54 protein-coding genes, 1 tRNA gene and 1 pseudogene (2 of these 56 only partly in view) are annotated in these 56296 nt (G+C 70.3%); 41 read left to right on the forward strand and 15 right to left on the reverse strand.

Translation table 11 applies throughout. The features are described 5' to 3' along the window. On the forward strand, positions 1–1330 hold the 3' portion of the coding sequence (locus ACIHFE_RS15990; RefSeq protein ID WP_400106820.1) for a short-chain fatty acyl-CoA regulator family protein. It extends 80 nt beyond the left edge of the window; the window shows 1330 of its 1410 coding nt (coding positions 81–1410); its start codon lies beyond the left edge, outside the window; its stop codon occupies positions 1328–1330. A 462-nt stretch (positions 1331–1792) separates the two neighbouring features. Here ACIHFE_RS15990 and ACIHFE_RS15995 read toward each other — a convergent pair. Next, a tRNA-Gly gene (locus tag ACIHFE_RS15995) sits at positions 1793–1863 on the reverse strand. A 257-nt stretch (positions 1864–2120) separates the two neighbouring features. Between ACIHFE_RS15995 and ACIHFE_RS16000 the strand changes: the two genes are divergently transcribed. The 3 genes from ACIHFE_RS16000 to ACIHFE_RS16010 all read left to right on the forward strand — a co-directional run bounded on the left by ACIHFE_RS16000 (position 2121) and on the right by ACIHFE_RS16010 (position 3477). Then, positions 2121–2285: a hypothetical protein gene (locus ACIHFE_RS16000; RefSeq protein WP_400106822.1), complete on the forward strand. Its 165-nt coding sequence runs from the start codon at positions 2121–2123 to the stop codon at positions 2283–2285. Positions 2286–2369: 84 nt separating this feature from the next. Beyond that, the gene (gene dcd / locus ACIHFE_RS16005) at positions 2370–2945 is read left to right on the forward strand and encodes a dCTP deaminase (protein WP_109282128.1); all 576 of its coding nucleotides are present in this window, start codon (positions 2370–2372) and stop codon (positions 2943–2945) included. 34 nt (positions 2946–2979) lie between these two features. Continuing rightward, positions 2980–3477, forward strand: coding sequence for a phosphoribosyltransferase (locus ACIHFE_RS16010; RefSeq protein ID WP_400106824.1), 498 nt, complete (start codon positions 2980–2982; stop codon positions 3475–3477). A 343-nt stretch (positions 3478–3820) separates the two neighbouring features. On the opposite strand, the gene ACIHFE_RS16015 is transcribed toward ACIHFE_RS16010, so the two are convergent. Further along, positions 3821–4546 (reverse strand): creatininase family protein, encoded by a 726-nt coding sequence (locus ACIHFE_RS16015; RefSeq protein WP_400106826.1) that lies wholly within the window; start codon positions 4544–4546, stop codon positions 3821–3823. 32 nt (positions 4547–4578) lie between these two features. Next, entirely contained in the window at positions 4579–5868 is a 1290-nt protein-coding gene (locus ACIHFE_RS16020; protein WP_400106828.1) for a tetratricopeptide repeat protein, read from the reverse strand. Between the two features lie 65 nt (positions 5869–5933). On the opposite strand from ACIHFE_RS16020, the gene ACIHFE_RS16025 reads away from it, so the two are divergent. Together ACIHFE_RS16025 and ACIHFE_RS16030 are read left to right on the forward strand one after the other, a co-directional pair. Then, entirely contained in the window at positions 5934–6545 is a 612-nt protein-coding gene (locus tag ACIHFE_RS16025; RefSeq protein ID WP_400106830.1) for an ATP-binding protein, read from the forward strand. 1011 nt (positions 6546–7556) lie between these two features. Continuing rightward, the gene (locus ACIHFE_RS16030) at positions 7557–7844 is read left to right on the forward strand and encodes a hypothetical protein (RefSeq protein ID WP_400106832.1); all 288 of its coding nucleotides are present in this window, start codon (positions 7557–7559) and stop codon (positions 7842–7844) included. A 508-nt stretch (positions 7845–8352) separates the two neighbouring features. Here ACIHFE_RS16030 and ACIHFE_RS16035 read toward each other — a convergent pair. Next, positions 8353–9114 carry a GntR family transcriptional regulator gene (locus tag ACIHFE_RS16035; protein WP_400106834.1) on the reverse strand — a complete coding sequence of 254 codons (762 nt, stop codon included), beginning with the start codon at positions 9112–9114 and terminating at the stop codon, positions 8353–8355. A gap of 164 nt (positions 9115–9278) precedes the next feature. Between ACIHFE_RS16035 and ACIHFE_RS16040 the strand changes: the two genes are divergently transcribed. The 7 genes and pseudogenes from ACIHFE_RS16040 to ACIHFE_RS16070 all read left to right on the forward strand — a co-directional run. Further along, on the forward strand, positions 9279–9638 hold the full coding sequence (locus ACIHFE_RS16040) for a hypothetical protein (RefSeq protein WP_400106836.1): 360 nt from the start codon (positions 9279–9281) through the stop codon (positions 9636–9638). Further along, positions 9638–10945, forward strand: a complete 1308-nt coding sequence (locus tag ACIHFE_RS16045) for an FtsK/SpoIIIE domain-containing protein (protein ID WP_400106838.1) — start codon at positions 9638–9640, stop codon at positions 10943–10945. The genes ACIHFE_RS16040 and ACIHFE_RS16045 overlap by 1 nt, the downstream gene beginning before the upstream one ends. After that, positions 10942–11136: a hypothetical protein gene (locus ACIHFE_RS16050; protein ID WP_400106840.1), complete on the forward strand. Its 195-nt coding sequence runs from the start codon at positions 10942–10944 to the stop codon at positions 11134–11136. Before ACIHFE_RS16045 ends, ACIHFE_RS16050 begins: the two co-directional genes overlap by 4 nt. 328 nt (positions 11137–11464) lie before the next feature. Next, on the forward strand, positions 11465–12832 hold the full coding sequence (locus ACIHFE_RS16055; RefSeq protein ID WP_400107028.1) for a replication initiator: 1368 nt from the start codon (positions 11465–11467) through the stop codon (positions 12830–12832). Then, complete coding sequence (locus ACIHFE_RS16060; protein WP_400106843.1) at positions 12829–13011, forward strand: helix-turn-helix domain-containing protein; 183 nt, start codon at positions 12829–12831, stop codon at positions 13009–13011. Before ACIHFE_RS16055 ends, ACIHFE_RS16060 begins: the two co-directional genes overlap by 4 nt. A 52-nt stretch (positions 13012–13063) precedes the next feature. Beyond that, complete coding sequence (locus ACIHFE_RS16065) at positions 13064–14278, forward strand: tyrosine-type recombinase/integrase (RefSeq protein ID WP_400106845.1); 1215 nt, start codon at positions 13064–13066, stop codon at positions 14276–14278. A gap of 74 nt (positions 14279–14352) precedes the next feature. Continuing rightward, positions 14353–14682 (forward strand): annotated as a pseudogene (locus tag ACIHFE_RS16070) (phosphoribosyltransferase); the annotation flags it as partial. A gap of 47 nt (positions 14683–14729) precedes the next feature. Here the strand turns inward: ACIHFE_RS16070 and ACIHFE_RS16075 are convergent. Continuing rightward, positions 14730–15662 carry a Yip1 family protein gene (locus ACIHFE_RS16075; protein WP_400106847.1) on the reverse strand — a complete coding sequence of 311 codons (933 nt, stop codon included), beginning with the start codon at positions 15660–15662 and terminating at the stop codon, positions 14730–14732. Between the two features lie 210 nt (positions 15663–15872). Next, positions 15873–18137, reverse strand: a complete 2265-nt coding sequence (locus ACIHFE_RS16080) for a (Fe-S)-binding protein (protein ID WP_400106849.1) — start codon at positions 18135–18137, stop codon at positions 15873–15875. A 251-nt stretch (positions 18138–18388) separates the two neighbouring features. On the opposite strand from ACIHFE_RS16080, the gene dnaK reads away from it, so the two are divergent. The 5 genes from dnaK (at position 18389) to ACIHFE_RS16105 (ending at position 23213) form a co-directional block, all read left to right on the forward strand. Then, a complete protein-coding gene (gene dnaK, locus ACIHFE_RS16085) occupies positions 18389–20251 on the forward strand; it encodes a molecular chaperone DnaK (RefSeq protein ID WP_400106852.1) in 1863 nt (620 codons plus the stop codon). Then, positions 20248–20886 (forward strand): nucleotide exchange factor GrpE, encoded by a 639-nt coding sequence (gene grpE / locus ACIHFE_RS16090; protein ID WP_400106854.1) that lies wholly within the window; start codon positions 20248–20250, stop codon positions 20884–20886. Before dnaK ends, grpE begins: the two co-directional genes overlap by 4 nt. A 42-nt stretch (positions 20887–20928) precedes the next feature. Further along, complete coding sequence (gene dnaJ, locus ACIHFE_RS16095; protein WP_400106856.1) at positions 20929–22101, forward strand: molecular chaperone DnaJ; 1173 nt, start codon at positions 20929–20931, stop codon at positions 22099–22101. A gap of 4 nt (positions 22102–22105) precedes the next feature. Next, on the forward strand, positions 22106–22561 hold the full coding sequence (locus ACIHFE_RS16100) for a heat shock protein transcriptional repressor HspR (protein WP_400106858.1): 456 nt from the start codon (positions 22106–22108) through the stop codon (positions 22559–22561). A 202-nt stretch (positions 22562–22763) separates the two neighbouring features. Beyond that, positions 22764–23213, forward strand: coding sequence for a nuclear transport factor 2 family protein (locus ACIHFE_RS16105; RefSeq protein WP_400106860.1), 450 nt, complete (start codon positions 22764–22766; stop codon positions 23211–23213). Between the two features lie 15 nt (positions 23214–23228). On the opposite strand, the gene ACIHFE_RS16110 is transcribed toward ACIHFE_RS16105, so the two are convergent. The 4 genes from ACIHFE_RS16110 to ACIHFE_RS16125 all read right to left on the reverse strand — a co-directional run bounded on the left by ACIHFE_RS16110 (position 23229) and on the right by ACIHFE_RS16125 (position 26149). Continuing rightward, positions 23229–23738 (reverse strand): hypothetical protein, encoded by a 510-nt coding sequence (locus ACIHFE_RS16110; protein WP_400106862.1) that lies wholly within the window; start codon positions 23736–23738, stop codon positions 23229–23231. A gap of 128 nt (positions 23739–23866) precedes the next feature. Continuing rightward, a complete protein-coding gene (locus tag ACIHFE_RS16115) occupies positions 23867–25177 on the reverse strand; it encodes a PQQ-binding-like beta-propeller repeat protein (protein WP_400106864.1) in 1311 nt (436 codons plus the stop codon). 27 nt (positions 25178–25204) lie between these two features. After that, positions 25205–25702 (reverse strand): hypothetical protein, encoded by a 498-nt coding sequence (locus ACIHFE_RS16120; RefSeq protein ID WP_400106866.1) that lies wholly within the window; start codon positions 25700–25702, stop codon positions 25205–25207. Positions 25703–25732: 30 nt separating this feature from the next. Beyond that, the gene (locus tag ACIHFE_RS16125; protein ID WP_400106868.1) at positions 25733–26149 is read right to left on the reverse strand and encodes a pyridoxamine 5'-phosphate oxidase family protein; all 417 of its coding nucleotides are present in this window, start codon (positions 26147–26149) and stop codon (positions 25733–25735) included. Positions 26150–26355: 206 nt separating this feature from the next. Here ACIHFE_RS16125 and clpB point away from each other — a divergent pair, with 206 nt between their 5' ends. After that, on the forward strand, positions 26356–29001 hold the full coding sequence (gene clpB / locus ACIHFE_RS16130; protein WP_400106870.1) for an ATP-dependent chaperone ClpB: 2646 nt from the start codon (positions 26356–26358) through the stop codon (positions 28999–29001). 78 nt (positions 29002–29079) lie between these two features. Continuing rightward, a complete protein-coding gene (locus ACIHFE_RS16135; RefSeq protein WP_400106872.1) occupies positions 29080–29610 on the forward strand; it encodes a YbjN domain-containing protein in 531 nt (176 codons plus the stop codon). Between the two features lie 13 nt (positions 29611–29623). Here ACIHFE_RS16135 and ACIHFE_RS16140 read toward each other — a convergent pair whose 3' ends face one another. After that, positions 29624–30826 (reverse strand): hypothetical protein, encoded by a 1203-nt coding sequence (locus tag ACIHFE_RS16140; protein ID WP_400106874.1) that lies wholly within the window; start codon positions 30824–30826, stop codon positions 29624–29626. A 285-nt stretch (positions 30827–31111) separates the two neighbouring features. Between ACIHFE_RS16140 and ACIHFE_RS16145 the strand changes: the two genes are divergently transcribed. From ACIHFE_RS16145 to ACIHFE_RS16155, 3 genes are all read left to right on the forward strand, one after another. Further along, positions 31112–32281 carry an aminotransferase class I/II-fold pyridoxal phosphate-dependent enzyme gene (locus tag ACIHFE_RS16145; RefSeq protein WP_400106876.1) on the forward strand — a complete coding sequence of 390 codons (1170 nt, stop codon included), beginning with the start codon at positions 31112–31114 and terminating at the stop codon, positions 32279–32281. Positions 32282–32633: 352 nt separating this feature from the next. Further along, positions 32634–33221, forward strand: a complete 588-nt coding sequence (locus ACIHFE_RS16150) for a DUF2617 family protein (RefSeq protein WP_400106878.1) — start codon at positions 32634–32636, stop codon at positions 33219–33221. 49 nt (positions 33222–33270) lie between these two features. Next, positions 33271–34809 carry a polyamine aminopropyltransferase gene (locus ACIHFE_RS16155; RefSeq protein WP_400106880.1) on the forward strand — a complete coding sequence of 513 codons (1539 nt, stop codon included), beginning with the start codon at positions 33271–33273 and terminating at the stop codon, positions 34807–34809. Here the strand turns inward: ACIHFE_RS16155 and ACIHFE_RS16160 are convergent. Further along, a complete protein-coding gene (locus ACIHFE_RS16160) occupies positions 34803–35678 on the reverse strand; it encodes an AraC family transcriptional regulator (RefSeq protein ID WP_400106882.1) in 876 nt (291 codons plus the stop codon). The two genes, ACIHFE_RS16155 and ACIHFE_RS16160, sit on opposite strands and share 7 nt — an antisense overlap. A gap of 98 nt (positions 35679–35776) precedes the next feature. On the opposite strand from ACIHFE_RS16160, the gene ACIHFE_RS16165 reads away from it, so the two are divergent. The 14 genes from ACIHFE_RS16165 (at position 35777) to ACIHFE_RS16230 (ending at position 48802) form a co-directional block, all read left to right on the forward strand. Beyond that, a complete protein-coding gene (locus ACIHFE_RS16165) occupies positions 35777–36403 on the forward strand; it encodes a DsbA family protein (protein ID WP_400106884.1) in 627 nt (208 codons plus the stop codon). Positions 36404–36437: 34 nt separating this feature from the next. Further along, positions 36438–37088 (forward strand): NAD(P)-dependent oxidoreductase, encoded by a 651-nt coding sequence (locus ACIHFE_RS16170; RefSeq protein ID WP_400106886.1) that lies wholly within the window; start codon positions 36438–36440, stop codon positions 37086–37088. 55 nt (positions 37089–37143) lie between these two features. After that, positions 37144–37908: an SRPBCC domain-containing protein gene (locus tag ACIHFE_RS16175; RefSeq protein ID WP_400106888.1), complete on the forward strand. Its 765-nt coding sequence runs from the start codon at positions 37144–37146 to the stop codon at positions 37906–37908. 32 nt (positions 37909–37940) lie between these two features. Beyond that, positions 37941–38747, forward strand: a complete 807-nt coding sequence (locus ACIHFE_RS16180; protein WP_400106890.1) for an aldose 1-epimerase — start codon at positions 37941–37943, stop codon at positions 38745–38747. A gap of 10 nt (positions 38748–38757) precedes the next feature. After that, positions 38758–39297 (forward strand): orotate phosphoribosyltransferase, encoded by a 540-nt coding sequence (gene pyrE, locus ACIHFE_RS16185; protein ID WP_400106892.1) that lies wholly within the window; start codon positions 38758–38760, stop codon positions 39295–39297. A gap of 191 nt (positions 39298–39488) precedes the next feature. Continuing rightward, positions 39489–40511 (forward strand): class II fructose-bisphosphate aldolase, encoded by a 1023-nt coding sequence (gene fbaA / locus ACIHFE_RS16190; protein ID WP_400106894.1) that lies wholly within the window; start codon positions 39489–39491, stop codon positions 40509–40511. Positions 40512–40607: 96 nt separating this feature from the next. Then, positions 40608–42071, forward strand: coding sequence for a DHA2 family efflux MFS transporter permease subunit (locus ACIHFE_RS16195; RefSeq protein ID WP_400106895.1), 1464 nt, complete (start codon positions 40608–40610; stop codon positions 42069–42071). A 134-nt stretch (positions 42072–42205) separates the two neighbouring features. Continuing rightward, positions 42206–42619, forward strand: a complete 414-nt coding sequence (locus ACIHFE_RS16200) for a DUF3151 domain-containing protein (RefSeq protein ID WP_400106897.1) — start codon at positions 42206–42208, stop codon at positions 42617–42619. A 151-nt stretch (positions 42620–42770) separates the two neighbouring features. After that, complete coding sequence (locus ACIHFE_RS16205; RefSeq protein ID WP_400106899.1) at positions 42771–43610, forward strand: tryptophan 2,3-dioxygenase; 840 nt, start codon at positions 42771–42773, stop codon at positions 43608–43610. Beyond that, positions 43603–44826, forward strand: coding sequence for a kynureninase (kynU, locus tag ACIHFE_RS16210; RefSeq protein WP_400106901.1), 1224 nt, complete (start codon positions 43603–43605; stop codon positions 44824–44826). Before ACIHFE_RS16205 ends, kynU begins: the two co-directional genes overlap by 8 nt. Continuing rightward, positions 44817–45521, forward strand: coding sequence for an alpha/beta hydrolase (locus ACIHFE_RS16215; RefSeq protein ID WP_400106903.1), 705 nt, complete (start codon positions 44817–44819; stop codon positions 45519–45521). Before kynU ends, ACIHFE_RS16215 begins: the two co-directional genes overlap by 10 nt. Before the next feature lie 145 nt (positions 45522–45666). Then, positions 45667–46911, forward strand: coding sequence for a sensor histidine kinase (locus ACIHFE_RS16220; RefSeq protein ID WP_400107030.1), 1245 nt, complete (start codon positions 45667–45669; stop codon positions 46909–46911). Beyond that, positions 46908–47567 (forward strand): response regulator, encoded by a 660-nt coding sequence (locus ACIHFE_RS16225; protein WP_400106905.1) that lies wholly within the window; start codon positions 46908–46910, stop codon positions 47565–47567. Before ACIHFE_RS16220 ends, ACIHFE_RS16225 begins: the two co-directional genes overlap by 4 nt. A gap of 23 nt (positions 47568–47590) precedes the next feature. Further along, positions 47591–48802: a cytochrome P450 gene (locus tag ACIHFE_RS16230; RefSeq protein ID WP_400106907.1), complete on the forward strand. Its 1212-nt coding sequence runs from the start codon at positions 47591–47593 to the stop codon at positions 48800–48802. 43 nt (positions 48803–48845) lie between these two features. Here the strand turns inward: ACIHFE_RS16230 and ACIHFE_RS16235 are convergent, their stop codons facing one another. Next, positions 48846–49685 carry a diacylglycerol kinase gene (locus tag ACIHFE_RS16235; RefSeq protein WP_400106909.1) on the reverse strand — a complete coding sequence of 280 codons (840 nt, stop codon included), beginning with the start codon at positions 49683–49685 and terminating at the stop codon, positions 48846–48848. A 177-nt stretch (positions 49686–49862) separates the two neighbouring features. Between ACIHFE_RS16235 and ACIHFE_RS16240 the strand changes: the two genes are divergently transcribed. Then, positions 49863–51149, forward strand: a complete 1287-nt coding sequence (locus ACIHFE_RS16240) for an adenylosuccinate synthase (RefSeq protein ID WP_400106911.1) — start codon at positions 49863–49865, stop codon at positions 51147–51149. A gap of 71 nt (positions 51150–51220) precedes the next feature. Here the strand turns inward: ACIHFE_RS16240 and ACIHFE_RS16245 are convergent, their stop codons facing one another. Together ACIHFE_RS16245 and ACIHFE_RS16250 are read right to left on the reverse strand one after the other, a co-directional pair. Beyond that, positions 51221–52825 (reverse strand): protein kinase, encoded by a 1605-nt coding sequence (locus ACIHFE_RS16245; protein ID WP_400106913.1) that lies wholly within the window; start codon positions 52823–52825, stop codon positions 51221–51223. A 133-nt stretch (positions 52826–52958) separates the two neighbouring features. Beyond that, entirely contained in the window at positions 52959–53162 is a 204-nt protein-coding gene (locus ACIHFE_RS16250) for a cold-shock protein (protein WP_400106915.1), read from the reverse strand. A 340-nt stretch (positions 53163–53502) separates the two neighbouring features. On the opposite strand from ACIHFE_RS16250, the gene ACIHFE_RS16255 reads away from it, so the two are divergent. The 3 genes from ACIHFE_RS16255 to ACIHFE_RS16265 all read left to right on the forward strand — a co-directional run. Beyond that, complete coding sequence (locus ACIHFE_RS16255; RefSeq protein ID WP_400106917.1) at positions 53503–54855, forward strand: aspartate aminotransferase family protein; 1353 nt, start codon at positions 53503–53505, stop codon at positions 54853–54855. Between the two features lie 123 nt (positions 54856–54978). Next, positions 54979–55653 carry a GntR family transcriptional regulator gene (locus ACIHFE_RS16260; protein ID WP_400106919.1) on the forward strand — a complete coding sequence of 225 codons (675 nt, stop codon included), beginning with the start codon at positions 54979–54981 and terminating at the stop codon, positions 55651–55653. Positions 55654–55737: 84 nt separating this feature from the next. Further along, a protein-coding gene (locus ACIHFE_RS16265; RefSeq protein WP_400106921.1) for a hypothetical protein crosses the window boundary here: on the forward strand, positions 55738–56296 show its 5' portion. The gene runs 92 nt beyond the window's last position; only the first 559 of its 651 coding nucleotides appear in the window; its start codon is at positions 55738–55740; its stop codon lies off the right edge, out of view.

A 56296-nucleotide genomic window follows, 5' to 3' on the forward strand; every position in this document is an offset into this window, starting at 1 on the left:
CCTGGCGATCTCCCCGAGCTACCTCAACCAGATGGAACACGACTCCAGGCCGCTGACCGTGCCCGTGCTGCTGCGGCTGACCGAAGCGTTCGGCGTCGACCCCGGCTTCTTCTCCGAACGGGACACCAGCCGCCTCGTCGCCGACCTGCGCGAGGCCCTGGCCGACGAGGTCGCCGACGCCCGCGTCTCCGCCTCCGAGCTGTCCGAACTCGCCCACCGGCTGCCCGGCGTCGGCGAAGTCCTGCTCCGGCTGAGCCGCCGCAACCAGGAGCTCAGCGAGCGGCTCGCCCAGGCCGCCGACGGCCGCGGCGCGGGCAGTGGCCCAGCCACTGCCCGAACGCCGCACGAGGAGATCCGCGAGTTCTTCTACCGTCGCCAGAACTACCTGCACGACGCGGACATCGCCGCCGAGGAGCTGGCCCAGCGCATCGGCATCCGCCCTGGCGAAGTCCGTCAGGCACTCGCCGCCCAACTCGCCGGCCAGCATGGCGTACGCATCACGGCCGACGGCGACCGGCCGCACCACTACGACCCGCAGACCCGCACCCTGCACCTCTCACCGCGCCTGCGCCCCGGCCAGCAAGCCTTCCGCATGGCCACCCAACTGGCCCTGCTCGCCTACGGCGACGAACTCTCCCGGCACGCCGGAGAGGACTTCGACGAGACCTCCCCGGCCTGGAAACTGGCGCGGATCGGGGTCGCCAACTACTTCGCCGCCGCGCTGATCCTGCCCTACCGCGACTTCCACGCCGCCGCCGAGGACGTGCGCTACGACATCGAGCGCCTCACCGACAGGTTCGGCCTCGGCTATGAGACCGTCTGCCACCGCCTCAGCACTCTCCAACGCCCCCGCCTGCGCGGAGTGCCGTTCTCCTTCGTCCGCGTCGACCGCGCCGGCAATATGTCCAAGCGGCAGTCCGCCACCGGCTTCCACTTCTCCCGCGCCGGCGGCACCTGCCCGCTGTGGAACGTCTACGAGGCGTTCGCCGCGCCCGGCCGCATCCACGTCCAGATCGCCGCCATGCCCGACGGACAGCGGTACCTGTGGACCGCCCGCACGGTCACCCGCAGCCGTGGTGGCTGGGGCGAACCCGGCAAGACGTTCGCCATCGGCCTGGGCTGCGAGATCCGGCACGCCTCCCGCCTCGTCTACTCCGATGGCCTCGACCTGGCCAACGCCTCCGCCGCCACGCCAATCGGCATGGGCTGCCGGGTCTGCGAACGCCTGGACTGCCCCCAGCGCGCTGTCCCCCCGCTCGGGCAGCCGCTCGCCGTCGACGAGAACACCAGCACTTTCATCCCGTACCCGGTGTCCGAACTCGCGCTCTGAGCTTGGGAATCAACCGGTGTTGGAGGGGTAAAACCCGGTCTGGCTGCCGGGGCCCGTCCGGACGACGTCGTCCGGGGAGCGCTTAGGTGCCCGGCCCGGGCGTGTTCTCGTCGCCCTCTACACCGCGTCCCGCAGCATTGTCCGACGGCACCGCGGGTGTCAGCGTCTGTTCGGCCGCGACCCGTGGTCCCGGTCCGGCTGCCGGAAGGCAGATCGGGCACAGACATCCTGAAGGTCAGTGCGCCCTGAAGGTCAGTGGTCGTCCCAGTGCCCGTCGTGCTGGGCATGAGGAAACGCGTCTCGCAATGTGAGACTCGGCGGCCCCATCCGCCGTCCCGCACCTCGGAAATGCGCTTCGGTCGCGCGTTGCCCACAAGTTAGGGCATGCGGAGGGCACGGAGGGGCGTGACAGGTCTGGACAACAAAGAATCCCCAGATCTCCGACCTGGGGATTCTTGTAAGAGCGGGCGACGAGAATCGAACTCGCGCTCTGAGCTTGGGAAGCTCATGTTCTACCATTAAACTACGCCCGCGCGGACGCCCTTCAGGGCGTCGCATCGTCGCACACTCTACCTCATGCAAGCCCCTTGGTGAACCGTTCACCGAGGGGCTTCTCGCATATGCGGATGGTGTGGAAGGGGTGGGACGGGCGTACGGACGGCGGGAGTTGGGGCGTAGCGTGTGGGCGCGGAAAGCGGCCCGGGGGAGCTGGGAGTGCCGTGTTCGAGCAGGTCCCTTATATCCCCTAATGTGGCTTTTGTCGTTGTTTGTGTGGGGAAAGGGAGCTTCGATGGAGCGCACTGTCGTTCGTTGTGCCGAAGGGCACGTTTTCAGCACCGCTTCGTTCCCGATGCAGAATCTCGGCCCCGACCGGCTGGGCCCCGGGCGGCTGCTGCGCTGTCCGCGCTGTGCGCGGCTGCGGCACTCGGTGCCGGTGGTGCTGGAGAAGCGTTGATCATAATCGGCAGGTAGGGCGCGCGGGCCCGGTCCCCTCGGACCGGGCCCGCGTTGTTCGCCGTCTCCGCGTATCCTTCGATCCGTGCTTCTCTCAGACAAGGACATCCGGAAAGAAATCGACGCCGGCCGGGTGCGGATAGACCCGTACGACGAGTCGATGGTGCAGCCGTCGAGCATCGATGTGCGGCTGGACCGCTACTTCCGGGTGTTCGAGAACCACCGGTACCCGCACATCGACCCCGCGGTCGAGCAGGCGGACCTCACGCGTGAGGTGGTGCCGGACGGCGACGAGGCGTTCATCCTGCACCCGGGGGAGTTCGTCCTCGCCTCCACCTACGAGGTCATCACGCTTCCCGATGACGTCGCCTCGCGGCTGGAGGGCAAGTCCAGCCTCGGCCGGCTGGGGCTGCTGACACACTCCACGGCCGGCTTTATCGACCCGGGCTTCTCCGGGCATGTCACCCTGGAGCTGTCCAATATGGCCACGCTTCCGATCAAGCTCTGGCCGGGCATGAAGATCGGGCAGTTGTGCATGTTCCGGCTGACCTCCCCGGTCGAGCACCCCTACGGGTCCGTCAAGCACGGCTCCCGTTACCAGGGACAGCGTGGGCCGACGCCCTCGCGGTCCTTCCAGAACTTCCATCGCACGCAGGTCTGAGCAGACTCAGAGCAGGACAGGGCAAGAAGCAACAGTGAGTGACAAGCGCGAGAATCTGACCTACCCGCTCTTCGGGCAGGCCATCCGAGAGCTGGCCCAGACCATCGCGGACGACGGCTATGAGCCGGACATCGTCCTGTCCATCGCGCGCGGCGGCGTCTTTGTCGCGGGTGGCCTGGCCTACGCCCTGGACTGCAAGAACATCCACCTGGTGAACGTGGAGTTTTACTCTGGGGTCGGCACGACCCTGGAGATGCCCGTCATGCTGGCTCCGGTGCCCAACGCGATCGACTTCTCCAACAAGAAGGTCCTGATCGCCGACGATGTGGCCGACACCGGCAAGACGCTGAAGCTGGTGCACGACTTCTGCCTGGAGCACGTTGCCGAGGTCCGCTCTGCGGTTATCTACGAGAAGTCCCACAGCCTTGTGAAGTGCGAGTACGTCTGGAAGCGCACTGAGGAGTGGATCAACTTCCCGTGGTCGGTGGAGCCGCCGGTCGTTCGTCGTGAGGGTCAGGTCCTCGACGCATAGAGGGACGCCCTAGGGGTGTGAACTCGAACACTGACTGGAACGGTGCTGAGCCTCGGCGTAGCCGTTCACAACCGTTCTTTGCCGTTGATCGCCGTCATTGTGCTGAATCCGTGCTGAGTCTGGTGCTCTCCAAGCTGGTCACTCAGCACGGGCCCAGAGCCGGGTGGCAAAGTAGTCGATAGCGCCTTCGGAGCACTGGTCAGCCTCTCGGACCAGGGCTCGGTCAAGATGAGGGTCTGCCCCAATCGCTGGTGTGCCAGATGGCCCCCTGTCCAGTTCGGGCAGGGGGCCATCTGTGTGGCATGGAGTGTCGCCGAGCCCAGGCGTCGGCGCGGTGAGAGGACTACCGCTGGACAGCTGGCGGCGTGATCAGTTCCAAGTGGGCCTGAGCCGATCGGGAGAGGCTGTCCAAGATCGCTTTACCCTTGCTGGCGGTGGCAACTGATGGTCTGCCGATGATCCCGTTGGTCGTGTAGCCGGCCATGCCCAAGGTGAGCAGATGCGGGCGGCGGGGCGCGGAGTGGTCGTCTTCCTTGATGCCGTCGCGTACCAAGTGCGGGGCCCCGTGGAGCAGCAGCGACACCTCGAACTCCCCGCCGTGCATGTCCTCTGCTCCGGTGCTCACCAACTCGGCGTCGGCTCGGGCCCGGGAGCGGTCCTCGCTCACCGGGAAAAGAGCGACCTTGGGCCCATGCACGTTGATCTCTTGGACGACGTTCTGAAGGACGTAGTTGCCGCCGTGACCGTTGACGATGAGGAGGCCAGGAACGCCTGACGCTTCGAGTGATCGCCATATGTCGTTGACCATCGCATAGAGCGTGCTGGCGGTGATGCTGACGGTCCCTGCCATGGGCGCGTGCTCGTGGGAGCAGGAGATGGTGATCGGCGGCAGGAGAAACAGGTTGTGGTCGTCGGCGATCCGGCGGGCGATCAGGCAGGCAATGGCTGTATCGGTGGTGAGCGGCAGGTGATCGCCGTGTTGTTCGAAGCTGCCGACCGGCAGTACGGCAACCGCCGGGCCGCGCTCGCGCTCGTCGCTGGAGGTGGCTTGCGTGATCAGGTCGTCCATGGTCCTAGCGTTTCGTACCAATCCCGATCGTGTCATGCCGCGAACTGCTCCTTTGTGGCGCGGAGCTGATCGAAAAACGTCGCGACGGCGGGATGCGTGCGCTGGCCTTCCACGGCCTTCGCTACTGAGGAAAGTTCTGCGAGGGTCCGAGCGGATCCCGTCTGCGCCACGATGGCCAGTGCCTTGGTCGCGGCCTCGGTGCCCTGCTCCAGCTCTCCGACTTTGACGTGGGCGCGTGCGAGCCGGGCGAGATAGACCCCTCGGTCGTTGCGGTAGACCGGTGGCAAGGCGGCTAGCTGGTCCTGGAAGAGCTGGACGGCCCGCTGTGGTTGGCCGAGATCGATCCAGCAATTGGCGCGTTGGATCTCGATGTACGTGGGTGTGCAGTACGAGGTGTCGAGAGATGCCGTGATGGAGGATTCCGCCGGCGCGCTGGCTAGCGCATGAGCCTCGTCGAACTTGGCGAGAGCGGCTTTCGGGTTGCGCATCAAGGCGTAGCCCTGGGCCTCTTGTTGGGCAGCCAGCGCTGTCAGTTGCGGTGTCAGCGAAGAGATGCGTTGGGCTGCCCTCGCCAGACCGACAGTCCTTTCGGCGCTGGCCTGGGCGGTTGCCTGGTTGCTCTTGCGGAAGAGGATGTACGCCTGCATGTGGTCGTCGGCCGCTTCCTGGGCCCACTCCATCGACCTGTCGGACCAGTAGGCGGCGGCCGCGAAGTCCCCTAGGTCCTGGTAGAGCCACCCGATGAACTCGGCTACCTTGCCGCCCGTCCGCAACAGTGAGTCGCGCTGGGGTCCGGCAGCCATCTCCAAGAGCTGGGTGATGGTTCGGGCGTGCTGGACCACAGCCGGGATGGTGTGGCGCGAGCCGAAGTAGTTGGCGCCCTGATAATGCTGGGGCAGTTGGCTTTCGATGAGACTGGCCACGAACTCAGGGTCGGCCGTGTCCTCGTCCACGCTTGGTGACCACAGAGGTTCGGGCGCCGGCACACCTGACGTCCAGGTGGTCGGCATCGGCGTTGGCGCAGCGTTGGGGGCGGCCTCCCAGTCGCGGCGGGCCAGTCCAAGCATGTGTCCCGGGATGCGGAGCCCGTCCGCGATCCGCTCGATAACGAAGATCCGCTCTACGGCGCGTTCGCCCTTGATGATCTCGCCAACGCGGCTCGGGGACAGATCAACCAACCGCGCCAGGCGCGAGGGGTAAATTCCGCCGCGCTTCGCTAACTGAAAGACCTTGGTGAAGTCGCGACTTCGGCATGCCTCGATCATCTCTGCGCTGTTGAGCAGGCGTTCGGGGATGCCGCCTGGAGGGTCGGGCTTGGGCATGAACCACGCTCCGGGGAAGGGCGGATACGCGTACTGGCCGTGCGTTGTTGCCAGGGATGTTACCCATGGTGGGTAATCAGGCTGAGCTACTTGTGCAGGCCGGAACTCGTGATGCTGAAGGCATGGAAAGAAGGCCGCAAGAAGCGAACCCGCCTTCGCACACCAGCCGTTGGGTGGTCAGGCCGTGGCCTGCTGGCCAGCCGCGCGAAGAGCGGTTCAGAGCGCTGACCCTGCACGCGGACTCCCCTGATACCGCGCGAGTGGCCCGCAACACGACAAGAGACGCCCTCATCGACTGGGGCCTTGACTCCCGCGTGGATGATGCGGTCTTGGCTGTCTCCGAGCTGGTCGGCAACGTCATCCACCACGCGGTACCGGACAATCACCTGGCGAAGCCCGGGGCGCCCCGACTCGTCGAGCTGATCCTTCACATCTGGCCTGGCTGGTTGATCCTCGGGGTGCGAGACGAAGACTCCGATCCACCCACGTTCCCGTCCGGCGAAGCCTTCTCGCTGGTTTGGGCGCAGAACACTCCGGAGGCGGTGTTGCCGGACAGCGGGCGCGGCCTGCTCATCGCCACTCGCTTGGCGGACGCTCTGTGGTGGGTCCCGGAGGACCGGGGTGGCAAGACCGTCTACTGCCGATTCGACCTCCGCGTTCAGGAAGAGTCGCTGTAAAGACCCCGGATGGCTGTTCGCCAGGTGCCTCCCCAAGGGATCGGCAGGCGCGCGGCCATCCGGCTTGCTGAGACGGGATGGAGCCTCTGCTCAGCAGGGCGTGGCCCCTCGAGTGGCTACTGGGGGCGAGGGGCCACGCCCGTTTTGAAAGCAATCAGCAAGATCGGCAAGGAAGGTGGACGAGAGGTATGGCGAAGGACTCGGAGCAGCGTCGTGCACGGCGTGGGGATGTACTCCGGCGCAAGGATGGCCGGTTCAAGGTCAAAGGTGCTCGTTTAGGCAGGCGTGGTGAGGTTCTGGAGCTGGCGATCAAGCCGATGCGAAGGGCCGGGCGGTGACCGCTCCGAGGGGTCAACGGCTGCTGTCCTGCGGGCGTTTTCGTGTCGAGATCACCAACGGTCTTCGTCGCCATGGCGGCGAGATGCGGGTAAGGGCCGGTGGGGTCGATACGGGTGTGCGTGAGCTCGTGGGCTCCATGGCCTACCGGGTCCGCCAGTGGTGGTGGCGGCACGTCTCGCAACGCGAGTTGACTCAGCTCCTGGACCGGGCGCGACTCCGAACCCAACCTGCGGCCTCAGCGGAGGACTCGGCCTGGATGTGCCAGCACATCGCCGCGCGTGGCGGTGGTCGTGAAGGCGGCTCCCCGCCTGTATAAGCCGGGCGGGGGCTTCCGGTGGGAAGGCCGGTTGCTCCTGCCCTTCAACTTCCTTACGCCGTGCGGGGTCAGGTCGTCCATGCCCGACTGCTCTGCGGCAGCACCCCTACTGGTCGGGGGGTGAGGAAGATCGGCGGTCAGTTCCCCCTGGCCGCTGAAGCGGTCCGGACCTCGCCGGGAGGTCTGGACCGCGCCAGACATCAAACAGAACCGGACCACCCCTGCGCCGGGAAGCAACCGGGGTGGTCCGGCAGGGATCCGCGAGGAACCCCGGTGCCGAATGGTACCGGGGCCCTCGTCGTGCGTTCGTGCGATGCGCCCCTCGATAGTCAAGATCAGTCCAAGTCTTGGAAGGGGTGGCACGTTTCATGTTCGGGCCGGAGGAGGGGGCGTTCGAGGCTACGGGTGCCGGGTTCGATCCGGACGATGTGGTCTGGGTGCGCGGCGTGGACTACCTGGGCGGCTGGCGGGAAGCCCGGGACGCGGCGGCTGAGTTGGAGACGGCGCTGCGCAGTGCAGGGGTGGACACCGAGGACATGCGGATGACGGCCCAGACTCAGGCGGATGGCTCCGGGATGGTGCGTCTGGTCTGGACAACGGGCGTAGCGCGCGCTGTGGCACGGCTGTTGCGTAACGCTGGTTGACGGCCTGGGACGGTGGCCAAGCCCGCAGGTGTTCATCAGCATCACCTCACACTCAACCGCTGTCGCCGGATGCACGATCCGACCGTCCGCCGGCCACCTGCCCAGCCTCGTTCGGGGTGTGGGCAGAGGGCCGGGCTCGGCGGTTCGTCGGGGGACTGGCTGAGCGTGGTTGTCGCCTGCTTGGGCCTCAGCCAGGGAAAGTCAGCCACGATGGTGGGTCGGGCGAACGGGCAGGCGCGCGTGGTCTCCGGCAACCACCCACGCGGCTCAGCCACGCTTCTCGTTCTTCTCGTCACGGCGGACAGGAGGAGCGGCACAGCAACCGGTGCGCACGGCCGCGACGTAGCAACGGCTGCCGCTTCGCTGGCGCCGATGGGTAGCCGCGGGCTGGGCGGTGGGCGTCCGGCGGGACCGGCCGACAGGCCGCAGCCCGCCGGGGCGCCCGGACCGCCCGGCGCGCCAACGGCGCGCCCTTGAGGAAGTAAAGCGCAATTGGACCGATCGCCGGTCAGCCGCGTGCGGCCCGGGCGGGGCTGGCGGTGATGCGGTAGGTGAACTGGGCCTGGCTGGCGCTGGCGCGAAGTTCTTCGAGCAAAAGCGGTTGCTGGCCGGTGCCGTGGGTGATGCGGGTGGAGACGATGATCGGGGTTGCTTCCGGGATGCCGAGGGCCTGGCGTTCGTCGGGCTGGGGCATGCGGGCGCTGACGGTCTCCGACCAGGTGAGTTTGTGCCCGGCCTCGGCCAACAGGGCGTAGATGTCCGCCGGTTCTGTGTCGGGGGCGTCGGTGAGTGGTGTTCCCTCGGCGACCGCGAACGGGATGAGCACCCGGTGTTGCGCCCTGGCGCCGGTGGCCCGATCACTCAGCAGCCGGTCCACGCCGAACAGCGCTTCTCCCTCCCCCAATTGCAACAGGGCACCGGTAGCCGCGGTGGTCTGCGTTCGGTAGACGGCGGGCTTCTCGACTGCATCCCATGCCTGGCCCAGGACGTAGGTTCCGGCCTTGCGGGTCACGGCACGGTCGATGGTCAACGTCGGTGAGGGAAGGGCGCGCACGAACGAGCCCTTGCCATGGATGACTTCGATCAGTCCCTCAGAGCGCAGGGCGGCGACCGCGTTGCGGACCGTGGGGCGCGAGACGCCGTACCGCTCGATGAGCTGCGCCTCGGAGGGGAGCGGGGCGCCGGGCGGGAACTCGCCTGCGGCGATGGCTTTGCGGATCTCGGCTGCCACCTGCTGGTACAGCGCGCCCGGCCGCTGAATCTCTCCCACGGTTCTCTCCCTCGTGTCATGCATGGTCCGGTCGTTTCACATCACTCGTCAGCATAAGCACTTGCGCGGCATCAAACCAAGGGTCCATAGTCGTCACTCGTCAGCACGAGTGACGACCGGCAAGAGTTGTCGGCGTCCCCAATTGGCCAGGGAGGCCAGCACAGATGCAGTCCATTCCTGTGGACACAAGTCGGCTTGGCGTTGTGCGGTGTGCCGTCGCGCCAGAGCCGAAGATCACGGACTTTGAGAGCAAGCAGGTCAAGAAGGACAGGGACGGCAACACCGTCTACACGGTGGGCCTGGTGGTGCGGCAGGACGGGCGCCGGGCCTCAGTGATCGAGGTCTCCGTTCCCGGTGAGCCGGTCGGCGTGGCTGAAGGCATGGAGGTACGGCTCACCGGCCTGGAAGCCTTCTCCTGGGCCATGGGCGACCGGCATGGGATCAGCTTCCGCGCCGCCGCCATCACTCCCGTGGAACCGGCCGCCCGTGCAACGTCCGCCGGCGGTAAGGGTGGTGGGGCGTAATGGGGGCAATCCTGCTCGCGTTGTTCCTTGCCACGGTGGCGTGGGCGGTGGTGGCCGGAGCCGGGATGCGCGAGCGGTGCCCGGTGGCGTGGTGGTACCTGACCGGCTACCCGGCCACCGCCTGCCGGATCGTGTGGACCTGGCGCAAGGTCGCCACCCACACCGACCTGGCCGTCTCTCCCCGGCCTCGGCGGGGTCTGGTGGGGGACCTGGTGGTCAAGGGTGATCCGCTGCGGCTGGTCGCGCCGCGCATTTCCTTCCCCCGGGCGACCCGCACAGGTGTGACCTTGGAGGTGCGGCTGCACCCGGGGCAGACTCCGGCGCCGTTCATCGCGGCGGCCGATGCGTTAACCCATGCCTGGCGCGTCCACGCCGTCCGGGTCACCTCGCCGGAACGCGGCCGGGTGCACATCACGGCCCTGGCCAGTGACCCGCTCCTGCGCCCAGGACTGGTCTCGGCACCGGCGGCCCACCTCTCGGCGCTGGTCGGGGTCCTGGAGTCCGGCGGTGCATGGGTGATCAACCTGCGGCGCGTGCCGCACTGGCTGATCGTGGGGGCCACACAGTCCGGCAAGTCCACCCTCCTCGCCCGTCTGATCGCCCAATTCTCGACCCAGCATGTGGGGTTGATCGGCATCGACTGCAAGGGCGGCATCGAGCTCGGCCTGTTCGAACCGCGCTTGTCGGCTCTGGCCACCAACCGGCGCGAAGCCGTCGTCGTCCTCGGCTCGGTCGTCAACGACCTGGACGTGCGGATGAAAGCGTGCCGGAGCGCGGGAGTGCGGTCGATCTGGGACCTGCCGGACAAGCTGCGGCCAGTACCGCTGGTGGTGATCGTGGACGAGCTGGCCGAGCTGTACCTCGCCGACGGCACCCGCACCGGCAAGGCCGAGGTGGAACAGTGCTCCACCTTGCTGCTGCGAATCGCCCAACTCGGCGGGGCGCTCGGCGTGCACCTGGTGGTGGCCGGCCAGCGCATCGGCTCCGAACTCGGCAGCGGTGTCACCGCCTTGCGGGCCCAGCTCTCCGGCCGGGTGTGCCACCGGGTCAACGACCCGGGCACCGCCGAAATGGCGCTGGGTGATCTCAACAAGGACGCGGTGACCGTCGTGCAGTCCATCGCCACGAACGAGCAAGGCACGGCGGTGGTGGCCGGGCCAGACGGCGGCTGGGCCAGGGCCCGATCCCACCTGACCACCGTGGACGAGGCATTGCAGACTGCCCTGAAGTACTCCGACCTCACCCCGGCCCTCCCCGGCGTCTACCGGGCCCTGCTGCTCGCGGGCGAAGGAGGCGACGCCTCGTGAAAGAGAGCACCGCCCTCCCCCTGGTCCTGGTCTTCGGCGCCATGACCGTCCTGCTCATCCGCTCCCGCGAAGTGCGCTGGTGGGAAGCCGCACTGATCACGGTCTTCGGCGTCTACCTCGGGCAGACCCCGGCCGTGTTCACGGTCAACAGCTTCGTGACCTGGTTCCTCTCCGGCTTCAGCCACACCTGACCCAAAGGACGGCCGTATGCCCATGCGCCCCGTGCGCTGCCCCATCTGCAAGGGAGAGCGGCGCTTGAAGACCCGCACCGGCCACTGGCGCCGCTGCCGCTGCTGCCGAGGCACCGGCACCACCCGCTAGATCCAACCACCCACCGCAGCAAGGGAGATCCCCCATGGACGACACCGGCCCACCACCCCATCACTCCGCCGCCCATCTGGCGGCTCACCCCGGAAGGTCTCCACCATCACCACCGCACACTTCACCGCGGCTGACCGGCGCGCCGAACTCGACCGCGCGGCGCGCCTGCGTCAGCTCCCCGAAACCGACCAAGACCTCATCCGCCTCGCCAACGACCCGAAGTTCCCCCGCTGGGTCGAGCAAGTCACCGCCACCGGCGGCTGCGCCCACCCCATCCACCTCACCGGCTGGACCACCACCCGCGACGCGGCCACGGGCGAGATCCTGAGCCACTACTCCACCCGCGACGAACCCGGCGAACGCCTCCTGGTCCGCTGCCGCAACCGCCGCGCCAGCGTCTGCCCCTCCTGCTCCCGCCTCCACGCCGGAGACACCTTCCACCTGGTGCGAGCGGGGCTCACCGGCGGCAAGACCGTCCCGCCCACGGTCCGCACCCACCCCCGGCTCTTCGTCACCCTCACCGCCCCCAGCTTCGGCCCCGTCCACCGGGCTGCCCCCGACGGCCAGCGTTGCCGCCCCCGCCGGGAACGGACCGAGTGCGAACACGGCCGCCCGCAAAGTTGTCCCCGCATCCACGCCCAGGACGACCCTCAGGCCGGTCAGCCGCTGTGCCCGGCGTGCTACGACTACACGGCACATGTCTTGTGGCACGCGCACGCCGGCGAACTGTGGTCCCGCCTCGCCCGGGCCGTCCGCCGCTACCTCGCCACCTCAGCAGGCGTCCCCCAAAACCACTTCCCCCGTCACGCCCGGCTGTCGTTCGCGAAGGTCGCCGAGTACCAGCAGCGTGCCGCTATCCACCTCCACGCCGTCATCCGTCTCGACGGTCCCCAGGGTCCTGGGGACTCGCCCCCGCCCTGGGGAACGGCACAGCGCCTGATCGACGCCGTTCGTGGCGCTGCTCGGAGGGTCCTCGTCCACACCCCCTACAGCCCCGCCATGGGCGAACTGGCCCTCCGCTGGGGCACTGAACTCGACGCCCGTCCCCTTCAGGCATTCGGTGGCCCGGACGGCCTGGCTGATGACGCCGTAGCGGCCTATGTGGCCAAGTACGTCACCAAGGGAGCGACCACCACCGGAACCACCACCGGCCTCGACCACCGGATCCGCGACGCCACCGACATCGACCGCGCCCCCGTCACTCCACACGCTCGCGCGCTCATGCTCACCTGCTGGCGACTGGGCGGCCTCCCAGAGTTTGCCCACCTCAACCTGCAGGCCTCGGCACACACCCTCGGCTACCGAGGTCACATCCTCACCAAATCCCGTGTCTACTCGACCACTTACGCGAAGCTTCGAGTCCACCGGGCCGAGTACGAACGTGGTGCCGTCGAGCTCCCGGCCGGAGCCGACGTGATCACGGAAGCCAACTGGCGCTATCTCGGCTCTGGCCACACTTCCGGTGCTGCACTCATTGCGGCTGAAGTCGCTCAAAGCCACGTCCTGAGCCGTGAGTTCGCGCGCGAGGATCCCGCCCATGGAGTGATGCGGGGTGAGGCCAAGTGAGAGGCGGGTCCAACAGGCTTTTGACGCCGGGCCAGGCGGCTGACTACCTCGCGGTGCCGCTCAGCACTCTGTACAGCAACTGGCGAGTGTGGGGGCTCAAGGCATACCGCGTGGGCAGGCATCTGCGGTTCAAGGAAAGGGACTTGGAATTTTGGCTCGAAGCCCACACGGCAACATGAGGGCGTATAGAATTCTCGTGCTGAGTCCACATCAGGGAGGGGATCTCTAAACGTGGGTGCGATCATCAAGCGTTGTGACTGCTCGATCACTGCCTGGGAGCGATGCCCGCATCCCTGGGTTGTCCGCTGGCGGGAACCGGGGGGTCGCTCAGGGCGGCAGCGTGAAAAGTCGTTCGAGAAGGGGGCCGCCGGCCGGAAGCTGGCGGAGATGTTTGAACGCAAGGTTGAACGCGACAAGGACACCGGGTCGTACATCGATCCCCGGCAGTCGAAGCGCTCGTTCGCCGATGTCTGGGACGAGTGGATCAACGCAGGCGGTGAAGATCAGCTGGCTGAGTCGTCGCGTGTCCAGTACCGCAGCGTCTATAAGAACCACTTTGCGGAGTGGTTCGGCCCTCGCCCCATTGGGTCGATCACTGCCAGCGACATCACCAAATGGGAGACGGATCAGGCTGCCAGGGGGTACAAGCCCTACGGCATCGCGGTCCGCAAGAACATCCTGGCGTCCGTCTTCCGGTACGCGTGGAACGCGGAGATCATCACGAGGAATCCGTGCAGGAAGGCGGAGGCGCGTAAGCGTAAGGACCCGAAGTACACGCCCATCGACCCGTCGGAGGTCCCCACCACTTCGGAAGTCGAGATCATCTTCGAACACATGCCTGCCTACTACCGCTCATCGATCTGGAGCATGGCGGGGTGTGGTCTGCGGGTCGGCGAAGCCCTGGCTGTGTGCGAGACGAAGTGGAATCAAGAGGTGGGGTTCTTCGCCGTCAACGCGCAGCTTTCCACCTTCGGGGCGAACGAGGGGGCGGGGCGGTCGGTGGCCATTCGTGATGAGGTCAAGTGGTCCCGGCGGGGGAGGAGAGTGCCCGTGCCGGACATCACCAGGCAGGAATGGCAGACGCACATCAGCACGTACGGCACGTGGGGCGATGAAGGGTGGTTCTACGAGTCGGAGACCTACGGAGGGCGCTTCCCATCGCGGACGACGTTCCATGAGCGATGGAAGAAGGCGATCAAGAAGGCCAATCTGGAAGATCGCAAGCTGACCCCCAAGTCCCTGAGGCATTACTTCGCCTCGGTTGCCATTGGCGCCGGAGTGCCGTTGTTCGAGCTGGCACAGTGGATGGGGCATACGAGTAGCAAGACGACAGAGATGGTCTACGTTCACCTGCTGCCCGGGGCGGAGGAACGGATCAAGGGAGCGGTGGCGCTCGCTGTGGCACAGAACCTCTCCGACGCGCTGCCCCGCTATCGCGTGGCGTAGTGCCAACTCCGGCTCTGTGCTGAGCTGGTGCTGGGTCTGAGTGCAGTCATTGGGCATATTGCCTGGTGACTGCACTCTTCATGTCCTACGTGGAGTTCTACACCGGTGTGGGGTCCACCCTGGAGATGCCGGTCATGCTGGCCCCGGTGCCCAACGCGATCGACTTCTCCAACAAGAAGGTGCTGATCGCCGACGATGTGGCGGACACCGGCAAGACGCTGAAGCTGGTGCACGACTTCTGCCTGGAGCATGTGGCCGAGGTGCGCAGCGCGGTGATCTACGAGAAGACGCAGTCGCTGGTGAAGTGCGAGTACGTCTGGAAGCGCACCGACGAGTGGATCAACTTCCCGTGGAGCGTGGAGCCGCCGGTGGTGCGGCGCGAGGGCCAGGTCCTCGACGCCTGACGGATGTGAGAAGGCCCTGGCCGCGCTTGCGCGGCCAGGGCCTTCTGTCACAGTGTGCCCAGCTTGATGATCGACAGCAGGGCGATCAGCTGGATCGCCGAGGCGGCCAGCGCCTTGGGCCAGGGGATGTCATGGGACTTGCTGACCATCGAGGTGAACAGCACGCCCGCCAGAACCCAGGTCGCCCAGCCCAGTAGCTGGACGAAGGGGCTGTCGCCGCCCAGGAACATGGCGAAGACCAGGCGCGGGGCGTCCGTGATGGACATGATCAGCATGGACAGCCCCACCGTGGGCTGCCAGAGGCCGTCGCCGCCGAGCTGCCGGGCCATGGTGTGGGTGACAACGCCCAGGATCAGCCCGGAGATCAGGACGATGGCGCCGGCGGTCAGCACCAGCGGGACGGCGGAGGCCAGGGTGGCGTGCAGTACGTCCTTGCGCGCCTTGTCGAAGCCGAAGACGGCCAGCAGGCCGTAGACAAAGGTGACGATCAGCGCCGGGCCCCACATGGCGTGGTCGCGCATCCGCCAGAAGGTGGCGGAGGGGCGCAGCACAATGCCGCTCAGCAGCTCCTTCCAGTGCAGCCTGGGGCCGGGCGGCGGCCCGGCGGGCGCGGCCGCCTGGCCGGGGTCGCCGCCATAGGTGCTGGGGGCGCCATAGGGGTCGGACGCGCCGGGGGGCGGGTAGGCGTCCGGGGCCTCGCCCAGGGAGAACTGCTGGGTCTGGCCCGGGTGTTCACCGGGGCGGGTGGCGTAGGGGTCGTACGGCGCGGCGTACTGCTGACCGTGCTGCTGGCCGTACTGCGGTTGCTGCCCACCGCCGAAGTACTCCGGCTCGTCGTCGTGGCCGCCCGGCCGCTGCCACTGCTGACCGCCGCCATAGGGGGCGGCCTGCTGTTGCCCGGGGTACCCGGGGTGTTGTCCTTGCCGCGCGGGGCCGGGCTCGTTCGAGTCCCCGCCGCGTCCCATCCTGAATCCAGCCACGCCTTCGAACGTACCCGCTTCAGCCGGGCGGCGGAGCCGCCCCCGGGTGGCCGAGGGGGCCTTTGCTGCGGAGCTGTGACATCCCTTAGGGGCTTGCGGTGGGCCCCTCAGGGAAAGGTCGGGGTTTGGGAAAGGCCGGGGTTTGACGACGGCCGGTGCCCGCGAACACTCGCGGGCACCGGCCGTTGTCGTAGGGGCGTATGACGGCGGTTACTTCACCGGCTCCGGCTCCGGAGCGTCCGCCGACTCCCCGTCGCCCGCCGGCTCGACCGGGGTCTTGACGGACTCCAGCAGCAGCTGGGCGACATCCACCACCTGGATGGACTCCTTGGCCGTGCCGTCGTTCTTCTTGCCGTTGACCGAGTCGGTGAGCATGACCAGGCAGAACGGGCAGGCGGTGGAGACGATGTCGGGGTTGAGGGCGAGGGCCTCGTCGACGCGCTCATTGTTGATGCGCTTGCCGATGCGCTCTTCCATCCACATCCGGGCGCCGCCGGCGCCGCAGCAGAAGCCGCGTTCCTTGTGGCGGTGCATCTCCTCGTTCCGCAGGCCGGGCACCTTGGCGATGATCTCGCGCGGGGGTGTGTAGACCTTGTTGTGGCGGCCCAGGTAGCAGGGGTCGTGGTAGGTGATCAGGCCCTCGACCGGGGTGACGGGGACCAGCTTGCCCTCGTCGACAAGGTGCTGCAGCAGCTGGGTGTGGTGGATGACCTCGTACTCACCGCCGAGCTGGGGGTACTCGTTGGCGATGGTGTTGAAGCAGTGCGGGCAGGTCGCGACGATCTTCTTCTTGGACTTGGCGACCTTGACGCCTTCCTCCGCGTCCTCGCCGAAGGCCATGTTGAGCATCTCGACGTTCTGCTGGCCGAGCTGCTGGAAGAGGAACTCGTTGCCCAGGCGGCGGGCGGAGTCACCGGTGCAGTTCTCCTCGCCGCCCATGATGGCGAACTTCACGCCCGCCATGTGCAGCAGCTCGGCGAAGGCCTTGGTGGTCTTCTTGGCGCGGTCCTCCAGGGCGCCGGCGCAGCCGACCCAGTAGAGGTAGTCGACCTCGGTGAGGTCCTCGATGTCCTTGCCGACGACCGGGACCTCGAAGTCGACCTCCTTGGTCCACTGCAGGCGCTGCTTCTTGGCCAGGCCCCAGGGGTTGCCCTTCTTCTCCAAGTTCTTGAGCATCGTCCCGGCCTCGCTGGGGAAGGCGCTCTCGATCATCACCTGGTAGCGGCGCATGTCGACAATGTGGTCGACGTGCTCGATGTCCACCGGGCACTGCTCGACACAGGCGCCGCAGGTGGTGCAGGACCACAGGACGTCCGGGTCGATGACGCCGTTCTCCTCCAGGGTGCCGATCAGCGGGCGCTCGGCCTCGGCCAGGGCGGCCGCGGGGACGTCCTTGAGCTGCTCGGCTGTCGCCTTCTCCGCGCCCTCCATGTCCTTGCCGCCGCCGGCAAGGAGGTAGGGCGCCTTGGCGTGCGCATGGTCGCGCAGCGTCATGATGAGCATCTTCGGGGACAGCGGCTTGCCGGTGTTCCAGGCGGGGCACTGCGACTGGCAGCGGCCGCACTCGGTGCAGGTGTCGAAGTCGAGCAGGCCCTTCCAGGAGAAGTGCTCGATCTGGGAGACGCCGAACTGGGCGTCCTCCGCCGGGTCCTCGAAGTCGATCGGCCGGCCGCCGCTGGTCATCGGCAGCAGCGCGCCGAGCGCGACATCACCGCTGGCCTCACGCTTGAACCAGATGTTGGGGAAGGCCAGGAAGCGGTGCCAGGCCACACCCATGTCGGTCTTGAGGGAGATCGTGATCATCCAGATGAAGGACGTCGCGATCTTGATCATGGCGACCAGGTAGACAAGGTTCTGCAGGGTGTCGACGCTCAGCCCCCGGAAGGCCGCGACCAGCGGGTACGAGGCGAAGTACCCGGCCTCGTAGCCGTCCACGCCGTGCAGGGCGCCCTCCAGGCCGCGCAGCGTCATGATGCAGAGGCCGACGATAATGATGACGGCTTCGACGAAGTACGCCTGGCCGAAGTTGGAGCCGGCGAAGCGGGACTTGCGGCCGGCCTTGCCCGGCTTGCTCAGCTGCCGGATGACGATCAGGGCCAGGATGCCGAGCGTCGTCAGCAGGCCGAAGAACTCGACCCAGAGCTCGTACGGCAGCCAGTCGCCGATGAACGGCAGCAGCCAGTCGGCCTTGAAGAGCTGCCCGGCGGCGTTGACGATCGTGATCAGCAGCGAGAAGAAGCCCAGCGCGACGCCCCAGTGCGCGACGCCGACCACGCCCCAGCGGTTCATCCGGGTATGGCCGAGGAACTCCTTGGCAACGGTGACCGTGCGGTCCACGGGGGCGTCGGTGCGGGTGCCGGCCGGCACGGGTTGACCCATCCGCATATGGCGGACGATCTGCAGCACGGCACGGCCGAGCAGCGCGACGCCGACCACGATGAGAACCAGCGACACGATGATCGCGGCGAGTTGCATGGGTGGCTCCTCGGGCCTGCGAGAGCGGGATTACTAATCAGTAACTTATCCAGTCCGTACGAGACTACTCACTCTCTCGCGCCCGCCACACCCGCAGCGCCGGTGATCTGCGTCGCCCGGGCGGCCTCCACCGTGGCGGGTGATCGTAAGCCCCATATAAAAGTTGAGCCCCCTCGACTCAGCTCCGTTGACACGATCGCTTCGGTGTTGCACTCTTGAGCCTGTTCCACTCAAGTCATGGAGGACTGAAAATGGCACGTGCGGTCGGCATCGACCTGGGTACGACGAACTCCGTCGTCAGTGTTCTCGAGGGCGGTGAGCCCACCGTCATCACCAACGCCGAGGGCGCCAGGACCACGCCGTCCGTCGTCGCCTTCGCCAAGAACGGCGAGGTGCTGGTCGGCGAGGTCGCCAAGCGCCAGGCTGTGACCAACGTGGACCGGACCATCCGGTCGGTGAAGCGCCACATGGGCACCGACTGGAAGATCAACCTGGACGGCAAGGACTTCAACCCCCAGCAGATCTCCGCCTTCATCCTGCAGAAGCTGAAGCGGGACGCCGAGGCGTACCTGGGTGAGAAGGTCACGGACGCGGTCATCACCGTCCCGGCGTACTTCAACGACTCCGAGCGCCAGGCCACCAAGGAGGCCGGCGAGATCGCGGGTCTGAACGTCCTGCGTATCGTCAACGAGCCCACCGCGGCCGCCCTGGCCTACGGCCTGGACAAGGACGACCAGACCATTCTGGTCTTCGACCTCGGTGGCGGCACCTTCGACGTCTCGCTGCTGGAGATCGGCGACGGCGTGGTCGAGGTCAAGGCCACCAACGGTGACAACCACCTCGGTGGTGACGACTGGGACCAGCGCGTCGTGGACTACCTGGTCAAGCAGTTCCAGAACGGTCACGGCGTCGACCTGTCCAAGGACAAGATGGCCCTCCAGCGCCTCCGCGAGGCCGCCGAGAAGGCCAAGATCGAGCTGTCCTCGTCCACCGAGACCACGATCAACCTGCCCTACATCACGGCCTCCGCCGAGGGCCCGCTGCACCTGGACGAGAAGCTCACCCGCGCCCAGTTCCAGCAGCTGACCGCGGACCTGCTGGAGCGCTGCAAGACCCCGTTCCACAACGTGATCAAGGACGCGGGCATCCCGCTGTCCGGCATCGACCACGTGGTCCTGGTCGGCGGCTCCACCCGGATGCCGGCCGTCGCCGAGCTCGTCAAGGAGCTGACCGGCGGCAAGGAGGCCAACAAGGGCGTCAACCCGGACGAGGTCGTCGCCATCGGTGCCTCGCTCCAGGCCGGTGTCCTCAAGGGCGAGGTCAAGGACGTCCTGCTGCTCGACGTCACCCCGCTGTCCCTCGGTATCGAGACCAAGGGCGGCATCATGACCAAGCTGATCGAGCGCAACACCACGATCCCGACCAAGCGCTCCGAGATCTTCACCACGGCCGAGGACAACCAGCCGTCCGTGCAGATCCAGGTCTACCAGGGCGAGCGCGAGATCGCGGCGTACAACAAGAAGCTCGGGATGTTCGAGCTGACCGGTCTGCCGCCGGCCCCGCGTGGCGTCCCGCAGATCGAGGTCTCCTTCGACATCGACGCCAACGGCATCATGCACGTGACCGCCAAGGACCTGGGCACGGGCAAGGAGCAGAAGATGACCGTCACCGGCGGCTCCTCGCTGCCGAAGGACGAGGTCGACCGGATGCGCGAAGAGGCCGAGAAGTACGCGGAGGAGGACCACAAGCGCCGCGAGGCCGCCGAGACCCGCAACCAGGGCGAGCAGCTGGTCTACCAGACCGAGAAGTTCCTCAAGGACAACGAGGACAAGGTCCCGGCCGAGGTCAAGACCGAGGTGGAGACCGCCGTCGGCGAGCTCAAGGAGAAGCTCAAGGGCGAGGACTCCGCCGAGATCCGCACCGCCACCGAGAAGGTCGCCGCGGTCAGCCAGAAGCTGGGCCAGGCCATGTACGCCGACGCCCAGGCCGCCCAGGGTGCCGCCGGCGCCGCGGGTGCCGGTGCCGCCGGTGCCCAGCAGCCCAAGCACGAGGACGACGTGGTCGACGCCGAGATCGTCGACGACGAGAAGCCGAAGGGCGGTGCTTCGGCGTGACGGAGGAGACCCCGGGCTTTGACGAGAAGCCTGAAGGCCCCTCCAACGCCGAGACCCCCAAGGAGCAGGGTGCCGGTCCCGCCGACAAGGCGGGTCCGGCCCCGGCCGGGGAAGAGCTGGTCGAGGTAGGCCTCCAGGCACAGCTGGACCAGGCCCAGGCTGCGCTGGGTGAGCGCACCGCGGACCTCCAGCGGCTCCAGGCCGAGTACCAGAACTACCGTCGCCGCGTCGAGCGGGACCGGGTGCAGGTCAAGGAGGTCGCGGTGGCGAACCTCCTGTCCGAGCTGCTGCCCACGCTCGACGACATCGGGCGCGCCCGTGACCACGGGGAACTGGTCGGCGGCTTCAAGTCCGTCGCCGAGTCCCTGGAGACGGTCGTCGCCAAGATGGGCCTTCATCAGTTCGGCAAGGAGGGCGAGCCCTTCGACCCGCTGATCCACGAGGCCCTGATGCACAGCTACGCACCGGACGTCACCGAGACCACCTGCGTGCAGATCCTGCAGCCGGGGTACCGGATCGGCGAGCGCACCATCCGTCCCGCGCGGGTCGCGGTCGCCGAGCCGCAGCCGGGCGCCCAGCCCAAGGCGGAAGCGGACGACGATGCCGAGGAGAGCGGTGGCCCCGACGAGGGCTGACGCCATGACAGCCGACAGTGACCGGGAGGAGGGACGCCGGGGATGAGTACCAAGGACTTCCTGGAGAAGGACTACTACAAGGCCCTCGGCGTCTCCAAGGACGCCACCGAGGCGGAGATCAAGAAGGCGTACCGGAAGCTCGCCCGCGAGTTCCACCCGGACGCCAACAAGGGCGACGCCGCGGCCGAGGAGCGCTTCAAGGAGATCTCCGAGGCCTATGACGTACTCGCGGACGCCAAGCGCCGCAAGGAGTACGACGAGGCGCGCGCCCTCTTCGGCAACGGTGGCTTCCGGCCCGGTCCGGGCGGTGGCGGTTCGTTCAACTTCGACCTGGGCGACCTCTTCGGAGGCGCCCAGGGCGGAGCCGGCGGCGGCGGCTTCGGCGGTGGCATCGGCGATGTCTTCGGCGGCCTGTTCAACCGGGGCGGCGGCGGCACCACCCGCACCCAGCCGCGGCGCGGCCAGGACATCGAGTCCGAGGTCTCGCTGAGCTTCGGCGAGGCGGTCGAGGGGGCCACGGTCCCGCTGCGGATGTCCTCCTCGGCGGCCTGCAAGGCCTGCTCCGGCACCGGTGACAAGAACGGCACGCCCAGGGTCTGCCCCACCTGTGTGGGCACCGGCCAGGTGTCCCGCGGCGCGGGCGGCGGCTTCTCGCTGACCGACCCCTGCCCCGACTGCAAGGGCCGCGGGCTGATCCCCGAGAACCCCTGCGATGTCTGCAAGGGCAGCGGACGCGCCACCTCCTCGCGCACCATGCAGGTCCGTATCCCCGCCGGAGTCTCCGACGGCCAGCGGATCCGGCTGCGCGGCAAGGGCGCGCCGGGCGAGCGTGGCGGCCCCAACGGCGATCTGTATGTCGTGGTCCATGTCGGCTCCCACCCGGTGTTCGGGCGCAAGGACGACAACCTCACCATCACCGTGCCGGTCACCTTTGTGGAGGCCGCACTCGGTGGCGAGGTCAGGGTGCCCACCCTCGGCGGCCCCCCGGTGACCCTCAAGCTGCCGCCCGGCACGCCCAATGGCCGCACCATGCGCGCCCGGGGCAAGGGCGCGGTCCGCAAGGATGGCACCCGGGGCGACCTGCTGGTCACCGTCGAGGTCGCGGTGCCCACGGACCTGGGTGACAAGGCCCGGGACGCTCTGGAGACCTATCGTGAGGCCACCGCGGGCGAGGATGTGCGCGCGGAGTTGTTCCAGGCAGCGAAGGGAGCGTGACCCCATGACCGCGACCGGCGACGGCCGCCGACGGAACCCTTATGAACTCACCGACGAGTCGCCGGTGTACGTCATCTCCGTCGCGGCTCAGCTGTCGGGCCTGCATCCGCAGACCCTGCGGCAGTACGACCGGCTGGGCCTGGTCTCGCCCGGCCGTACGGCCGGACGCGGCCGCCGCTACTCGGCCCGGGACATCGAACTGCTGCGTCAGGTACAGCAGTTGAGCCAGGACGAGGGCATCAACCTGGCCGGTATCAAGCGCATCATCGAGCTGGAGAACCAGGTCGCGGCGCTCAGCGCCCGCGTCGCGGAGCTCCAGGCGGTGGTGGACGGCGCCGCGGCGGCGATGCAGCAGCGCGAGGCCCAGGTGCACGCTTCCTACCGGCGCGACCTGGTTCCGTACCAGGACGTCCAGCAGACCAGCGCGCTGGTCGTCTGGCGGCCCAGGCGGGACCGCTGACCTTCTTTTCCCTTCGGGCAAGGCCCGCCAAGGCCCGTCATCTGCTCGGTGACGGGCCTTCACCCGCCGCGTTCGCGGGGTTCATACGTACCGCCCGGGCAGCGAACTCGCCCGGTCCTGCGTAGGGTTGAGCCAGCCGTCCGGTGCCAACGGGTCGCACCTGTCCGGACCGTATCCCCCGCCGTGTGATCGGAGCCCAGCCATGCCCGAAACCGCCCGCACTCCGCGCGAGGCCCTCACCGCCTACCACCAGGCCATGCTGGCCTGGTCCGCCGATGACCTCGCCGATCTCTACGCACCGGACGCGGTGCATGAGTTCCCCTTCCTCACGCCCGGCTGGCCGGAGCGCTATCAGGGGCGGGAGGAGGTGCGGGCCGGGTACCGGGCGGCCTGGGGGGCGTCTTCGGTGCGGCTGCGGGAGATACGCGACGTGGTGGTGTTCGACGGGGCGGACCCGGAGGTGGTCATCGGACAGTGGAAGGCCACCGCCACCCTGGGTGACGATGGCCAACCGGCGCAGATCACCGGCCTGTTGATCCTGCGGGTGCGGGACGGGCTGATTGTGCATGCCCTGGACTACATGGACACCCTGGGCACATTCCACGCGCTGGGGCGGGTGTCGGTCTTGCTGGCCGCGCTCGGGGAGGAGTGAGCGGGGGCCGGTGGTTCAGGAGATCGGGCTGCCGGTCGGGAAGCCGCGCAGGGCGACCGAGGAGACCGAGACGATCTTGCGCCAGTCGAAGTAGTACTTGTCCATCGCCGCGGGGCTGGTGATCCACCGCTTCTGGCCGTTGGTGACCAGGTACACCTGTGGGCCATCGGGGGCCTTGGCCAGGAAGGCGCCGTCGGAGAGCTGCCCGCCGTCGGTGATGCCCTCGACGTCGACTGCATAACGGATGCCGTCCCAGCCGCGGAACAGTTGGTCGTAGGTGGCCGGATTGGGGATCCAGCGCCGCTTGCCGTCCAGGATCAGATAGACCTTGCCGCCGTTGATGCCTGTTACGCGCAGTCCGTTGAGCTCCGGGTGGACACCTCTGAGGTGAGCGGCCGAAAGCTGGGCGGCAGGTCTGGCCTGCGGCTGCGCCACCGCGGCCACCGCGGCCGGAGCGGCCGCGAAGGCGGCGGAGGAGGCGAGCAGCAGGGCGGCGAGTGTGGTGAGCGAGGAGCGTCGGGGCACGGGGGCCTCCAGGGGTTGATGGTCGGATGACCGTGCTCAACTCACGTGCGGGGCCGTGCGATTGCCGCGGCACAGCTTTATCGGGGCGGAAACCGGTGTCAACGTCCGGTTCCCGCCATCGGGTTCGCTCAGCCTGTCGTGGGATACGCCTTGAGTGTGCTGGTGTCCTTGTCCAGGGCGATGCCCGTGTAGCCGTTGACCAAGACGGGTGCGATGCCCGGTGACGTCTTGGCGTCCGCTCCGGTGCGGGAGTCCAGGGCCACCGGGCCGTTCCCGGTGGTGCCGTAGACGACGCCGTTCCAGACGGCACTGACTCTGGGTGCCACCCGGTTGGCGTTCTTGTCCGGGAGCTGCCACAGCGGTTGGGCGGAGGAGGCGTCAAGAGCGATCAGCTGCCCGTCGGCGGAGGGGTCGCCGCAGAGGGTGGCCGACTTGCCGTCGTAGAGGCAGTCAAGGCCGTAAGTGCCGTTCGGCAGCTCGCCCTTGACCTCCCCGGTGCGGGGATCGAGGAACCGGGTGAAGCCATGCCCGCTGCCGTAGTCGCGGCCGGAGAAGGCGAGCAGGTGTGGTGCGGCTGCCTGGATGGAGGACTCATAGCTCGCGTCCTTGGTGGACCAGCGGGACTCGCCGGTGGCGAGGTCGAAGCCCTTGAGGTGTTGCTGGGCCCCGATGCCGGACGGGTCCAGGGCGGTCACCACGCCATCGGCCGCGGCCGCGGCGGCGAGGTCCTTCTGCCAGAGCGTCTGGCGGGTGTCCAGGCTGACGGCGTAGGTGATGCCGTGTTCGTCGTCGGATACCCGGACGACGGCGATGCCGCGGTCGGCGCTCACCACGGCGGTGGTGACCTTGCCAAAGGAGTTACCGGCCCAGGCGGGCAGTACGGTCTCGGTGCGCCACTCCCGGGTGCCGTTCTCGGCGTTGACGTAGACCATCTCCAGGGCGGTGCCGGAGGGCGTGGTGCCGGAGCTCGGAATCTGCACCAGGAACGGCATGACCACCAGCGACTTGCCATGGAAGTCGGCGATCACCGGTGGCGGGACCGAAGTCCGGTCGAAGGTACCGCCGTTGTTGCCGAGTGGTTTGCGCTGCGGCTCCACGGTGGCGCGTACCCGGCCGGTGGTGGTGTCCACGGCCTGCAGGCGGTCGGCGGAGGCGACATAGGCGGTGGTGCGGAACAGGGATATCGGGGGGTGGCCGGCCAGCCGGCCCGCCATGTCGATGTTGCCCTGGTTCGCCTCGTTCGGGAGGCCCACCCCGGCGTTGCCGAAGGTGTGCGGCGGGTCGAAGCTCTTACGGGCCGGCGGGGCGTTGTGCGGAGCGGACACCGGCTTCATCCCGTCGCCGCCGCCGCTTCCGCCACAGGCGGTAAGGGAGACAAGCGCCGCCACAATGGCGGCAGTTGCCGCGGCGACCGTTGCGGGACGTTTGGTGGATGGCATGGCGGGGCCCCCTGATCGCGCCTTCTGCTAAGTGCGGGAAGGATCTTCGCATGTCGCCGGCTGGGTCAGCCGGTCCGTCAGCCGGTCCGCCAGCCGGTCGAGGGCGGCGCGTATGCCGTGGCCGTAGGGGTCGTCCCCGAGTGCGCCGGTGAACGCGCGGGCGTGGGCGAGGTGTTCACGGGCCCGGGCCGGGTCGCCGGTCCTGCGGTAGCTCTCCGCCAGGTTGAGGTGGAGGGAGGGGTAGAAGCCGCGGATCGCCAGAGAGGAGTGGTGCTCCTTGACGCGGGCGTCGGTGACGGAGTCGGCGGCGGCCAGGGCACGTTGGTCCCAGAGCAGTTCCTGGTGGGGGTCGTCCTGGGTATCGGCCAGGTGGTGCGCCAGCACGCACTGGTGGAAGGGGTCGCCGTCCGGGGATATCTCCGCCCATAGCGCATCGAGGCGGTTCCGCGCGGCCGCCGGGTCGCCCTCGTGGTGCAGGGTGACCGCCTCGTGGATGCGGGCCATGGTCGGGTCGTCTGCCGTCATGGCGGAGAGGCCATGGGGAGGGTCTGACACTCAGGGTGCGACGACCGAGCCCAGGGCGCGGGTGACGGTGATCTCGATCAGCACCCGGTCCGGGTTGGGGCCGGGCGTACGGCCGTAGCGCTCGGCATAGCGGGCGACGGCGTCGGCGACCGCCTCCGGCTCGGTGCGGACGCGGGCGATCCCTTCCAGGGTGGCCCAGGAGCCGCCGGGGGCGACCTGGCAGAGGGCGACCCGGGCGCCGTCGGGTCCGGCGGCCAGGACATTGGCCACCTTCCGGCTGTGCTTGCGGGTGATGACGCGGGCGGTGCGGGTCTCGGGCTGGAAGGTCACGCCCACCGGCACGACATGCGGGGTGCCATCGGGGCGGAGGGTGGTGAGGGTGGGGAAGTGGCGGGCGCGCCAGAAGTCCAGGTAGGCGGGAGGGAGGGCGTGCAGGTCGTGGGCCATGGAGTCAGGGTAGTTGGGGGCGGCCGGCCCCGGACGGCCCGCGCCTGTGGTGGCGCACCGGGCCGGGCCCGGCTTCACTCGCAGGTGGGGATCCCCGGCCTCGGGCTCCCCAAACCAACCTTGAGTGGAATAGACTCAACTTACTGCATGTTGCTCCGAGCAAGGCAGATAAACAGCCAGGCCAGGACCAGGAGGAGCCCCAAGCCGTGGACGCCGAGCTGACCAACAAGAGCCGGGAGGCGCTGGCCGCCGCCCAGGAGCGGGCCGTGTCGGCCGGACACGCCGATATGACCCCCGCGCACCTGCTGCTGGCGCTGCTCGCCGGCCAGGAGAACGAGAACCTGCTGGACCTGCTGGCTGCCGTGGAGGCGGACGCCGCCGCGCTGCGCGGCGGGGCCGAGCGGCAGCTGGGCGGGCTGCCCCGCGCGCAGGGGTCGACCGTGGCCGCGCCACAGCCCAGCCGGGAGCTGCTGGCGGTGATCGCGGACGCCGCGGAGCGGGCCCGCGAGCTGGCGGACGAGTATGTCTCCACCGAGCACCTGCTGATCGGCCTGGCGGCCAAGGGCGGCCGCACCGGCGAGCTGCTGGAGCAGCAGGGCGCCTCGGCGAAGAAACTGCTGGCCGCCTTCCAGAAGGCGCGCGGCGGGCAGCGGGTGACCACCCCGGACCCGGAGGGCACCTACAAGGCGCTGGAGAAGTTCGGCACCGACTTCACGGCGGCGGCGCGCGACGGCAAGCTCGACCCCGTCATCGGCCGGGATCATGAGATCCGGCGGGTGGTGCAGGTGCTGTCCCGCCGCACCAAGAACAACCCGGTGCTGATCGGCGAGCCGGGCGTCGGCAAGACCGCCGTGGTGGAGGGGCTGGCCCAGCGGATAGTGAAGGGGGATGTGCCGGAGTCGCTGAAGAACAAGCGGCTGGTGGCGCTGGACCTGGGCGCCATGGTCGCGGGCGCCAAGTACCGGGGCGAGTTCGAGGAGCGGCTGAAGACCGTCCTCGCGGAGATCAAGTCCAGCGAGGGCCAGATCATCACCTTCATCGACGAGCTGCACACGGTGGTGGGGGCTGGCGCCGGCGGGGATTCGGCGATGGACGCGGGCAATATGCTCAAGCCCATGCTGGCCCGTGGCGAGCTGCGCATGGTGGGTGCCACCACCCTGGACGAGTACCGGGAGCGGATCGAGAAGGACCCGGCGCTGGAGCGCCGCTTCCAGCAGGTGCTGGTGGCCGAGCCCTCGGTGGAGGACACCATCGCCATCCTGCGCGGCCTCAAGGGGCGCTACGAGGCCCACCACAAGGTGCAGATCGCGGACTCGGCGCTGGTGGCCGCGGCCACCCTCTCCGACCGGTACATCACCTCCCGCTTCCTGCCGGACAAGGCCATCGACCTGGTGGACGAGGCGGCCTCCCGGCTGCGGATGGAGATCGACTCCTCCCCGGTGGAGATCGACGAACTCCAGCGCGCCGTCGACCGGTTGAAGATGGAGGAGCTGGCCCTCAATAACGAATCCGACCCGGCCAGCCAGGAGCGGCTGGCCAGGCTGCGCCGTGATCTGGCCGACAAGGAAGAGGAGTTGCGCGGTCTCACCGCCCGCTGGGAGCGCGAGAAGCAGTCCCTCAACCGGGTCGGCGAGCTCAAGGAGCGCCTGGACGATCTGCGCGGGCAGGCCGAACGGGCCCAGCGGGACGGCGACTTCGACACCGCGTCCAAGCTGCTCTACGGCGAGATCCCGGCCCTGGAGCGGGAGCTGGCGGAGGCGGCCGAGGCCGAACAGGAGGCCGAGCAGGAGGCCGAGACCAGGAACCTCATGGTCAAGGAGGAGGTCGGCTCGGACGACATCGCCGAGGTGGTGGCCTCCTGGACCGGCATCCCGGCCGGCCGCCTGCTGGAGGGCGAGACCCAGAAGCTGCTGCGCATGGAGGAGGAGATCGGCAAGCGGCTGATCGGCCAGGAGGAAGCGGTACGGGCGGTGTCCGACGCGGTGCGCCGCAGCCGGGCCGGCATCGCCGACCCGGACCGGCCCACCGGCTCGTTCCTCTTCCTGGGCCCCACCGGCGTCGGCAAGACCGAACTCGCCAAGGCGCTGGCCGACTTCCTCTTCGACGACGAGCGGGCCATGGTCCGGATCGATATGAGCGAGTACAGCGAGAAGCACGCGGTGGCCCGGCTGGTGGGCGCCCCGCCCGGCTATGTCGGCTACGAGGAGGGCGGCCAGCTCACCGAGGCGGTGCGGCGGCGCCCGTACAGTGTGATCCTGCTGGACGAGGTGGAGAAGGCCCACCATGAGGCCTTTGACATCCTGCTCCAGGTGCTGGACGACGGCCGGCTCACCGACGGCCAGGGTCGGACGGTTGACTTCCGCAACACCATCCTCATCCTGACCTCCAACCTGGGATCCACCTTCCTGGTCGATCCCTTGCTGAAGGAGGAGCAGAAGAAGGAACGGGTGCTGGAGACCGTACGAGCCTCCTTCCGGCCGGAGTTCCTCAACCGGCTGGACGACACCGTGGTCTTCCACCCGCTGGGCACCGGCCAGTTGGAGCGGATCGCCCAGATCCAGCTCGACCAGCTGCAGCGGCGGCTGGCGGACCGGCGGCTCACCCTGGATGTCACCGAGCCGGCGCTGCGCTGGCTGGCCACCCTGGGCCATGACAGCCTGGACGGCACCCCGCCCGACCTGACCTATGGCGCCCGTCCGCTGCGCCGTCTGGTGCAGACCGCCATCGGCGACCAGCTGGCCAGGGCGATCCTGGCCGGGGAGGTCCGGGACGGGGACACGGTCCGGGTGGACCGGGTGCCGGGCGCGGGCGACGGCCTGTCGGTGACGGCGGCCGGGAGGCAGACCGGCTGAACCGGGTCCCGTCAGGGGTTGCATGGCGGGGGCGGGTGTGAGGGAGGATGGCGGTATCCGTACGAAGGGAAGTCCACGGTGAGCATCGACCCGTCCTCGATTCCGAATTTCGGGGGCCAGCCAGAGCCGCACGAGGCGGGCCCGACCGGCCCCGTCATCCCCGACCAGGACCTGGTCAAGCAGCTGCTGGAACAGATGGAGCTGAAGTACCTCGTCGACGACGAGGGCGACCTCGCCGCGCCGTGGGAGCAGTTCCGTACCTATTTCATGTTCCGCGGTGAGGAGGAGCAGCAGGTCTTCTCGGTCCGGACGTTCTACGACCGGCCGCACGCCATCGAGGACAAGGCCAAGCTCCTCGAGGCCATCGACGACTGGAACCGCCGCACCCTGTGGCCCAAGGTCTACACCCACACCAATGACGACGGCACCGTCCGTCTGATCGGTGAGGCCCAGATGCTGATCGGCGTCGGCGTCGCCCTGGAGCACTTTGTCTCCAGCACGGTCAGCTGGGTCCGCGCCTCGATCGAGTTCGACAACTGGCTGGTGGAACAGCTGGGTCTGGAGGCCGAGATCGAGGGCGAGGACGGCAAGCCGGACGACGAGGCGTAACGCCCGGTCACCCTCACATGGGGATGCGGGCGATCGTCAGCAGATACGTCCCGTAGACAAAGGAGAGCCCGGCCAGCGCGCAGACCGTCACCACGGCGGTGCGCGGCCGGGCTCTCGCCATGCCCAGGGCCATCGGGAGCAGCAGCGGAAAGGCCGGCAGCAGAAAGCGCGGCTTGGAGGCGAAGTAGCTGGAGCCGCCCAGGGCGATGACACACAGCACCAGGACGTAGCAGAGCAGCGCGGCGGGCGGGCGCGCCAGGACCAGGAAGACCAGCGCGATCAGGGCTACCACCAGCACGATCAGCGAGCCGTAGTAGGCCAGATAGTCGCGGCCGACGAAGAGGTGGCGGACGAACCGCAGCGCGTCCGCGCCGAAGTCGAAGCGGGAGCCCCAGCGGCGCTGGACCCGGAAGTAGCCCAGCGCCCCGCCGCCGGAGCGGTAGCCCGCCCACAGCACATAGCCGGCCCAGCCCAGCGGGGCCAGCGCGGCCCCGGCCCAGATGCGCCAGTCGGTGCGGGCGGCACGGTCGCGCCAGAGGGCGAGCAGGGTGACACAGCCGACCGCGGCGGCGGCCGCGATGGCATTGGGCCGGGAGAGGCCGGCCACCAGGGCCAGCGCGCCGGCCCACAGCGGGCGGCCGGTCAGCAGGGCGTACAGCGACCAGGCGCACAGCGCGGTCATCAGTGACTCGGTGTAGCCCATGGTCTGCACAATGGCGTGCGGCAGCAGCGCCCACAGCAGCACCAGCCAGGTGGCCGTCCGGCGGCCGTGGACCCGCTCGCCCACCGCGTAGATGCCCCAGGCGGCGGCCCCGGCGGCGGTCCAGGAGACCAGCAGGCCGGCGGTGACCACGGTGACCGGCAGCACGGTGGCCACGGTGTGCACCAGGCCGGGGAAGAGCGGGAAGAAGGCCAGGTCGTTGAAGACCACCCCGCGGGTGGTGGGGGAGGGGATGACCAGGCCATAGCCGTTGCGGGCGATTCCGGCGTACCAGATGCCGTCCCAGGAGTGCCCCAGCAGGCTGCGCGGGTGACGTCCGATGCTCCAGGCCCAGGCGGCCATCACGGCCAGTCCGGTCAGCCGAGCCGTCGCGTAGAGGACGAGGGCCGGGGTGGCCCGGCGCAGCGCCGCGCGGATGCGGTCCGCGCGGGGCAGGCGGCGGGCGCTGCCGCGCGGTTCCGGCGTTCGTACGGGGACGGCGGTGTCGGCTGACACGGGAGGCACCTCCGGTACGAGGGTGGCGGTATACCGACCATGCGGCGTGGTGTGCGGCGTTCCGGTGCGTCACGCCGTAGGGGGTGTGGCTTCCACCCGCTCGGGCGCACGGTGGATTCCAAGATTCCGCCAGGGATTTGCCCGGCGTTCGCCCGTTCACCGCGCGGGGGCGGGGCGTGGGGCGGCGTGCGCCGGCGCTCAGGCGGTCGCGGGGGCGCCGGGGCGGGCGCTCGACGGCCTAGGGTGAGCTGGGATCGGGAGCCGGACGATGGGGAGGGACCGGAAGTGGATCGCGGATTCAGGCCCGCCGGGCGGGTGGCCGGGCTGGGTACCTCGGTGTTCACGGAGATGACGGAGCTGGCGCGGCGCACCGGGGCGGTCAACCTGGGGCAGGGCGTGCCGGAGTTGGCCAGTCCGCCGGGTCTGCTGGAGGACGTGGCGGCGGCGGTGCTGGCGGGGGAGAACCAGTACCCGCCCGCCCATGGCCACCTTGAGCTGCGCCAGGCGGTGGCGGCGCACCAGCTGCGGCGCTACGGCTTGGAGTACCGGGCGCAGGACGAGGTGCTGGTGACCACCGGGGCCACCGAGGCACTGGCGGCGGCGCTGCTGGGGCTGTGCGACCCGGGCGACGAGGTGCTGGCCTTCGACCCCTGCTATGACGCCTATCCGGCGGGGGCCCGGTTCGCCGGGGCCCGGCTGGTGGGGGTTCCGCTGGCCCTGGAGGACGACCGTTTCGTCCTGGACGCCGACGCGCTGCGGGCGGCGGTGACGCCCCGTACCCGGGTGCTGCTGCTGAACTCCCCGCACAATCCCACCGGCAAGGTGTTCACCGCCGAGGAACTGGCGGTGGTGGCCGGGCTGGCGGTGGAGCACGGGCTGACGGTGGTGACGGACGAGGTCTATGAGCACCTGGTCTATGACGGTCTGGAGCACCGGACGATCGCGGCGCTGCCGGGGATGCGGGAGCGCACCCTGACCATCTCCTCGGCGGGCAAGACCTTCTCGGTCACCGGCTGGAAGGTCGGCTGGGTGTGCGGCCCGGCCCCGCTGGTGGCGGCGGTGGCGGGCGCCAAGCAGTTCCTCACCTACACCTCCGGTGCGCCCTATCAGCGCCCGTTGGCGAAGATGCTGGGGGGCGTGGAGGAGTGGGCCGCGGAGCTGCGGCGGACGCTGGCGCGCAACCGCGATCTGCTGAGCGCTGGACTGGCGCGCGCCGGGTTGCGTCCCTATCGCGCGGACGCCGGGTATTTCGTGCAGGCGGACATCAGCGCGTGGGGGCATACGGACGGCGTGCGTTTCTGCCGTGAACTCCCGCTGCGCGCTGGGGTGGTGGCCATTCCGACGGCCGCCTTCTACGTGCGCCCGGGCACCCCGTCCCAACTGGTGCGCTTCTCTTTCTGCAAGCGGGAGACATCGATTGCCGAGGCCGTGGAGAAGCTTTTGAAGGCTGTTTGACCAGCGCACTTGCAACTGGCCCAAGCAACACCGCATATGCGCCCGGCGAGGTTCAACTCCCGCCGGGCGTTTTTTGGTTGAACGTTTGAGCTGCGCGCCCCACGCATGGATGGAAAATCGTCGATGATGGGTAAAAATGCTGTGCGCGCCGCTAGATTCAATGACCCCTCTCATTCAGGGCCACGTGCCGAGGCGAATCCACCCGGGTTCCTTCCTTCCGGATTCCTTAAAAGACCCTCAAACGGAACCGGAAGCCTCCACTGTGGGCATTGATCCGGCGCCCTCGAAGACCTGGTCCTCCTCGGGGCGGGCCGGCCCACCCTCCACTGCTCGCTCTCGCGGAGCCGACCCCATGCTCACCACTCTCAAAACCAGCTATACGGACACCCGGGCGGCGGATCTCGCCTGGTGTCTGGGCCGGGAGCCGCTGCCGGCCCTGGCCGTGCTCGATCTGCGGTTCCCGGGCTGCACCGTGCAGTTGCGGCTGCTCGGCGCCTCGCACCAGGTGCTTCTGGAGGAGGACAGCGGAGTGTGCTCGGAGACGGTGGCCTGCATACCCGGCAGCAGCACCCCGCTGCCGCTGGGTGTGGCCAAGCGGGTGGGCGCCTGGGAGTACGAGTTCGCGGCGCGGGTGGAGACCCTGACCCGCTGCTCCTTCGCCGGCCGCGCCCAGGAGTTGCTGGCGCTGGTGGCCGAGCATCCACAGGGCCTGGCCGGCACCTTTCCCGGCAGCCCGCACGCCTTCACCGCGCTGCTGGCCCAGCGGTGCGAGGGGCAGGTCAGCTGGCGCACCTGGCACGCCTATCCACAGGAGGGGCGGCTGGTGGCCACCCGGACCCGGGTCGGGGTGCGGATCGGCGCCCCGTCCACCGCGTCCACGGCCCCCACCGGGCCGGCGGCCGGGCGGTTGCGCCACTGGGCACCCGGTGATCCGCATTAAACCCTTGTGGGTGACAGGGCGTTGCCGGATCGTGACGTAGCGTTCCGGCATGAACTACCGTCCGGTATCCGCGCGACTGCCCGTACCGGCCGGGATCGGCCGCCTCCTCGTGCTGACCACCGTCTTCGTCTGCGCCGCCTGTGGGCTGGTGTACGAGCTGGAACTGGTCGCCCTGGCCTCGTCCCTGATCGGCGACTCCGTCACCCAGGCATCCGTGGTGCTGTCGGTGATGGTCTTCGCCATGGGTGTCGGCTCCCTGCTCGCCAAATGGCTGCGCGGGCGCGCGGCCGCCGGGTTCGCGCTGGTCGAGGTGGCGCTGGCGCTGCTCGGCGGGCTGTCGGCGATGGCGCTCTATGCCTGCTTCGCCTGGTTCGGTCAGGTGCGGCCGGCCCTGGTGGGCTTCTCGCTGGCCATCGGGGTGCTGATCGGGGCCGAGGTGCCGCTGCTGATGACGCTGATCCAGCGCATCCGCCGGCAGGACGCGGGCGGCGCGGTGGCCGATCTGTTCGCCGCCGACTATGTGGGCGCCCTGGTCGGCGGGCTGGCCTTTCCCTTCCTGCTGCTGCCGGTGCTGGGACAGCTGACCGGGGCGCTGGTCACCGGCGCGGTCAACGCGGTGGCCGGCGGGGCACTGGTGCTCTGGCTGTTCCGCCGTGATCTGAGCACCCGGGCGCGCTGGGTGCTGGTGACCGCCAACTGCCTGGTGCTGCTCGCGCTGGCCGTCTGCTCGGCGCTCACCGGCCCCTTCGAACGGGCCGCCCGGCAGGCGGTGTACGGGGCGGATGTCCGTATCGCGGTGCAGACCGACCACCAGGAGGTGGTGCTCACCGGCGGCGCCGGCGGCAAGCCGCTCTCCTTGTTTCTGGACGGGCGGCTCGCCGCCGGGGGCGGCGACCCCCTGCGTCACCCCGAGGCGCTGGTGCACCCCGCCATGGCCGGACCGCACCGCAGGGTCCTGGTGCTGGGCGGCGGTGACGGTCTCGCGCTGCGCCAGGTGCTGCGCTATCCGGATGTGGCGTCGGTGACGGTGGTGGAGCCCGATGCCGAAGTGGTGCGGCTGGCCCGCTCGGATCCCGGGCTGGCCGCCCTCAACCAGGGTGCCTACCGGGACCCCAGGGTGGCGGTGGTCTCCGCCGGACTGTTCCGCTGGCTGCGCCGCCGCCCGGTGTCGTCCGCGCCCTATGACGTGGTGATCTGCGATCTCCCCGACCCCCGGGGCACGGCGGGCGCCAAGCTCTACTCCCAGGAGTTCTACGGCCTGGTGGCCCGGGAGCTGGCGCCCGACGGGCGGCTGGCCGTCCATGCCGGTGACCCGGCGGGGCAGCCGCACACCTTCTGGACGGTGGACGCCACGGTGCGCTCGGTGGGGCTGGCCACGGTGCCCTACCGGGTGGAGCCGTGCACCGGGCGCGGGGCGGACTGGGGGCTGCTGCTGGCGTCCCGTAAGCCCGTTGTGCCCCGCCTGCCACAACGCGGGCCGGAGCCAAGGACCTTGACGCCCGGGGCGCTGGCGGCCGGTGTGCGGGCCGCCGAACTCACCCGACAGCAGGGGCTGTTGCCCTCGACGCTGATGCACCCGCGTTACTGACCGCCCAGCGAGGCCCGGAAGGCGCCGGGCGACAGCCCCGCCCGCAGCTGGAAGAACTTGGAGAAGTTGGCGGCGTCCTCGAAGCCCAGCCGCTCGCTGATCCGCACCGCGGGCAGGTCGCTGTGCGCCAGCAGCCGTTTGGCCTCCAGCATCACCCGGCGGTCGATGAACTCCTTGGCGCCCACCCCGGCCGCGGCCAGCGTGGCGCGGGAGAGGGTGCGCGGGGAGTAGCCCAGCGCCCGGGCGTACCCGGCGACCCGGTGGCTGGTGGCGAAGTCCCGTTCCACCGCGGCCCGGAAGCGCAGAAAGGCGTCGCCGGGCGCGGGGACGCTGCTGCCGGCCGGTGTGCCGGGGTGGGCCAGCCGCAGCAGCAGGACGGACAGCAGATGGCGCAGGATCTCGGTGTGCACCTCGGCGGGCAGCCCGGTGGCGGAGAACTCGGCGGCCAGCTGCCGTACCGCCCGGAAGACCGCCGTCCGGTCCGGCCCGGCCGGCTGGTGCAGCACCGGGCGGAAGAGATCGTCGGCGAGCGCCGCCACCGTGTTGCCGGACGGCAGGAAGCCGGGCTGGAACAGCAGCACCGTGCCCTCCAGCGCGGCGACCTCGCCGAACTGCTGGACCTGGCCGGGGCGCACCCAGAGCACCGAGCCCTCGGTCAGCCAGTAGCCGGTGAAGTCCACGGTGTGGGTGGCCGCGCCGGAGTCCACGGCCAGGATCTGGTGGAAGTCCAGCCGCTGGGGGCGGGGCAGCAGCCCCTCGGGCGCCCGGGCGCGCAGCTCGGCCAGGCTCATCACCTCCACTCCGGCCGGGGTGCCGGGCGGCGGCTGGTAGGTCAGCTCAATAACGTCATCGTGTCGCTTTTTCACCATAGAGGGACCTCGGCATACCTGGTCGCGGCCTTGCTGCCTGCTTAGCGTGGATGTCACGCACAACAGTGGTTCTACAAGCAACGATTCTGGTGAAAGACATGGCAGCGCAAGTCACCTACGCCTTCGACGCCTACTGCGGCTGGTGCTACGGCTTTGGTCCGACCGTTCGCGAGTTCGCACAGGTGAACGCCGGCCGGCTGGAGCTCACGGTGCTCAGCGGCGGTCTGTTCACGGGCCCCTCGGCCAAGCCGGTCTCGGCCTACCCCTACATCCCCGCCGCGGACGCCCGGATCGCCGGGCTGACCGGCGCGGTGTTCGGCGAGGGGTACGCCCGGGCGATCGCCGAAGGCACTTCGGTCCTGGACTCGGCCGCGGCCGCCACCGCCCTGGTGGCGCTGGGGCAGCAGGCCCCGGAGCGGACCCTGGAGCTGGCCGGCGCACTGCAGCGGGCCTGGTACCTGGACGGACGGAGCCTGTCCGACCCGGAGACGGTGCGCTCGGTGGCCCTGGCCGCCGACCTGGACGGGGCGGCCGCGGTGGCCGCGTACACCGGCCAGGACAGCCGCCGCACGGCGCTGGAGGGCTTCCGCGAGGTCCGCCGGCTGGGCGTGGATTCCTTCCCCAGCTTGCTGCTGCACACCCCGGACGGCGGAGTGCGCCGGCTGGGCGGCCCCACCACTTCCGCGCGAGCGCTCACCCGGGCGCTCGATGAACATGGCAACTGACCCGGTCGACCGGGACAACACGGAGGAGAAACCCATGGCCAAGATCGCACTCTTCGGTGCCGGCGGAACCATCGGCGGCCGGATTCTGCGCGAGGCGCTGGACCGCGGCCACCAGGTCACGGCGGTGGTCCGCGACCCCGCCAAGTTCACCGAGCAGCACCCGGGCCTGACCGTGGTCACCGGCGACGTCCTGGACCCGGAGTCGGTGGCCGCGGTGGCCGAGGGCCAGGACGTGGTGATCAGCGCGGTCGGCGGCGGGGGCGGCCCCGGCCACCAGGCGACCATCGCGCCGGCCGCCAAGTCCCTGGTGCAGGCGCTGCGTTCGCTCGGCGAGACCGCCCCGCGGCTGATCGCGGTGGGCGGCGCCGGATCGCTGCGCAAGCCGGACGGGACCCTGGTGTGGGACGGCGAGGGCATCCCCGAGTTCCTGCTCCAGATCATGCACGCTCACGGGGACGCGCTGGACTACTACCGCACCGTCCGGGACGTCCGCTGGACCAACCTCAGCCCGGCCGCCCTGATCGAGCCGGGCGAGCGCACCGGCACCTACCGCACCGCGCTGGAGGACCTGGTGGTGGACGCGGAGGGCAACAGCCGGATCTCCGCCGAGGACTACGCGGTCGCGCTGCTGGACGAGGTGGAGAAGGCCGAGCACCTCGGGGAGCGGTTCACGGTCGGCTACTGAGTTTCCGGGTACGGGCGGTGCCCGTCGGGCGAACCGGTGGGTAGGCTCGCTTGCCATGGAGCATGAGGTGTTCGTTCCGTTTCCCGTCGAGGCCGTACGGCGGGTACTCGCCGACCCCGGACGGGTGGCCAGGTGCGTTCCCGGCCTGCAGCATGACGCGGGCGACGAGGGCGGCGCGCTGGCCGGCCGGCTGCGGGTGCGCATCGGGGGTTCCACCATCACCTACCGGGGCGAGCTGCGGCTGACGGAGCGGGACGGGCGCTATGAACTGTCCGGCGAGGGCATGGAGGCGCGGGGCTCGGCCACGGTGACGCTGGTGCTGCGCGCGGAGGCGGAGCCGGTGCCGGGCGGGACCCGGCTGGCCTGCACGGGTTCGGTGGACAGCGCGGGGCGGCTGGCCGAGTTCGACGAGAAGACGGTGCAGGGGGTGGCGCGGCGCCTGCTGGACCGGTTCGGCGCGGCGCTGGCGGAGGAGCTGCGGGGCCAGGAGGCGGAGCCCTCGGCCGCTCCGGAGGCCCTCGCGGAGAACGGTCCCGCGACGGACGGTCTGGGCGCGGACGTCGACGCCATCGACACCGAGGCCGTGGAGGAGGCGCTGCTCGGCGAGGACGAGCCGCCGGCCGAGGCCGCGCATGCGCGGCGCACCATGATCGGGCGTTCCGCGGAGGAGGTGGACCACGCTCCGCCGCGGGGGCGCTACGCACCGGTGCCGGCGCCGGAGACGGTGACCGGGCGGGCGGCGCTGCGCTGGGCCGCGCCGGCGGCCGTGCTGCTCGCTTCCGCGGTGGTGGTGGGACGCGTGCTGCGGCGCCGCCGCTGAGGTTTCCGCCGTGGGGAACTTAGGGTCGGACCGTGAGCAATGACATCACCCGGCTGACGGCCGGCCCCGCCGAAGTCACCGTGGACCGCCAGGGCTGCCGCCTGACCAGCCTGAAGATCCATGGCACCGAAATCCTGCGGCAAGGAGAGAAGTACGGCTCCTTCCCGATGGTCCCCTGGTGCGGCCGCACCGCCTATGGCCGCTTCCGCGACGGCGACCGCGTCCGTGAGCTGCCCGTCAACCACCCCCCGCACGCCATTCACGGCACCGGCCGCGACACCGCCTGGCGCATCGTGAAGGCGGACGGCGCCTCGGCGGTCCTCGCCTATGACCTCGCCGACCCCTGGCCGTACCCCGGCCGCGTCACCCAGACGGTGGAGCTGACCGAGGATTCCCTCACCCTGGCCATGGGTGTGGAGGCCACCGCCGACTCCTTCCCGGCGCAGGCCGGCTGGCACCCCTGGTTCCTGCGCAGCCTCGACGGCGGCAGCCTCGGGGGCGGTGCGGACGTCCGGCTGGACTTCACCCCCGCCTGGCAGGAGGAGCGCGGCGAGGACCACATCCCCACCGGCCGCCGCATCGAGCCCCGCCCCGGCCCCTGGGACGACTGCTTCGGCATGCCCGACGGCGTCCAGACCACCCTCACCTGGCCGGGCGCCCTGGAGCTCACCGTCACCAGCCGCGCCGAGTGGGTGGTGGTCTATGACGAACAGGAGGCGGCCGTCTGTGTGGAGCCCCAGTCCGGCCCGCCGAACGGGCTGAACAGCCACCCGCGCCTGGTGACGCCCATCGATCCGCTGGAGGTCGCCACCACCTGGACCTGGCGCACCCTCGCCTAAGCTCATCGGCATGACCGACGCGCGTGACGCCCTGCTTCAGCAGATCAAGAACAAGGCCGTGATCCACGGCAAGGTGACCCTCTCCTCCGGCAAGGAGGCCGACTACTACATCGACCTGCGCCGGATCACCCTGGACGCCGAGGCGGCGCCGCTGGTCGGTCAGGTGATGCTGGACGCCACCGCGGACCTGGAGTTCGACGCGGTCGGCGGCCTCACCCTGGGCGCCGACCCGGTCGCCGCCTCCATGCTGCACGCGGCCGCCGCGCGCGGCCGCAGGCTGGACGCCTTTGTGGTCCGCAAGGCCCAGAAGACGCACGGCATGCAGCGCCGCATCGAGGGCCCGGACATCAAGGGCCGCCGGGTGCTGGTGGTCGAGGACACCTCCACCACCGGCGGCTCCCCGCTGACCGCCGTGGAGGCGGCCCGGGAGGCCGGCGCCGAGGTGGTCGCGGTGGCCACCATCGTGGACCGCGGCGCCGCCCAGGCCATCGCGGACGCGGGGCTGAGCTACATCACGGCCTACGGTCTGGGCGACCTTGAGCTGTCCTGACGGTTGCCCTCTGGGCTGACCTGGGCTTTTCCGCCAGGGGGTGAGGTTTCACGTGAAACCTCACCCCCTGCGCGCTTTCCCGAACAGTCCACCTGTGGAGCAATTCGGTGAGTCTGGGAAGATGGGTCCGACGATGACCGTCGCCCCCTCTTAGGCAAAGTAGCCACCGCGTACATCACAAGGAGCGGACAATGCCCATCGCAACCTCCGAGGTCTACAACGAGATGCTCGACCGGGCGAAGGCAGGCAAGTTCGCCTACCCGGCCATCAATGTGACCTCGACCCAGACTCTGCACGCGGCGCTGCGCGGCTTCGCCGAGGCGGAGAGCGACGGCATCATCCAGATCTCCACCGGTGGCGCGGAGTTCCTGGGCGGTCAGTTCAGCAAGGACATGGTCACCGGCGCGGTCGGCCTGGCCGAGTTCGCGCATGTGGTCGCCCAGAAGTACCCGGTGAACATCGCGCTGCACACCGACCACTGCCCCAAGGACAAGCTGGACGGGTATGTCCGTCCGCTGATCGACATCTCCGCGGAGCGCGTCGCCAAGGGCCAGAACCCGCTGTTCCAGTCCCACATGTGGGACGGCTCGGCCGAGACCCTCGCCGACAACCTGTCCATCGCCCAGGAGCTGCTGGCCAAGGCTGCCGCCGCCAAGATCATCCTCGAGGTGGAGATCACCCCCACCGGTGGCGAGGAGGACGGCGTCAGCCACGAGATCAACGACGAGCTGTACACCACCGTCGACGACGCCCTGCGCACCGCCGAGGCCCTGGGCCTGGGCGAGAAGGGCCGCTACCTGCTGGCCGCCTCCTTCGGCAACGTCCACGGCGTCTACAAGCCGGGCAATGTGGTGCTCCGCCCCGAGCTGCTCAAGGACCTCCAGGCGGGCGTGGCCGCTCGCTTCGGCAAGGCCGACCCCTTCGACTTCGTCTTCCACGGCGGCTCCGGCTCCACCGAGGAGGAGATCCACACCGCGCTGGAGAACGGCGTGGTGAAGATGAACCTGGACACCGACACTCAGTACGCCTTCACCCGCCCGGTCGCGGACCACATGTTCCGCAACTACGACGGTGTGCTGAAGGTCGACGGCGAGGTCGGCAACAAGAAGACCTACGACCCGCGCAGCTGGGGCAAGCTGGCCGAGGCGGGCATGGCCAAGCGCGTCACCGAGGCCTGCGCCAACCTGCGCGCCACCGGCACCAGGCTGAAGTAAGCGCTTGCGCGTGAAAGGCCCGGCACCACAGGGTGCCGGGCCTTTCGCATGACCGCTCGTATGGCCGTCCCCGGCCCGCCGGGAGACCATCGGGGCATGAGCGAGAGCGCGGTGCGCCTGGGGACGCCCGCCGGCAGAGCTGTGCTGCTGACGGCCGTACTGGGCTCCGGCATGGCGATGCTGGACAGCACCGTGGTCAATGTCGCGCTGCCGCATATCGGCCGGGACCTGGGCGCCGGGCTGGCCGTGCTGCAGTGGACCGTCAACGCCTACATGCTCACCCTGGCCGGGCTGATCCTGCTCGGCGGTGCGCTGGGCGACCGCTACGGCCGGCGGCGGGTGTTCGTGGTGGGCGTGGTGTGGTTCGCGCTGGCCTCGCTGCTGTGCGGGCTGGCCCCCAGCGCCGGGGTGCTGATCACGGCGCGCGCCCTGCAGGGCGTGGGCGGGGCGCTGCTGACCCCAGGCTCGCTGGCCCTGATCCAGTCCGTGTTCCACCCCGACGACCGGGCGGCCGCGGTGGGCGCCTGGTCCGGGCTGGGCGGGGTGGCCACCGCGGTGGGCCCGTTCCTGGGCGGCTGGCTGGTGGACGGGCCGGGCTGGCGCTGGGTGTTCCTGATCAACCTGCCGGTGGCCGCGGTCTGTGTCCCGGTGGCCCTGCGGCGGGTGCCGGAGACCCGGGACCCTTCGGCGCACGGCCGCTTCGATGTGCTGGGCGCGGTGCTGGGGGCGCTGGCCCTGGGCCTGGTGACCTATGCCCTGATCGCCGCCCCGGCCAAGGGCGCCTCTCCGCAGGTGCTGGTGCCGGCGGTGGCCGGGGTGCTGCTGGGGGTGGCCTTTGTCCGGGTGGAGGGGCGGCGGGCGGAGCCGATGCTGCCGCCCGCGCTCTTCCGGATCCGGGTGTTCTCCGCGGTCAACGCGGTCACCGTGTGTGTCTACGCGGCGTTCAGCGGCTTCTTCTTCCTGTCCGTGCTGCAACTGCAGATCGTGTCCGGGTGGTCGGCGCTGGCCGCCGGCACCGCGCTGCTGCCCACCACGGTGCTGATGCTGCTGCTGTCCGGCCGGTCCGGGCGGCTGGGGCAGCAGATCGGGCCCCGGCTGCCGCTGACCGTCGGCCCGCTGCTGTGCGCGGCCGGCATGCTGCTGATGACCCGGGTGGGTGCCGGGGCGGTGTACTGGCGGGATGTGCTGCCCGCGCTGCTGGTGCTGGGGCTGGGCATGGTGGCCCTGGTGGCCCCGCTGACCGCCACCGTGCTGGCCTCGGTGGAGGTGTCCCGGGCCGGGATCGCCAGTGGCATCAACAACGCCGCCGCCCGGGCGGCGGGCCTGGTGGCGGTGGCCGCGCTGCCGCTGGCCGCCGGGCTGGGCGAGAGCTCCTACCGTGACCCGGCCGCGTTCGGGCAGGGCTTCCGCAGGTCGATGCTGTACTGCGCGGGGTCGCTGGTGGTGGGCGCGGTGCTGGCCTGGTGCACGGTCAGGGAGCCCCGGGAGGGCGCCTGCCATCCGGAGGCCGAGTACCACTGCGGGGTGAGCGCGCCGCCGCTGGATCCCGGGGACCGCTGAGGCCCGCCCGGCCCGGATCCGCACCCCGTTCCGCACCCGGATCCGCACCCCGTTCCGCACCGGGATCCGAACCGGAGTCCGAACCCGGCTCCGGAACGGCCCGATCCCCGCGCCCCGGAAATACGATGGAGCCCATGTCCATTCACGAGAACCTGCTCGGGGGACCGCCCCCCACCCACCTGCCCGACGACCCCGAGCCCCGCGAGGCGCTCGCCTCCGGCGCCGCGCCGGCCGAGGTGGCCGCCCAGTACCCGGCGTCCTCGCTGGCCTGGGCCCAGCTCGCCGACGACGCCTTCGAGGCCGGCCGTACCGTCGAGTCCTACGCCTACGCCCGCACCGGCTACCACCGCGGCCTGGACGCCCTGCGCCGCAGCGGCTGGAAGGGCCATGGCCCCATCCCCTTCGAGCACGAGCCCAACCGCGGCTTCCTGCGCGCCCTGCACGCCCTCGCCCGGGCCGCCCAGGCGATCGGCGAGCAGGAGGAGTACGAGCGCTGCTCCACCTTCCTGCGGGACAGCTCCCCCACGGCCGCCGGCACCCTGGGCTGAGACCGGCCGGACCGCCGCCCGAGCTCTCAGCCCACCCAGCCCTCCGAGCCCTCCGGCAATGGGCGCGAACCCTTGCCGGAGCGGCCTCCCCGCACGATGATCGCGGCGAGACCCGGCGATCCCGGGACAGCCGTCAGGGGAGGCAGGCGAGATGACGTCCACACCACCGGGCAACACCCCCGGTCCCCACCTGGAGTTCACCGGCAGCACCCCGTACGAGGACTATGTACGGGCCTCGGTGCTCAGCCACCTCCAGCAACCGCTCTCCGATGACCCGGGCGAGATGTCCTTCCTGGTCACCACCCAGGTCATGGAGCTGTGGTTCACCCTGCTCGTCCATGAGTGGCAGACCGCCGGCCGGGCGCTGCGCGGCGACGACCTGCCGGCCGCGCTGGCCGCCCTGAAGCGCTCGGGGTACGAGCTGGAGTCGCTCAACGCCTCCTGGAAACCGCTGGCGCATCTGACCCCCACCCAGTTCAACCGCTACCGCTCCGCCCTGGGCGACGCCTCCGGCTTCCAGTCGGCGGCCTACCGCCGCCTGGAGTTCCTGCTCGGCGAGCGGACCCCGGCCATGCTGGTCCCCTACCGGGGCGTGCCGGCGGTCCACGCCGAGCTGGAGAAGGCGTTGCACGAACCGAGCCTGTACGACGAGGTGCTGCGCTGGCTGGCCCGGCGCGGCCATGCGATACCCGAGGCGGTGCGCGAGCGGGACGTCTCCGAGCGGTACACCGCCGACCCGGGCGTGGAGGCCGTCTGGCAGCGGATCTACGCCGCCGAGGGCGAAGGGGACGAGGAGGCCCTGCGGCTGGGCGAGGCGCTGACCGAGATAGGCGAACTGGTCTGGCGCTGGCGCAATGACCATCTGGTGGCCACCCGGCGGGCGATGGGCGCCAAGCCGGGCACCGGCGGCTCCTCGGGAGTGGCCTGGCTGGAGAAGCGGGCGGCCAAGAGCGTCTTCCCCGAGCTGTGGACGGCGCGCAGCCATGTCTGACGCGGCCGGTCGGGCCGGCCTCGCGGCCGAGGCCGCCGCCCTGGACGCCGCCGACCGACTCCATGCCAAACGCCGGGAGTTCGTCCTCGACGAGGACACCGTCTATCTGGACGGCAACTCGCTGGGCGCCCTGCCGCGCGCGGTGCAGCCACGGCTGGCCGAGGTGGTCGGACGGGAGTGGGGGCGGCTGCGCATCCGCTCCTGGGCGGAGTCGGGCTGGTGGACGGCGCCGGAGCGGACCGGCGACCGAATCGGGCGGCTGATCGGCGCCGGACCGGGCCAGGTGGTGGTCGGCGACTCCACAAGTGTCAATGTGTTCAAGGCGGTTGTCGGCGCGGTACGGATGGCGGCGCCCGGCGAGGGCCGGGACGAGATCCTGGTGGACGCGGCCACCTTCCCCACCGACGGCTATATCGCCGGCTCCGCGGCCCGGCTGACCGGCTGCCGGCTGCGGCCGGTGGCGGCCGGGGCGATGGCGGACGCGGCCGGACCGCGCACCGCGGCCGCCCTGGTCAACCATGTCGACTACCGCACCGGCCGGCTGTACGACCTGCCCGCCATCACGGCGGCCGTACGGGCGGCCGGGGCCCGGGTGGTCTGGGACCTGTGCCACAGCGCGGGCGCGCTGCCGGTGGCGCTGGACGCGGACGGGGCGGACTTCGCGGTGGGCTGCACCTACAAGTACCTCAACGGTGGCCCCGGTTCACCCGCGTTCCTCTATGTGCGACGGGAGCACCAGCCGCGCTTCGACTCCCCGCTGCCCGGCTGGAACTCACATGCCGACCCCTTCGCGATGTCCCCGCACTACCGGCCCGCCGAAGGCGCGGTATGCGGCCGGGTGGGCACCCCGGAGATCCTCTCCCTGCTGGCCCTGGAGGCGGCCCTGGAGGTCTGGGACGGCGTGGAGTTGACGGCAGTGCGGGCCAAGTCCCTTGCCCTGACCGACTTCTTCCTGCGCTGTGCGGCCGCGTACCTCCCACCGGGGCTGGTGGAGCCGCTCACCCCGGAAGCCCACCGGGAGCGCGGCAGCCAGGTGTCGCTGCGGTGCGTCCGGGGTGGGGCGGACGAGGCGATGACGGAGCTGGCCCGGCGCGGCGTGGTGGGTGACTTCCGGCGGCCGGATGTGCTGCGGTTCGGCTTCACCCCGCTCTATACGGGCTTCGCGGAGACCGAACGGGCGGCCCGGACCCTGGGCGAGGTGCTGGCATGTCGCTGACCGAGGAACGGGCGCTGTTGTCGCTGCCCTATGCGGCGCCGGATGCCACGGAGGCGTACGGTCCGCATCCCAGCCAGGTGGTGGACCGTTACGGTCCGGGCAACCGGCGGCGGGTGGCCCTGCTGCACGGTGGCTTCTGGCGCGAGGCCTACGACCGCCGTCATCTGGCGCCCTGCGCACGGGCGTTGGCGGATCTGGACTTCGAGGTGGCGCTGGTGGAGTACCGGCGGGTGGGGAACGGGGGCGGCTGGCCGGCCAGTTACCGGGATGTGCGGCGGGCGGTCCGCCGCGGCGAGGTGGTGGTCGGCCACTCGGCGGGCGGGCAGCTGGCGTTGTTGCTCGCCTCCGCCGGGGTGGGGCCGGTGGTGGCGGTCGCCCCGGTCGCCGATCTGGCGCTGGCGGACGAGCTGGGGCTGAGCGGGGGCGCGGTGGCGTCGTTCCTGGGGGGTGTGGCTTGTGCGGAGGCGGATCCCATGGCTCGGTTGCCTTTGCGGGCGCCGGTTCGTCTGCTGCACGGCGCGGACGATGCCGAGGTGCCGGTTTCGCTTTCGCGGCGGTACGCGGCCGCGGCGGGGGTTCCGCTGCGGGTGCTCGACGGGGTGGGCCACTATGCGCCGATCACGCCGGGGACGGCTGCGTTCGCCGAGCTGGTCGCGATGCTCGCGTCACAACCATCACCCACGCACCACCCGTGAACGGCGCCGCACCCGGCAGCAAACGCGTAGTACTTCCGACGGACCCCCGGAATCCCCATCCACGCGGACGCCCGGGCGTCCACACCACCCCTACCGTGGAACGGTGACCCAAATCCCCGAAGCAAGCATCCGCAGCGAACTGCGCATGCTGAAGAACGCCGCGAACGGCATCCACAAGGATCTGTTCGTGGACGCCTTCGCCATCCGCCCGCTGCCACCCCTGGCGGACGACCACCTCCTGGTCCGCCTGGCCCCGGGTCGCACCGGCCACTACCTCCGCTGGCTGCCGCACACCGCACTCGGCCTGCTCACCGCCTTCCTGACGCTCACGGCCCTGCGCTACAGCGGCCCGGTCGGGGCGCTGCTCACCGCCACTCCGCTGCTGCTCACCCTGTTCCGCCCGCTGGGCGCCTGGTGGCTGTCGGCCGGCGCGGTCGTCCTGGCCTTCGGCCTCGGCGTGAACACGGCCGGCGCACTGATCGTCCACGTCCTGGTGATGGCCCTGGTCGCCATGCGCACCCGCCCCCGCATCGCCGCCGAGATGTGGCTGCTGACCATGGTGCTGCTGGTCTTCCTGGATGCCTTCCTGCTACAGCCGGCGGGCGCACCCGGCGTCTCCGGCCTCTTCGAGCTGATGCTCTTCTCCGGGGTGCTGCTGTTCGCCGTGCTCGCCGTGCGCGGCATCCGCGAGTCCCGGCAGCAGGTCGCCGCCCAGCAGGCCGTCACCCGGGTCGAGCGCACCCGGCGGACGGTGCTGGAGGAGCGCACCACCATCGCCCGTGAGCTGCATGACGTGGTCGCCCACCATATGTCCGTGGTCGCCATCCAGGCCGAGGCCGCCCCGTACCGGGTGGAGCAGACCCCGCCCGAGCTGGCCGCCGCCTTCGCCACCATCCGGGAGAACGCGGTCGCGGCGCTGACCGAGCTGCGCCGGGTGCTGGGCGTCATCCGCTCCGAGGACCCCGAGGGCGCCGGCCCCGAGGCCCCGCAGCCCACCCTGGCCACGCTGGATGGGCTGCTGGCCAACGTCCGGCAGGCCGGGCTGTCGGTGGAGCACCTCACCACCGGCGCGATACGCCCGCTGCCGCCGGGGGTGGAACTGTCCGCGTACCGCATCGTCCAGGAGGCGCTGAGCAATGTGCTGCGGCACGCCCCCGGCGCGGCGGCCCGGGTGGAGATCAGCCATGTGCTCGGCGGGCTCGGCCTGCGTGTGGTCAACGGCCCGCCGGACCGGCTGGCCAAGCCCTCGCCCGGCGCCGGCCAGGGCGTGCTCGGCATGCGGGAACGGGTCGCCATGCTGGGCGGCGAGCTGACGGCCGGGCCGCTGGACGACGGCGGCTACGAGGTGGCCGCCTTCCTGCCGGTCGCCGTGGGCGAGGCGGCGGCATGAGCATCCGGGTGTTGATCGTCGACGACCAGATGATGGTCCGCGAGGGTTTCTCCGTCCTGCTGGGCGCCCAGCCCGACATCGAGGTGGTCGGCGAGGCCGTGGACGGCCGCCAGGCGGTGGCCAGGGTTGCCGAGCTGCGGCCGGATGTCGTCCTGATGGACATCCGGATGCCGGTGCTCAACGGCCTGGAGGCCACCCGGGAGATCGTCGCCGCCGACGCGGACGCCAAGGTGCTGGTGCTGACCACCTTCGACCTGGACGAGTACGTCTACCAGGCACTGCGCGCCGGGGCCTCCGGCTTCCTGCTCAAGGACGCCTCCGCCCGCCAGCTCGCCGACGGGGTGCGGGTGGTGGCCTCCGGCGAGGCACTGCTGGCGCCCACCGTCACCAAGCGGCTGATCCAGGAGTTCTCCCGGCTGGGCACGCCCCGGGGGCCCAGTCAGGAGCGGATCGGGGACCTCACCGAGCGGGAGACCGAGGTGCTGGTGCTGGTCGCCCAGGGCCTGTCCAACGCGGAGATCGCGGAGTATCTGGTGGTCGCCGAGTCCACGGTCAAGACCCATGTCAGCCGGGTCCTGGTGAAGCTGGGGCTGCGGGACCGCACCCAGGCCGCGGTCTTCGCCTATGAGACCGGGCTGATCACTCCCGGCGGGTGAGGGGCGGGCACTAGCCTCCGCCCATGGATGCGACGAGCGCTTTCGATCCCTGGTCCCCGGAGTTCACCGCCGACCCCTACCCCGGCTACGCCCGGCTGCGCGAGGCAGGCCGGGTGCACTGGTTCGAGCCCACCCGGCAGTGGCTGGTGCCGCACCACGCGGACGTCAGCGCGCTGCTGCGCGACCGGCGGCTGGGCCGCACCTATCTGCACCGCTTCGGCCACGAGGAGTTCGGGCGCACCCCGCCGCCGCCCGAGCACCAGCCCTTCCACCGGCTCAATGACCTGGGGATGCTCGACCTGGAAGGGGCCGACCACACCCGGATACGGCGCCTGGTGTCCCAGGCGTTCACCCCGCGCACGGTGGCCGCCCTGGCCCCGGCCGTGACCCGGCTGGCCCGCGAGCTGGTGGACGGGCTGCTGGCGGACGGCGGCGGCGATCTGATGGCCGCGCTGGCCGAACCGCTGCCGGTGGCCGTGATCGCCGAACTGCTGGGTGTGCCGGCGGCCGACCGGGAACTGCTGCGGCCCTGGTCCGCGGACATCTGCGGCATGTATGAGCTCAACCCGGACCAGGAGACCGCACGCCGCGCGGTGCGGGCCTCGGAGGAGTTCTCCGCCTATCTGGCGGGGCTGATCGCCGAGCGGCGGGCCGAGCCGGCCGACGACCTGATCAGCGCGCTGATAGCGGCCTGTGACGACGGGGAGCGGCTGTCCGAGGAGGAGGTGGTCGCCACCTGTGTGCTGCTGCTCAACGCCGGGCACGAGGCAACGGTCAACGCCACGGGCAACGGCTGGTGGGCGCTGTTCCGCCACCCCGGTCAGCCGGCGGCCCTCCGGGCGGATCCGGGGCTGCTGCCGGGGGCGGTCGAGGAGCTGCTGCGGTACGACACTCCGCTCCAGCTCTTTGAGCGGTGGGTGCTGGATGACATCGAGATCGGGGGGACGGTGATCCCGCGGGGGAGCGAGGTCGCTCTGCTCTTCGGCTCCGCGAACCATGATCCGGCGTGCTTCCGGGATCCCGGGCGGCTGGACCTCACCCGCGCGGAGAATCCGCACCTCGGCTTTGGCGCGGGCATCCACTACTGCCTGGGGGCGCCGCTGGCCCGCCTTGAACTCGCCGCGTCCTTCGGCGAGCTGCTGCGCCGGGCGCCGGGCCTGCGGCCGGCTTCCGAGCCGCGCTGGAAGCCGGGATTTGTCATGCGCGGCCCGCGTGAGCTTCTCGTCGAGGTCTGAGTTCCCCGCGCCCCCTACGGGTACCCGGCGATCCCCGCGCCCCTCAAGGGGCGCTCGGCAGGACCAGGCGCCAGCCTTCCTGGACGGCCGTCCAGGTGCGCGCCCGTACCGGGCCCCGGGAGCGGTTGTCCGCGAGATAGCGGAACCCGGGACCGGAGACGGTCACCGAGCGAGCCCGGCAGCGCAGTGGGCCGTCCATGCCCAGCGGGTGGACCTCCACCTCCGCCAGGCCGTCCACCGCGGACACCGTGACCCGCCCCACCGGCTGACCCGGCTCCGCCAGCAGCACCCCGTCCGCCACCACCCGCAGCTCCGCACAGCCCGCCCGGGCCTGGTGCCGTACCGTCGGCCGGGACAGCAGGGCCAGCGCACCCCGCGCCGTCGGCCGCCACCAGGGCCGGGCCGGCGCCGGGACCCCGGGCGCGTACGGGCCGGAGGAACCGGCCGGCACCCACAGCCCGTCCAGCACCACCCCGCCGTCCTCGTCGGCCAGCAGCCCCAGCCGCCGCTCGGCGCCCTCCAGCACCGCCCGGGCGGCGGCCACCGCGCCCGGCGGGACGTCCAGGGCGCGGGCCACCGACAGCGAGTGCGGCGGCCCCACCGGAACCCAGGCCAGCGGCGCCTCGGCCAGCTCCCCCTTCCGGTGCAACAGGGCGACCACGCGCAGTAACGCCCGGTCGTCGCCGATGACCACGATCCGCCTCCTGCCGCGCCGGGCGACCGCCCGGACGGTCTCCTGCGGACCGTTCGGGAGGCAGATTTTCGCCACCGCTCCTCCACACAGCACGTCCCTGGCGATCCGCACGGATTCGCCGTCCACGCGCCGGGCGACCGGGTCGATGACGACGAGCAGCTGCTGTCCAGTCGGGTCTGCAGCCGACACGTTCGTCCTTCCTCAGGTAACCTCTCGGTGCAAGAGCCCCTGTCGCTGTTGCGCCAGGGGCTTCGTCTATCCGGGGCACCGGTTCGACGGCTCTGGCGGTGGTGCGCACCCGAAACCAAGCGCGGTCACACCACCTGTGCACGTTGGACATGCCCCGCCCGGAAGGGGTGTACGCCTGTGCCCGCACTTGTGCTGCTCGGTGCTCAGTGGGGTGACGAGGGCAAGGGGAAGGCCACCGACCTGCTCGGTGGATCCGTTGACTATGTGGTGCGCTACCAAGGTGGCAACAACGCCGGCCACACGGTGGTTGTCGGCGACCAGAAATATGCGCTGCATCTCCTCCCCTCCGGAATCCTCTCCCCGGGGTGTACCCCGGTGATCGGCAACGGCGTGGTCGTCGACCCGGCGGTCCTGCTCTCCGAGCTGAGCGGACTGAACGAGCGTGGCGTCGACACGTCCAAGCTGCTGGTCAGCGGTAATGCGCACCTGATCACGCCGTACCACACCACGGTGGACAAGGTCACCGAGCGCTTCCTGGGCAAGCGCAAGATCGGTACCACCGGCCGTGGCATCGGCCCGACCTACGCGGACAAGATCAACCGGGTGGGCATCCGGGTCCAGGACCTCTACGACGAGTCGATCCTCACCCAGAAGGTGGAGGCGGCTCTCGACTTCAAGAACCAGATCCTGGCCAAGCTCTACAACCGCCGTGCCATCGACGCCGGCCGGATCGTGGAGGAGCTGCTGGGCTACGCCGAGCAGATCAAGCCGTTTGTGGCGGACACCACGCTGGTCCTCAACAACGCCATCGACGAGGGCAAGGTCGTCCTCTTCGAGGGCGGCCAGGGCACCCTGCTGGACGTGGACCACGGCACGTACCCGTTCGTGACCTCGTCCAACCCGACCGCGGGCGGTGCCTGCACGGGTGCGGGCGTCGGCCCCACGAAGATCAACCGGGTCATCGGCATCCTGAAGGCGTACACCACCCGCGTCGGCGCCGGTCCGTTCCCCACCGAGCTGTTCGACAAGGACGGCGAGGCGCTGCGCACCATCGGCGGCGAGCGCGGTGTGACCACCGGCCGTGACCGCCGCTGTGGCTGGTTCGACGCCGTCATCGCCCGCTACGCGACCCGCGTCAACGGCCTGACGGACTTCTTCCTCACCAAGCTCGACGTGCTCACCGGCTGGGAGCAGATCCCGGTCTGTGTCGCGTACGAGATCGACGGCAAGCGCGTCGAGGAACTGCCCTACAGCCAGACCGACTTCCACCACGCGAAGCCGATCTACGAGATGCTGCCGGGCTGGACCGAGGACATCTCCAAGGCCAAGACGTTCTCCGAGCTGCCCAAGAACGCCCAGGCGTATGTCAAGGCGCTGGAGGAGATGTCGGGTGCCCCGATCTCCGCGATCGGTGTGGGCCCGGGCCGGGACGAGACGATCGAGATCAACTCCTTCCTGTCCTAGGACGTTTGACAAGGCAGGCTGACAAAGCGCCCCGGCGGTCGGGATCCAACCGCCGGGGCGCTTCGGCGTGTTCAGCCCGCCCTGCGGTAGACCAGCGAGGCGTCCTTGGTCCCCGAGTCCGTGAAGTCCCGCCGCATCCGGCCGTCCGGCAGCAGCACCAGGTCGGAGGCGGAGCCGGGCTGGCAGGCGGAGGCGGGCTGGGCCTGGACCACGGCGGAGGGGCCCAGGTGCAGCGGGGCGCCATTGCCGCCGCCGTTCACCACCGCGTCCCAGGCGCAGGTGTAGGCGGTGCCGTCGTCCAGGAAGCCGCTGCCCTGGATCCGGGCGGTGCCCTGCTGGACGGTGATGGTGCGGCTGCTGTGGCCGCCGTGGGTGTCAAAGCCGGACTGCCAGGTCCCCAGGTAGTCCTGTGCGGTGCCGACGGTCGGGGAGGGGCCATGGGTGGGCGGCGCGGGCGTGCTGGCGGTGGTGGTGGTGGTGACCGGCGCGGTGGGTGACGGGCCGGGCCCGGCCGGGCCGGTGCCATGGTGTCTGACCAGATAGACCGTGCCGGCCCCGGCCAGCACCCCGAGCACCGCTATGGCCACCAGCGGATACGGCCGCCGGCGGCGCTGCGGGGCGGGCGGCTGGTGGTGGACCACGGTCGGCGGGTGCGGCCCGGGCGGAGCCCACACCGGCGGCGCGGGGGAGGCGGTCATGGTCGGCGGCTGCTCCGGGTTTCCCACCCGGGTGGGCAGCTCGGAGGGCGGCACCGGCGCGCCGGGCTCCTCCACATTCAGCAGCTGGATGGCGTGCCGGCCCAGCTCGGCCACCAGCGGGCCGGGCAGCCAGGGGTCGCCGCCCCGCAGGCCGTCCAGCGCGTCCCGGGTCCCGGGGCGCTCCAGCACCTGCTCGGGGGTGGGGCGTCGGGCCGGGTCCTTGGCCAGCAGGGCGGCGGTCAGCGGGCGCAGGCTCTCCGGGACCCGGTCCAGGTCCGGCTCCTCCTCGGCGATGCGGAACATCAGGGCGTGCACCCCGCTGTCGGCGGTGCCGAAGGGGGACAGCCCGGTGGCCGCGTAGGCCAGCACCGAGCCCAGGCAGAAGAGGTCGCTGGCGGGCGTCACCGGCCGTCCCCGCACCTGCTCGGGGGACATAAAGCCGGGCGAGCCCACCGGCGCCCCGGTGCGGGTCAGGCCGCTGGCGGTGACGCTCTCCAGGGCGCGGGCGATACCGAAGTCGATCACCCGTGGTCCGTCCAGGGTGATCAGGACATTGGAGGGCTTGAGATCGCGGTGCACCAGTCCGGCGGCGTGCACGGACTGCAGGGCACGGGCCAGGGCGGCGGCCAGGATCCGTACGCTGCGCTCGGGCAGCGGCCCGTACTCCTCCACCACCCGGGTCAGCGAGGGCCCGGCTATATAGCCGGTGGCCACCCAGGGGATCTCCGCCTCGGTGTCGGCGTCCAGCACCGGTGCCGTCCACTCGCCGCCCACCTGCCGGGCGGCTCTGACCTCCTGGCGGAAGCGGCGGCGGAACTCCTCCTGCCCGGCCAGTTCCGGCCGGACCAGCTTGACCGCCACCGTCCGGCCGCGGTCCGAGCGGGCCAGGTAGACCCGGCCCATGCCGCCCGCGCCGAGCCGGCCGAGCAGCCGGTATCCGCCCAGCGTCCGCGGATCCTCGGGCGACAGAGCTTCCATGGACGTACGCACTCCTTCAACCCCCCGTGCCCCCATGTTCCTCGATGCGGAGAATAGCCGGATGCCGAAGGGGCCGGAGCCCCGCGTGCGAAACGCGGAACTCCGGCCCCTTCCGAGCGGCTTTGATGTCCCGTCAGGACGGGATGATGTTCTCCGCCTGCGGCCCCTTGTGGCCCTGGGTGATGTCGAAGGTGACCTTCTGGCCCTCGGTGAGTTCCCGGAAGCCATGGGTGGCGATGTTGGAGTAATGGGCGAAGACGTCGGCGCCGCCGCCGTCCTGCTGGATGAAGCCGAAGCCCTTCTCCGAGTTGAACCACTTCACGGTGCCAGTAGCCAAGGCGAACTCCTCGTTGGTGGGGGGTGGATGAGTGCCATTCGGAAAGATCGGAACGTTTGGAAAGCGAGGAAAGAGAAGAGCGCCCGAGGTCTCGGACCGTCAGGCGCAGAGGACTTGGGGGTTCCACAACTGCGAACCGCGGACGACCGTAGCATGCGAAATGCCGGTGAATCGGTATTTGTCGCAGGCGATTTGCCCGGCGTCCGGCCCGGCACTCTGTCGACGGGGTGCCCGGCTCCCCGACACTGTGCCGGTACCCGGCTCTCCCGGTGATCCCTAGGCTGGGCGGGCCGCACCCCGCCGCACTCCGCGGCACCCCTCCGACCCGCGAGGACCGACCGTGAGCACGCTCCCCTCCACCGGTGCCGCCGTGAAGGCCGCCGACCGCGCGCACGTCTTCCACTCCTGGTCCGCCCAGGGCCTGATCGACCCGCTGGCGGTGGCCGGCGCCGAGGGCTCCCACTTCTGGGACCACGACGGCAACCGCTATCTGGACTTCTCCTCCCAGCTGGTCAACACCAACATCGGCCACCAGCACCCCAAGGTGGTCGCCGCCATCCAGGAGCAGGCGGGCCGGCTGTGCACGGTGGCTCCCGGCTTCGCGGTGGACGTACGGGCCGAGGCCGCGCGGCTGATCGCCGAGCGCACCCCCGGCGACCTGGACAAGATCTTCTTCACCAATGGCGGCGCCGAGGCGGTGGAGAACGCGGTGCGGATGGCCCGGCTGCACACCGGCCGCCCCAAGGTGCTCAGCGCTTACCGCTCGTACCACGGCGCCACCGCCGCGGCCATCAACCTCACCGGTGACCCCCGGCGCTGGCCCTCCGACACCGCCTCGGCCGGAGTGGTGCACTTCTGGGGTCCGTTCCTCTACCGCTCCCACTTCCATGCCGCCAACCAGGAGCAGGAGTGCGAGCGGGCGCTGGCCCACCTGGAGGAGGTGGTCGCCTTCGAGGGCCCCGGGACGGTGGCCGCGATCATCCTGGAGACCGTGGTGGGCACCGCGGGCATCCTGGTGCCGCCGGCCGGCTATCTGGCGGGCGTACGGGAGATCTGCGACCGGTACGGGATCGTGTTCATCCTGGACGAGGTGATGGCCGGCTTCGGCCGCACCGGCGCCTGGTTCGCCGCCGACCACTGGCGGGTCACGCCCGACCTGCTCACCTTCGCCAAGGGCGTCAACTCCGGGTATGTGCCGCTGGGCGGGGTGGCCATCTCCGCGGAGATCGCCGCCACCTTCGACAAGCGCCCCTACCCCGGCGGTCTGACGTATTCCGGCCATCCGCTGGCCTGTGCCTCGGCGGTGGCCACCATCAACGCCATGGCCGAGGAGGGCATCGTGGAGCACGCCGCCCACCTGGGCGAGCACATCCTCGGCCCCGGTCTGCGCGAGCTCGCCGAGCGCCACCCCTCGGTCGGCGAGGTACGCGGCCTGGGCGTCTTCTGGGCCCTGGAGCTGGTCAGGGACCGCACCACCCGGGAGCCCCTGGTGCCCTACAACGCCGCGGGCGAGGCCAACGCCCCGATGGCCGCCTTCGCCGCCGCCTGCCGCAAGGGCGGGCTGTGGCCCTTCGTCAATATGAACCGCACCCATGTGGTGCCGCCCTGCACCCTCACCGAGGACGAGGCCCGCACCGGTCTGGCCATCCTGGACGAGGCGCTCAAGGTGGCCGACGCACACACCACCGGCTGACCCCCCGGCCACCCGACCGTACACACGAGCGACGGCCCTCGCCTATCTTGTTGCGGGGGCCGTTCGCATGCGCGCATCGGTCAGGGGAAACGGAGAACTCGGCAAGAGGGGGGGCCAGGCACCATGCCCGGCAGCGACGCTGTCAAGCGCACCACACTGCGCTCGCAGATCGCGGACGCCCTCCGCGAGGAGGTGATCGCGGGACGGCTCCCGGCCGGCCGGCAGTTCACCGTCAAGGAGATCGCCGAGAGCTATGGCGTCTCCGCCACCCCGGTCCGGGAGGCGCTGCTCGACCTGTGCTCCCAGGGGCTGCTCGATGTGGAGCTGCACAAGGGCTACCGGGTGCGCGAGTTCTCGTACACCGACTTCCTGGCCATGGTCGAGGCCCGCCGGATGATGTTCGAGGGAATGTTCCGGCATGCCATCGAACGGGCGGTGAACGGCGCCGGCCCCGAGGTGCTGGCCTCGGTGCGGCGCCGCGCCGACGAGGCGGCACGCGCCGCCGGCGCCGGTGAACTGGATGTCCTCATCGGCTATGACCTGCGCTTCTGGGGCGAGTTCGCGGCGCTGGTGGGCAACCCCTATGTCTCCGACTTCCTGGCCAGGGTGCGGGTGCAGAGCTGGGTGTTCATGGTGCCGCTGCTGCGCCGGGTGCCGGACCTGAGCGGGCGGCTGTGGCGGGAGCACCCGGAGATGGTGGAGGCCCTCGCCCGCCGGGACGCGGCCGAGGTGATGCGGCTGACCCTGGACTACAACGACCACGCCCTGGCCCTGATCGAGTCGCTGGCCGGTTCCTGAACCACGCCAACCGGCCAGGCGGCACTACGCTGGCCCGACCATCTCACTTATTGGCCCCATTGGCGAGAACGAGAGTGAGCTCACGTGGCCTGTGATCTGTGGCTGGTCCCCCTGGTCGATGTGCTCTGCCACAGCCCGGACAACCCCTTCGCCGAGGAGATTGCGGCGTATGACAAGGCGCTGGGCGACGCGGGGCTGCCGCCGGTTCCGGTCTTCGGCTATATGCCCGGCCTCTCCGGGGACGTGGCCCCGGTGGCCGCCTTCGACTACGACGCCCTGCACTTCCTGCGCCGCGCCCATCTGCTCAACCTGTGCGGGCTCTCGGTCACCCCGGTGGGTGAACTCGGCGGGGACTACGAGCAGTTGCTGGAGATGTTCGAGACGACCGCCCAGGAGTCCCATCTGGTCTGGCACTTCGACCACGCCGGAGCCTATGTGCCGGTGGACTTCACCCATCCGCTGTCCAACGACGAACTGCTGGAGGGCGGCGGCCCGTTGGGATCCAGCCATGGTCTGCTGCGCGAACTGCACCAGGTGGCCCCGGTGCTGGGCATCGACCCGGACAACCCGCCCGCCCCGCCGGCCGCACCGGACCGCCCCACCACGCTGGAGGAGCGCGCCGCGCCCGGACCGTACGACGACA

The organism is Streptomyces sp. NPDC052396 (assembly GCF_044593195.1).
GTDB lineage: Bacteria > Actinomycetota > Actinomycetes > Streptomycetales > Streptomycetaceae > Streptomyces.

Coding starts and splice junctions, on each gene's coding strand:
- ACIHFE_RS16000 (WP_400106822.1), top strand. CDS start 2,121: ATGGAGCGCACTGTCGTTCGTTGTGCCGAAGGGCACGTTTTCAGCACC.
- ACIHFE_RS16015 (WP_400106826.1), bottom strand. CDS start 4,546: ATGGACGACCTGATCACGCAAGCCACCTCCAGCGACGAGCGCGAGCGC.
- ACIHFE_RS16020 (WP_400106828.1), bottom strand. CDS start 5,868: ATGCCCAAGCCCGACCCTCCAGGCGGCATCCCCGAACGCCTGCTCAAC.
- ACIHFE_RS16025 (WP_400106830.1), top strand. CDS start 5,934: ATGGTGGGTAATCAGGCTGAGCTACTTGTGCAGGCCGGAACTCGTGAT.
- ACIHFE_RS16040 (WP_400106836.1), top strand. CDS start 9,279: ATGCAGTCCATTCCTGTGGACACAAGTCGGCTTGGCGTTGTGCGGTGT.
- ACIHFE_RS16045 (WP_400106838.1), top strand. CDS start 9,638: ATGGGGGCAATCCTGCTCGCGTTGTTCCTTGCCACGGTGGCGTGGGCG.
- ACIHFE_RS16080 (WP_400106849.1), bottom strand. CDS start 18,137: ATGCAACTCGCCGCGATCATCGTGTCGCTGGTTCTCATCGTGGTCGGC.
- dnaK (WP_400106852.1), top strand. CDS start 18,389: ATGGCACGTGCGGTCGGCATCGACCTGGGTACGACGAACTCCGTCGTC.
- dnaJ (WP_400106856.1), top strand. CDS start 20,929: ATGAGTACCAAGGACTTCCTGGAGAAGGACTACTACAAGGCCCTCGGC.
- ACIHFE_RS16100 (WP_400106858.1), top strand. CDS start 22,106: ATGACCGCGACCGGCGACGGCCGCCGACGGAACCCTTATGAACTCACC.
- ACIHFE_RS16105 (WP_400106860.1), top strand. CDS start 22,764: ATGCCCGAAACCGCCCGCACTCCGCGCGAGGCCCTCACCGCCTACCAC.
- ACIHFE_RS16115 (WP_400106864.1), bottom strand. CDS start 25,177: ATGCCATCCACCAAACGTCCCGCAACGGTCGCCGCGGCAACTGCCGCC.
- ACIHFE_RS16120 (WP_400106866.1), bottom strand. CDS start 25,702: ATGACGGCAGACGACCCGACCATGGCCCGCATCCACGAGGCGGTCACC.
- ACIHFE_RS16125 (WP_400106868.1), bottom strand. CDS start 26,149: ATGGCCCACGACCTGCACGCCCTCCCTCCCGCCTACCTGGACTTCTGG.
- ACIHFE_RS16150 (WP_400106878.1), top strand. CDS start 32,634: ATGCTCACCACTCTCAAAACCAGCTATACGGACACCCGGGCGGCGGAT.
- ACIHFE_RS16155 (WP_400106880.1), top strand. CDS start 33,271: ATGAACTACCGTCCGGTATCCGCGCGACTGCCCGTACCGGCCGGGATC.
- ACIHFE_RS16160 (WP_400106882.1), bottom strand. CDS start 35,678: ATGGTGAAAAAGCGACACGATGACGTTATTGAGCTGACCTACCAGCCG.
- ACIHFE_RS16165 (WP_400106884.1), top strand. CDS start 35,777: ATGGCAGCGCAAGTCACCTACGCCTTCGACGCCTACTGCGGCTGGTGC.
- ACIHFE_RS16170 (WP_400106886.1), top strand. CDS start 36,438: ATGGCCAAGATCGCACTCTTCGGTGCCGGCGGAACCATCGGCGGCCGG.
- ACIHFE_RS16175 (WP_400106888.1), top strand. CDS start 37,144: ATGGAGCATGAGGTGTTCGTTCCGTTTCCCGTCGAGGCCGTACGGCGG.
- pyrE (WP_400106892.1), top strand. CDS start 38,758: ATGACCGACGCGCGTGACGCCCTGCTTCAGCAGATCAAGAACAAGGCC.
- fbaA (WP_400106894.1), top strand. CDS start 39,489: ATGCCCATCGCAACCTCCGAGGTCTACAACGAGATGCTCGACCGGGCG.
- ACIHFE_RS16195 (WP_400106895.1), top strand. CDS start 40,608: ATGAGCGAGAGCGCGGTGCGCCTGGGGACGCCCGCCGGCAGAGCTGTG.
- ACIHFE_RS16200 (WP_400106897.1), top strand. CDS start 42,206: ATGTCCATTCACGAGAACCTGCTCGGGGGACCGCCCCCCACCCACCTG.
- ACIHFE_RS16205 (WP_400106899.1), top strand. CDS start 42,771: ATGACGTCCACACCACCGGGCAACACCCCCGGTCCCCACCTGGAGTTC.
- kynU (WP_400106901.1), top strand. CDS start 43,603: ATGTCTGACGCGGCCGGTCGGGCCGGCCTCGCGGCCGAGGCCGCCGCC.
- ACIHFE_RS16215 (WP_400106903.1), top strand. CDS start 44,817: ATGTCGCTGACCGAGGAACGGGCGCTGTTGTCGCTGCCCTATGCGGCG.
- ACIHFE_RS16220 (WP_400107030.1), top strand. CDS start 45,667: ATGCTGAAGAACGCCGCGAACGGCATCCACAAGGATCTGTTCGTGGAC.
- ACIHFE_RS16225 (WP_400106905.1), top strand. CDS start 46,908: ATGAGCATCCGGGTGTTGATCGTCGACGACCAGATGATGGTCCGCGAG.
- ACIHFE_RS16230 (WP_400106907.1), top strand. CDS start 47,591: ATGGATGCGACGAGCGCTTTCGATCCCTGGTCCCCGGAGTTCACCGCC.
- ACIHFE_RS16245 (WP_400106913.1), bottom strand. CDS start 52,825: ATGGAAGCTCTGTCGCCCGAGGATCCGCGGACGCTGGGCGGATACCGG.
- ACIHFE_RS16260 (WP_400106919.1), top strand. CDS start 54,979: ATGCCCGGCAGCGACGCTGTCAAGCGCACCACACTGCGCTCGCAGATC.